Source organism: Lachnoanaerobaculum sp., from assembly GCF_057250505.1.
The window spans coordinates 69,037-126,707 of the sequence record NZ_DBHIEQ010000003.1; the positions used below are offsets into that span (position 1 = coordinate 69,037).

At 36.6% G+C, this 57,671-nt stretch carries 48 protein-coding genes and 1 CRISPR repeat array (1 of these 49 running past the window's edge); of the genes, 41 read left to right on the plus strand and 7 right to left on the minus strand.

What is annotated here, in order from left to right:
* Window positions 1–159: 159 nt before the first annotated feature.
* The 9 genes from ACO6FI_RS02325 (at window position 160) to tpiA (ending at window position 14,147) form a co-directional block, all read left to right on the plus strand.
* Window positions 160–423 (plus strand): SemiSWEET family transporter, encoded by a 264-nt coding sequence (locus tag ACO6FI_RS02325; RefSeq protein ID WP_060932002.1) that lies wholly within the window; start codon window positions 160–162, stop codon window positions 421–423.
* Window positions 424–565: 142 nt separating this feature from the next.
* A complete protein-coding gene (gene gyrB, locus ACO6FI_RS02330) occupies window positions 566–2,479 on the plus strand; it encodes a DNA topoisomerase (ATP-hydrolyzing) subunit B (protein WP_485455926.1) in 1,914 nt (637 codons plus the stop codon).
* 16 nt (window positions 2,480–2,495) lie between these two features.
* The gene (gyrA, locus tag ACO6FI_RS02335) at window positions 2,496–4,970 is read left to right on the plus strand and encodes a DNA gyrase subunit A (RefSeq protein WP_485455927.1); all 2,475 of its coding nucleotides are present in this window, start codon (window positions 2,496–2,498) and stop codon (window positions 4,968–4,970) included.
* Window positions 4,971–4,982: 12 nt separating this feature from the next.
* Entirely contained in the window at window positions 4,983–6,254 is a 1,272-nt protein-coding gene (locus ACO6FI_RS02340) for a diaminopimelate decarboxylase (protein WP_485455928.1), read from the plus strand.
* 49 nt (window positions 6,255–6,303) lie between these two features.
* Complete coding sequence (locus tag ACO6FI_RS02345; protein ID WP_485455929.1) at window positions 6,304–8,967, plus strand: glycosyl hydrolase family 28-related protein; 2,664 nt, start codon at window positions 6,304–6,306, stop codon at window positions 8,965–8,967.
* A gap of 307 nt (window positions 8,968–9,274) precedes the next feature.
* Window positions 9,275–10,933: a Na/Pi cotransporter family protein gene (locus ACO6FI_RS02350; protein WP_485455930.1), complete on the plus strand. Its 1,659-nt coding sequence runs from the start codon at window positions 9,275–9,277 to the stop codon at window positions 10,931–10,933.
* 126 nt (window positions 10,934–11,059) lie between these two features.
* Complete coding sequence (gene gap, locus ACO6FI_RS02355) at window positions 11,060–12,091, plus strand: type I glyceraldehyde-3-phosphate dehydrogenase (protein WP_485455931.1); 1,032 nt, start codon at window positions 11,060–11,062, stop codon at window positions 12,089–12,091.
* A 74-nt stretch (window positions 12,092–12,165) separates the two neighbouring features.
* Window positions 12,166–13,380 (plus strand): phosphoglycerate kinase, encoded by a 1,215-nt coding sequence (locus tag ACO6FI_RS02360; protein ID WP_485455932.1) that lies wholly within the window; start codon window positions 12,166–12,168, stop codon window positions 13,378–13,380.
* A gap of 17 nt (window positions 13,381–13,397) precedes the next feature.
* Window positions 13,398–14,147, plus strand: a complete 750-nt coding sequence (gene tpiA / locus ACO6FI_RS02365) for a triose-phosphate isomerase (protein WP_485455933.1) — start codon at window positions 13,398–13,400, stop codon at window positions 14,145–14,147.
* A gap of 58 nt (window positions 14,148–14,205) precedes the next feature.
* Here the strand turns inward: tpiA and ACO6FI_RS02370 are convergent, their stop codons facing one another.
* From ACO6FI_RS02370 to ACO6FI_RS02385, 4 genes are all read right to left on the minus strand, one after another.
* Window positions 14,206–15,327, minus strand: a complete 1,122-nt coding sequence (locus ACO6FI_RS02370) for a VanZ family protein (protein ID WP_485455934.1) — start codon at window positions 15,325–15,327, stop codon at window positions 14,206–14,208.
* Window positions 15,328–15,403: 76 nt separating this feature from the next.
* Window positions 15,404–15,538 carry an AraC family transcriptional regulator gene (locus tag ACO6FI_RS02375; protein ID WP_485455986.1) on the minus strand — a complete coding sequence of 45 codons (135 nt, stop codon included), beginning with the start codon at window positions 15,536–15,538 and terminating at the stop codon, window positions 15,404–15,406.
* A gap of 115 nt (window positions 15,539–15,653) precedes the next feature.
* Window positions 15,654–16,361 (minus strand): PAQR family membrane homeostasis protein TrhA, encoded by a 708-nt coding sequence (trhA, locus tag ACO6FI_RS02380; RefSeq protein WP_485455935.1) that lies wholly within the window; start codon window positions 16,359–16,361, stop codon window positions 15,654–15,656.
* Window positions 16,362–16,591: 230 nt separating this feature from the next.
* Window positions 16,592–17,326: a MerR family transcriptional regulator gene (locus ACO6FI_RS02385; protein ID WP_485455936.1), complete on the minus strand. Its 735-nt coding sequence runs from the start codon at window positions 17,324–17,326 to the stop codon at window positions 16,592–16,594.
* Between the two features lie 169 nt (window positions 17,327–17,495).
* Here ACO6FI_RS02385 and ACO6FI_RS02390 point away from each other — a divergent pair, with 169 nt between their 5' ends.
* The 17 genes from ACO6FI_RS02390 to ACO6FI_RS02470 all read left to right on the plus strand — a co-directional run bounded on the left by ACO6FI_RS02390 (window position 17,496) and on the right by ACO6FI_RS02470 (window position 37,935).
* Entirely contained in the window at window positions 17,496–17,774 is a 279-nt protein-coding gene (locus tag ACO6FI_RS02390; protein ID WP_485455937.1) for a hypothetical protein, read from the plus strand.
* A gap of 659 nt (window positions 17,775–18,433) precedes the next feature.
* Window positions 18,434–19,804, plus strand: a complete 1,371-nt coding sequence (locus ACO6FI_RS02395) for a sodium-dependent transporter (protein ID WP_485455938.1) — start codon at window positions 18,434–18,436, stop codon at window positions 19,802–19,804.
* Window positions 19,805–19,950: 146 nt separating this feature from the next.
* Entirely contained in the window at window positions 19,951–20,235 is a 285-nt protein-coding gene (locus ACO6FI_RS02400) for a co-chaperone GroES (protein ID WP_007594995.1), read from the plus strand.
* A 30-nt stretch (window positions 20,236–20,265) separates the two neighbouring features.
* Window positions 20,266–21,885, plus strand: a complete 1,620-nt coding sequence (groL, locus tag ACO6FI_RS02405; protein ID WP_485455939.1) for a chaperonin GroEL — start codon at window positions 20,266–20,268, stop codon at window positions 21,883–21,885.
* Between the two features lie 373 nt (window positions 21,886–22,258).
* Window positions 22,259–23,686 (plus strand): hypothetical protein, encoded by a 1,428-nt coding sequence (locus ACO6FI_RS02410; protein ID WP_485455940.1) that lies wholly within the window; start codon window positions 22,259–22,261, stop codon window positions 23,684–23,686.
* A 17-nt stretch (window positions 23,687–23,703) separates the two neighbouring features.
* A complete protein-coding gene (locus tag ACO6FI_RS02415; protein WP_485455941.1) occupies window positions 23,704–25,044 on the plus strand; it encodes a hypothetical protein in 1,341 nt (446 codons plus the stop codon).
* Window positions 25,045–25,099: 55 nt separating this feature from the next.
* Complete coding sequence (locus ACO6FI_RS02420; RefSeq protein WP_485455942.1) at window positions 25,100–25,735, plus strand: acyl carrier protein; 636 nt, start codon at window positions 25,100–25,102, stop codon at window positions 25,733–25,735.
* A gap of 12 nt (window positions 25,736–25,747) precedes the next feature.
* Window positions 25,748–26,902 (plus strand): SseB family protein, encoded by a 1,155-nt coding sequence (locus ACO6FI_RS02425; RefSeq protein ID WP_485455943.1) that lies wholly within the window; start codon window positions 25,748–25,750, stop codon window positions 26,900–26,902.
* 19 nt (window positions 26,903–26,921) lie between these two features.
* On the plus strand, window positions 26,922–27,608 hold the full coding sequence (locus ACO6FI_RS02430; RefSeq protein WP_485455944.1) for an acyl carrier protein: 687 nt from the start codon (window positions 26,922–26,924) through the stop codon (window positions 27,606–27,608).
* A gap of 168 nt (window positions 27,609–27,776) precedes the next feature.
* Window positions 27,777–28,517 (plus strand): hypothetical protein, encoded by a 741-nt coding sequence (locus tag ACO6FI_RS02435; protein WP_485455945.1) that lies wholly within the window; start codon window positions 27,777–27,779, stop codon window positions 28,515–28,517.
* 101 nt (window positions 28,518–28,618) lie between these two features.
* Window positions 28,619–29,278, plus strand: coding sequence for a YoaK family protein (locus ACO6FI_RS02440; RefSeq protein WP_485455946.1), 660 nt, complete (start codon window positions 28,619–28,621; stop codon window positions 29,276–29,278).
* Window positions 29,279–29,295: 17 nt separating this feature from the next.
* Window positions 29,296–30,294, plus strand: coding sequence for an L-glyceraldehyde 3-phosphate reductase (gene mgrA / locus ACO6FI_RS02445; protein ID WP_485455947.1), 999 nt, complete (start codon window positions 29,296–29,298; stop codon window positions 30,292–30,294).
* Window positions 30,287–30,844 carry a chromate transporter gene (locus ACO6FI_RS02450; protein ID WP_485455948.1) on the plus strand — a complete coding sequence of 186 codons (558 nt, stop codon included), beginning with the start codon at window positions 30,287–30,289 and terminating at the stop codon, window positions 30,842–30,844. The genes mgrA and ACO6FI_RS02450 overlap by 8 nt, the downstream gene beginning before the upstream one ends.
* Window positions 30,841–31,398: a chromate transporter gene (locus ACO6FI_RS02455; RefSeq protein WP_485455949.1), complete on the plus strand. Its 558-nt coding sequence runs from the start codon at window positions 30,841–30,843 to the stop codon at window positions 31,396–31,398. The genes ACO6FI_RS02450 and ACO6FI_RS02455 overlap by 4 nt, the downstream gene beginning before the upstream one ends.
* Window positions 31,399–31,427: 29 nt before the next feature.
* Window positions 31,428–32,915, plus strand: a complete 1,488-nt coding sequence (locus ACO6FI_RS02460) for a UDP-glucose--hexose-1-phosphate uridylyltransferase (protein WP_485455950.1) — start codon at window positions 31,428–31,430, stop codon at window positions 32,913–32,915.
* Between the two features lie 132 nt (window positions 32,916–33,047).
* Window positions 33,048–34,916, plus strand: coding sequence for a hypothetical protein (locus tag ACO6FI_RS02465; protein WP_485455951.1), 1,869 nt, complete (start codon window positions 33,048–33,050; stop codon window positions 34,914–34,916).
* Window positions 34,894–37,935, plus strand: coding sequence for a TIR domain-containing protein (locus tag ACO6FI_RS02470; protein WP_485455952.1), 3,042 nt, complete (start codon window positions 34,894–34,896; stop codon window positions 37,933–37,935). Before ACO6FI_RS02465 ends, ACO6FI_RS02470 begins: the two co-directional genes overlap by 23 nt.
* A 34-nt stretch (window positions 37,936–37,969) precedes the next feature.
* On the opposite strand, the gene ACO6FI_RS02475 is transcribed toward ACO6FI_RS02470, so the two are convergent.
* Complete coding sequence (locus tag ACO6FI_RS02475; RefSeq protein ID WP_485455953.1) at window positions 37,970–39,010, minus strand: YeiH family protein; 1,041 nt, start codon at window positions 39,008–39,010, stop codon at window positions 37,970–37,972.
* Window positions 39,011–39,264: 254 nt separating this feature from the next.
* Between ACO6FI_RS02475 and cas6 the strand changes: the two genes are divergently transcribed.
* The 10 genes from cas6 (at window position 39,265) to ACO6FI_RS02525 (ending at window position 51,161) form a co-directional block, all read left to right on the plus strand.
* Window positions 39,265–39,981 carry a CRISPR-associated endoribonuclease Cas6 gene (gene cas6 / locus ACO6FI_RS02480; protein WP_485455954.1) on the plus strand — a complete coding sequence of 239 codons (717 nt, stop codon included), beginning with the start codon at window positions 39,265–39,267 and terminating at the stop codon, window positions 39,979–39,981.
* Between the two features lie 9 nt (window positions 39,982–39,990).
* A complete protein-coding gene (gene cas8a1, locus ACO6FI_RS02485) occupies window positions 39,991–41,454 on the plus strand; it encodes a type I CRISPR-associated protein Cas8a1/Csx8 (protein ID WP_485455955.1) in 1,464 nt (487 codons plus the stop codon).
* On the plus strand, window positions 41,444–42,337 hold the full coding sequence (gene cas7i / locus ACO6FI_RS02490) for a type I-B CRISPR-associated protein Cas7/Cst2/DevR (protein WP_485455956.1): 894 nt from the start codon (window positions 41,444–41,446) through the stop codon (window positions 42,335–42,337). The genes cas8a1 and cas7i overlap by 11 nt, the downstream gene beginning before the upstream one ends.
* Window positions 42,318–43,415 carry a CRISPR-associated protein Cas5 gene (gene cas5 / locus ACO6FI_RS02495; protein WP_485455957.1) on the plus strand — a complete coding sequence of 366 codons (1,098 nt, stop codon included), beginning with the start codon at window positions 42,318–42,320 and terminating at the stop codon, window positions 43,413–43,415. Before cas7i ends, cas5 begins: the two co-directional genes overlap by 20 nt.
* Window positions 43,416–43,537: 122 nt before the next feature.
* A complete protein-coding gene (cas3, locus tag ACO6FI_RS02500) occupies window positions 43,538–45,898 on the plus strand; it encodes a CRISPR-associated helicase Cas3' (RefSeq protein WP_485455958.1) in 2,361 nt (786 codons plus the stop codon).
* Window positions 45,895–46,392 (plus strand): CRISPR-associated protein Cas4, encoded by a 498-nt coding sequence (locus ACO6FI_RS02505; RefSeq protein ID WP_485455959.1) that lies wholly within the window; start codon window positions 45,895–45,897, stop codon window positions 46,390–46,392. Before cas3 ends, ACO6FI_RS02505 begins: the two co-directional genes overlap by 4 nt.
* Window positions 46,393–46,405: 13 nt before the next feature.
* Entirely contained in the window at window positions 46,406–47,398 is a 993-nt protein-coding gene (cas1b, locus tag ACO6FI_RS02510; RefSeq protein WP_485455960.1) for a type I-B CRISPR-associated endonuclease Cas1b, read from the plus strand.
* Window positions 47,399–47,400: 2 nt separating this feature from the next.
* Window positions 47,401–47,676, plus strand: a complete 276-nt coding sequence (gene cas2 / locus ACO6FI_RS02515; protein WP_485455961.1) for a CRISPR-associated endonuclease Cas2 — start codon at window positions 47,401–47,403, stop codon at window positions 47,674–47,676.
* Between the two features lie 216 nt (window positions 47,677–47,892).
* Window positions 47,893–49,306: direct repeats of the CRISPR family, unit length 30 nt; unit sequence ATTTGAATAGAACCAGATTGGAATGTAAAG.
* Between the two features lie 391 nt (window positions 49,307–49,697).
* The gene (locus ACO6FI_RS02520) at window positions 49,698–50,084 is read left to right on the plus strand and encodes a hypothetical protein (protein WP_485455962.1); all 387 of its coding nucleotides are present in this window, start codon (window positions 49,698–49,700) and stop codon (window positions 50,082–50,084) included.
* Window positions 50,085–50,165: 81 nt separating this feature from the next.
* Window positions 50,166–51,161 (plus strand): gamma-glutamylcyclotransferase family protein, encoded by a 996-nt coding sequence (locus ACO6FI_RS02525; RefSeq protein WP_485455963.1) that lies wholly within the window; start codon window positions 50,166–50,168, stop codon window positions 51,159–51,161.
* Window positions 51,162–51,179: 18 nt separating this feature from the next.
* Here ACO6FI_RS02525 and ACO6FI_RS02530 read toward each other — a convergent pair whose 3' ends face one another.
* Window positions 51,180–51,626, minus strand: a complete 447-nt coding sequence (locus tag ACO6FI_RS02530; protein WP_060930642.1) for a hypothetical protein — start codon at window positions 51,624–51,626, stop codon at window positions 51,180–51,182.
* Between the two features lie 162 nt (window positions 51,627–51,788).
* On the opposite strand from ACO6FI_RS02530, the gene ACO6FI_RS02535 reads away from it, so the two are divergent.
* From ACO6FI_RS02535 to ACO6FI_RS02555, 5 genes are all read left to right on the plus strand, one after another.
* Entirely contained in the window at window positions 51,789–52,310 is a 522-nt protein-coding gene (locus ACO6FI_RS02535) for a cysteine hydrolase family protein (RefSeq protein ID WP_485455964.1), read from the plus strand.
* A 177-nt stretch (window positions 52,311–52,487) separates the two neighbouring features.
* Window positions 52,488–54,320, plus strand: a complete 1,833-nt coding sequence (locus ACO6FI_RS02540) for a carbohydrate-binding domain-containing protein (RefSeq protein ID WP_485455965.1) — start codon at window positions 52,488–52,490, stop codon at window positions 54,318–54,320.
* Window positions 54,317–55,372, plus strand: a complete 1,056-nt coding sequence (locus tag ACO6FI_RS02545; protein WP_485455987.1) for a GtrA family protein — start codon at window positions 54,317–54,319, stop codon at window positions 55,370–55,372. The genes ACO6FI_RS02540 and ACO6FI_RS02545 overlap by 4 nt, the downstream gene beginning before the upstream one ends.
* Before the next feature lie 16 nt (window positions 55,373–55,388).
* The gene (locus ACO6FI_RS02550) at window positions 55,389–56,414 is read left to right on the plus strand and encodes a phosphodiester glycosidase family protein (RefSeq protein WP_485455966.1); all 1,026 of its coding nucleotides are present in this window, start codon (window positions 55,389–55,391) and stop codon (window positions 56,412–56,414) included.
* A complete protein-coding gene (locus ACO6FI_RS02555; RefSeq protein WP_485455967.1) occupies window positions 56,414–56,782 on the plus strand; it encodes a hypothetical protein in 369 nt (122 codons plus the stop codon). Before ACO6FI_RS02550 ends, ACO6FI_RS02555 begins: the two co-directional genes overlap by 1 nt.
* Window positions 56,783–56,798: 16 nt before the next feature.
* Here the strand turns inward: ACO6FI_RS02555 and ACO6FI_RS02560 are convergent.
* Window positions 56,799–57,671: part of a sensor histidine kinase coding region (locus ACO6FI_RS02560; RefSeq protein WP_485455968.1), annotated on the minus strand (this coding region is incomplete at its 5' end). Its footprint extends 141 nt past the window's final position; the window shows 873 of its 1,014 annotated nt.

The window sequence follows — 57,671 nt, forward strand, 5'->3', positions numbered from 1 at the left end:
TATTTATACAATTTTTTTTAAAGTAATATATAAAAAAATAATGTTAAAATCTTTGTAAAATTCAGTTAAAATTTGCATCGTTAAAAATTTTATGATATAGTACTGCCCATAGATTTACATAGGTCTATTTATAAACTGATTTTGGAGGTTATATTTTTAATGAGCAAAAAGAAGATTAATACATTTATAGGATCAATCGGAGCATTTATCGGAGTTTTAGTATTTTTATCTTATATACCACAGATTATAGCAAATATTGGCGGTGCGAAGTCTCAACCTCTGCAGCCGCTTGTAGCAGCAGTTTCTTGTTTGTTATGGGTAATTTACGGATTAACCAATGAACATAAGATAGATTATATTCTTATAATACCGAACGCTGCAGGTGTCATTTTCGGATTCCTTACTTTTATAACAGCTTTATAAATATTTATTTTAAGGGGTGCATTGCACCTCTTTTTTCTTATTATATAGTGGTTTCATATTTCAAAAAAAAATGTTATAATATAACGGCGAAATTTTATTGTAGATGAGGAGCAATCCTAAAGATAAATTAAAGGAGTGTGGTATGAGTACAGAGTATGGAGCATCCCAAATACAAATACTTGAAGGATTAGAGGCAGTGAGAGTAAGACCCGGAATGTATATCGGTTCAATATCATCAAGAGGTCTTCATCATCTTGTTTATGAGATAGTAGACAACTCTGTAGATGAGGCTCTTGCAGGATTCTGTACCGAGATAGAGGTCAGTATAAACGAAGACAATTCTATAACGGTAAAGGATAACGGTAGAGGTATACCTGTAGATATTCAAAAGAAAGCCGGATTGCCGGCTTTGGAGGTGGTATTTACCATATTGCACGCCGGAGGAAAATTCGGCGGTGGAGGGTATAAGACTTCAGGAGGTCTGCACGGTGTAGGTGCTTCGGTAGTAAATGCGCTTTCCACATGGCTGGATGTAAAGGTATACAGAGACGGCAAGATATATCATATGAGATTTGAAAGAGGAAAAGTCGTAGAGAAGATGGAAGTTATAGGTGAGTGCGATCCTCAAAAGACAGGTACCGAGGTGAGCTTTTTACCGGATGATACAATCTTTGAAGAGACCGTGTATGACTTTGATATATTAAAAGTACGACTTCGTGAGACCGCATTCCTTACAAAAGCATTAAAGATTACCTTGATTGACAACAGAGAAGAAAAGAAAAAAATGTCTTTCCACTATGAGGGAGGTATCAAGGAGTTTGTGACCTATCTCAATAAGGGAAAGGTGCCTATATATGAGGATGTAATATACTGTGAGGGTACAAAAGAAAAGGTAATGGTCGAAGTTGCAATGCAGCACAATGACAATTACTCTGAAAGTATATATACCTTCGTCAACAATATAAATACGCCTGAAGGCGGAACACATCTTTCAGGTTTCAAGAATGCACTTACAAAGACATTTAACGAATACGCAAGAAGCAACAAGCTCTTAAAAGACAGTGACGAGAATCTCTCAGGTGAGGATATCAGAGAAGGTCTTGTAGCCATTATATCGGTTAAGATAGAGGACCCGCAGTTTGAAGGTCAGACTAAGCAAAAGCTTGGAAACTCGGAGGCACAGACAGCTGTAAACTCCATAGTAAGTGAACAGCTCACATACTTCCTTGAGCAAAATCCGGCTGTTGCAAAGATTATCAGTGAGAAGGCCATTACCGCACAAAGAGCCAGAGCGGCGGCCAGAAAAGCAAGAGATCTTACAAGAAGAAAGTCGGCACTTGACAGTATGAGTTTGCCGGGAAAGCTTGCGGACTGTTCAAGTAAGAATCCTGAAGAATGTGAAATCTTTATAGTCGAGGGAGACTCTGCAGGCGGTTCCGCCAAAGGTGCAAGAAGAAGAGATACACAGGCCATATTGCCGCTTAGAGGAAAGATACTCAATGTAGAGAAGGCAAGGCTTGATAAGATATATTCAAATGCCGAGATAAAGGGAATGATTACAGCATTCGGCACAGGAATACATGATGACTTTGATATAACAAAGCTTCGTTACAACAAGATAATAATAATGACAGATGCGGATGTGGACGGAGCACATATTGATACGCTTATGCTTACATTCATATACAGGTTTATGCCGGATCTTATAAAAGAAGGTCATGTTTATCTGGCACAGCCGCCACTTTATAAGCTTGAGAAGAACAAGAAAGTCTGGTATGCATATTCAGATGAGGAGTTGAACAATATCCTCAAGGAAGTCGGCAGAGATCAGAATAACAAGATACAAAGATACAAAGGTTTGGGTGAGATGGATGCCGAGCAACTTTGGGAGACCACTATGGACCCTGAGCGCAGAGTATTAAAGAAAGTGGTACTTGACGAGTCCATGCTTTCAGAGACTGATGTTGTATTCAGTACGCTTATGGGAGATCAGGTGGCTCCGAGAAGAGAGTTTATAGAAGCGAATGCAAAGTATGTATCGAATTTGGATATTTAAAAAGGTAGGTTAAAATATGGAACCAAATGTTTTCGACAAGTTTAATGAGATCGACTTAAAGAAAACCATGGAAAAGTCATATATTGACTATGCAATGAGTGTTATTGCAGCCAGAGCACTTCCGGATGTAAGAGACGGATTAAAACCGGTTCAAAGAAGAGTGCTCTTTTCTATGATAGAACTGAATAACGGGCCTGATAAACCACATAGAAAATGTGCTCGTATTGTCGGAGATACAATGGGTAAATATCACCCACACGGAGACTCGTCAATATACGGCGCACTTGTAAATATGGCACAGGACTGGTCCATGAGATATACTCTTGTGGACGGACACGGAAACTTCGGCTCTGTGGACGGAGACGGTGCGGCGGCCATGAGATATACGGAGGCCAGACTCTCAAAGATCGCTATGGAGATGCTTGCAGATATCAATAAGGATACTGTAGACTTTGCTCCGAACTTTGATGAGACTGAAAAAGAGCCTACAGTATTGCCAGCAAGATTTCCTAACCTCTTGGTAAACGGTACAACAGGTATTGCGGTAGGTATGGCAACCAATATTCCGCCTCATAATATCAAAGAAGTTATAGACGCGGTAGTAAGGCTGATAGATAATAAGATAGAAGATAAAGATACCACTGTTGATGAGATAATCAGCATTATAAAAGGACCTGATTTTCCTACCGGTGCCAATATATTAGGGCTTAGAGGTATTAAAGAGGCATATACCACAGGTAGAGGAAAGATAAAGGTAAGAGCGGTCACTGAAATCGAATCAATGTCAAACGGCAAGAACAGGATTGTGGTCAGTGAGCTTCCATACCTTGTAAATAAGGCAAAACTTATTGAAAAGATTGCAGAGCTTGTAAAAGATAAGAGAATAGACGGTATCACAGATCTTAGAGATGAATCGAACCGTGAAGGAATGAGAGTTGTTATAGAACTTAGAAAAGATGTGAATGCCAATGTTATATTAAACAGATTGTATAAGCATACACAGTTACAGGATACATTCGGCGTAAATATGCTGGCTTTGGTTGACAATCAGCCTAAGGTGTTAAATATCTTGCAGATGCTTCAGTACTATCTGGCTCATCAGGAAGATGTGGTTACAAGGAGAACAAGGTATGAGCTTAATAAAGCAAAAGAGAGAGCTCATATCTTAGAGGGACTGTTGATTGCTCTTGACAATATTGATGAAATCATAAAGATTATCAGAGGCAGTGCAAATGTAAATATTGCCAAGGAAGAGCTTATAAAGAGATTCGAACTTTCAGATGCACAGGCACAGGCTATAGTGGATATGCGTTTGAGAACTCTCACAGGTTTGGAAAGAGAGAGACTTGAATCCGAGTACAATGAGCTGCTTGCAAAGATAGAATATTTTGAGGGAATACTTGCAGATGAGAAAAAATTACTTGCACTTATAAAAGAGGAAATCCTTGTAGTTGAAGATAAGTATAAGGATGACAGAAGAACAGGCTTTATGCAGGATGACGATATGGAGGATGAGGACCTTATCCAAAGAGAAGATATTATCATCGCAATGACAAAGCTGGGATATATAAAGAGGATGAGTCCCGACAATTTCAATGTACAAAACAGAGGAGGTAAGGGCATCAAGGGAATGCAGACAATTGATGACGACTTCATTGAGGACATTGTTATGTCAACCACTCACAATGATATATACTTCTTTACCAATAAGGGTAGAGTGTATACAATCAAGGGATATAAGATTCCTGAGGCTTCAAGGACCGCAAGAGGAGTTGCAATAGTAAATTTATTGCAGTTACAGCCTGATGAGAAGATTTCCGCGATAATCCCAAGTGAAGCAAAATCAAATGACGGCTATCTCTTTATGGTTACAAAAAACGGTACTATAAAGAAATGTCAAATAAACTTATTTGACAATATTAGAAAAAACGGACTTGCGGCTATCAACCTCACAGAGGATGATGAGCTGATAGAAGTAAAGGTTACTCATGGTGATGATGATTTAATAATTGTTTCAAAGTACGGTATGTGCATCAGAATCAATGACAAGGATATAAGAGCTATGGGCAGAGGTGCAACAGGTGTAATAGGAATGAGACTGAATACAGGTGATGAAGTCATAGGAATGCAACTGGCATCTCAAGGGGAATATTTGCTTCTTGTTTCTGAGTATGGATATGGAAAGAGAACAAAGATATCTGAGTTCAAAGTCCAAAACAGAGGCGGTAAAGGTATCATATGTTATAAGGACAATGAAAAGACAGGTAAGCTTGTAGGTGCGAAGCTTGTAAATGAAGACAGAGAGATTTTATTGATAACTACAGAGGGAATTGTAATCAGAATAGAAGTCAGCGGAATATCGATACTGGGCAGAGCGGCAAGCGGAGTGAAGCTTATGAACATAGACAGAGAAAGTGATACCAAGATTGCAAGCATTGCAAAGATCAGAGAAGAAAAAAATACGGAATCTGATGAAGAGAGCAATGAATAGAAAGGAAATAAAATGCAAAAGATGCCATTTTTGACATTGGAACAGGTAAAAGAGATTGTAAAGACATATCCCACACCATGGCATATATATGATGAGAAGGGAATCAGAGAAAATGCCAAGAGATTAAATGAGGCATTCAGCTGGAATAAAGGTTTTAAAGAGTATTTTGCGGTGAAGGCCACTCCGAATCCTTTTATAATGAATATATTAAAGGAATATGGCTGCGGTGTGGACTGCTCTTCCATGGTTGAACTTGAGATGTCGGATGCCTGTGGATTTAGCGGCAAAGATATAATGTTTTCATCAAATGAGACTCCTATTGAGGAGTTTAAGTTTGCAAACGACCTTGGAGCGATAATAAACTTGGATGATATTACACATATTAAGTATGTGGAAGAGGTATGCGGAAAGCTGCCCGAGACTATGTGTGCAAGATATAATCCGGGTGGAGTCTTTACTATGTCAAACGGTATAATGGACAATCCGGGAGATGCAAAGTATGGAATGACTCCCGATCAGCTTATAGAGGCCTTTAAGATAATGCAGTCAAAGGGTGTAAAGCATTTCGGTATTCATGCATTTCTTGCCAGCAATACTGTAACAAATGAGTATTATCCCAAACTTGCAAGAGAGCTGTTTGAGTTTGCAGTAAGGATAAAGAATGAAACAGGTATCAATGTGGAGTTTATCAATCTGTCAGGAGGTATCGGCATACCTTATACTCCCGACAGTGAGCCGAATGATATTTTTGAAATATCAAAGGGTGTAAAAAAGGCGTATGAAGAAGTGCTTGAGGCAAACGCTATCATGGATGTAGCCATATTTACAGAGCTTGGAAGATATATGCTTGCACCATATGGTGCTTTAATAACAGAGGCGATACATGAGAAGAATATATATAAGCATTACATCGGTGTGGATGCCTGTGCCAGTAATTTGATGCGCCCTGCTATGTACGGAGCTTACCATCATCTTACAGTTCTCGGTAAGGAAAATGAGAAAGCAAGTGAGGTCTATGATGTGGTGGGTTCACTTTGTGAGAATAATGATAAGTTTGCTATAGACAGGAAGTTGCCGAAGATAGAAAAGGGAGATTATATCTATATTCATGATACGGGAGCACATGGTTTTGCAATGGGATATAATTACAACGGTAAGCTTAGGTCTGCGGAGTTACTCTTACAGGAGGATGGAAGTGTGAAGATGATAAGAAGAGCGGAGACCGATAAAGACTATTTTGCAACCTTTGATTTTTGTAATATAATGGATAAATATTTAAAATAAGATCTGCATATTTTTTAGAAATATAAGAAATTAAAGGGGATAAGTTAATATGATCTTTAAAAGAAATCTGTCTGTATGCTTTATGTCAATAGTGGTTTGTTTTCTGTTTATCTTTTCACAAAAAGCATCGGCATCAACAGGAGTTTATGTTCCGGATCCTGTAACAAGTTTTGTGGCAAATGTTAAGGATGCAGCCTATGGTGCAACAGGAGACGGTGTCAGTGATGATACTGCGGCGATACAAAGGGCTATTGATGCAGTTTCTGCGGCAGGTGGAGGAATCGTAGACATTCCGGCAGGAAACTATATGATTAACACATTGTATCAGACAGGAAACAGCTATGAGAAAGCAGGGCTTGTACTTAAAAGCAATATTATTGTACGTATTGCAAGCGGTGCAACACTTTATGCGATTCCGAACGGAGAGAAGTCCTATCAGATGTTCAGTATCACACATGTTGACAATGTACATATAATAGGAGGTAGATTAATCGGTGACCGTGATAATCATATCGGAAATCTTGGACAGACCGGATATGGTGTTCGAATCACTGATGCTACAAATGTGGTTATTGAGGATTTGTATGCAGGTGAATTTTGGGGAGACGGAGTATTTTTAGGAGAAAACAGTAAAAATATTACTATTTACAAAGTTATTTGTGATCATAACCGTCGTCAGGGAATGTCGATTGTAGGCGGTCAGAATGTTAAAATACTTGAATCTGAGTTTAAACGTTCTGACGGTACACCTCCAAAGTCGGGAATTGATATTGAGCCTGAGGGAGATTATCCGATTGCAAAAGATATTGAGGTACGTGGTTGTTTATTTGAAGGGAACGCTACAGGTTTTGTGGTTAGCAATCAGTATGCAAACAGTGTTGCAGCAAATATTACATTTGCCGATAATACTGTTCGTGATAATATAAGCGGAGTAGTCCTGGTAGGATTGAAAGGAGGTTTAGTTACAGGTAATAAAGTTTATAATGATCAAACTATAACAAAAAATGATATACATTGGGGCATCAGACTTCGCAATAACGGACGTTATTCAACAAGTAATGTCAAAGTCAGTGGAAACACTGTATATGGAGGAAATATTATTGACAGTACCGGAGAGAGCAGTAATACGGTTCAAAACAATACTTTTAAGGCTTCAGTCTATATTCTTGGTATTGCACATGCAGGGCAAACACTTAGTGCCAAGGTATATGACGGTGATTATGGAGATCTTCATGTTCATAATTCTGTACTTGTTCCTGCATCTTCAATTTCTTCCTATCAGTGGTATGCAGATGGAACAGCTATTAGCGGTGCGACAAATTCAAGCTATATTCCTACAGCGGCAGATGCAGGAAAAGAGATTACTGTAAGGGTTCAGTATACTGATAAAGCCGGAAATGCAGAAGATGCAACAAGCTCTCCTACACTACCTGTAAATTATGCAAATCATGCACCAACTGATATTACTCTAAACCCTTTGTTTATCTACAGTGATGAATATTTGGCGGAAGTGGGACTGCTGACTACAACAGATCCTGATGCCGGAGATTCACACACATATACTGTTGATGATGAGCGCTTTGAAGTTGTATATGATAATCTCTTGCGTTTGAAAGGAGACAACTATATACCGTTTGGTTCCGTAGGAACAATAACTCTTAATGTAACGGCGACAGATGCACTTGGTGCTTCTTTTACAAAAACCTTTACAATAGAGGTGACAAGGCCTAAGAATCAACCTCCAAAAAAGATTACTCTTTCCAAAAATACAGTTACATCAGGTATTCCCGGTGAAGTTGTAGGAAAGCTTACAACTATTGATCTTAATGTAGGTGATACACATACCTATACTTTAAGTGATTCACGTTTTGAAGTAAGTTCTGACGGTATGCTTAAGTTAAAAGAGGGTGTGAGTGTAGATGCCGCTACAGAGTCAAGTATATATTTGCAGGTAAGGGCGACTGATTCAGGAGGTTGGGTCTGTACAGAAAACTTTACTTTGCAGGTACAGTCGGGAACAACAAACAATAACGGAGAGACTAATAATACTGGAACAGTTAACAATAGCGGAGCAACTAATAACACCGGAGCAGCAAATAATAACGGAACAACTAATAATACAGGTAATACAGGTGTCTCAACGCCGTCAGTACCTGAGCGTAGAAGAGGAGGCGGATCGGGAGGCTCCGGCAGTAGAGATTCAGGATCTTCTTCACATAGTCGCAGAAGTACCGGGCTAAAGAATGGAGGTGCTTCATCCAATTCCTACTCTTATATTCAAACAGGCGGTAAAGTATATAGTCAGGGCAGTTGGAAAAAGGAAGGAAACATATGGCGACTTGAAGTTGACGGTTCACGGGCAAAATCCGCATGGGCATATATCTCGGAAAATTGGTATATTTTAAACGATAGAGAAGAGATGGTGACCGGCTGGGCAAATGTTGACGGAAGATGGTATTTTATGGACGGTTCAGGCGCAATGAGAATCGGATGGCTTAAAGATGCGAGTGGGGAATGGTATTATCTGAATCCTATATCTGACGGTACCAAGGGTGCTATGCGTGTAGGATGGCATCAAATCGACAATAAGTGGTATTATTTTAATACAGTTTCTGACGGTACACAGGGAAGAATGCTTAAGAGCCGGAGAACACCGGACGGTTATCTCCTTAAAGCGGACGGAAGCTGGGATGAGAGTGTCTCAAAGGAGTAAATTTAATTTAAAACTGTTTACATATTTAAGAAATAATTCATAATAAGTTTAACAGTATTTCAATTATTTTACGGTGAAGTATGATAAGATTACATCATCATAAAGAAGCACTTACAATGAATCCTATATATAGAAATCCTTAAGAAAGTACCCCCTAGAAAGGGTGCTTTTTTAGTATGTATTTTTTAGATAAAAATCTTGTATTGCTTAAATTTTTATAAATTGGTAGAATGTACAGGACGTATCTGTTGGAGTTTTAATTCGACAGCGGCTATATAAGTAGGTATGTTTTAAGAGGAGAATTAAAATGATTGATAATGTATCATATCTCTTTGGATTCTTAGGCGGTCTTGGACTTTTCCTGTACGGAATGCATATTATGGCGGACGGAATGCAAAAGACTGCCGGTGGAAAGATGCAACAGTTCCTAAGTAAGATAACGGACAACAGGTTTACAGCCATCTTACTTGGTGCGGTAATAACAGCCATAATACAAAGCTCAGGTGCTACCACTGTAATGGTAGTAGGTTTTGTTAGTGCCGGAATGTTGAGCCTTGTCCAGGCTGTAGGTGTAATTATGGGTGCCAATATAGGTACTACAATTACAGCGTGGATAGTATCACTTGGAACAATAGGCGATTCGCTCAAGCTCTTTCAGCCGGGATTCTATGCACCTTTAATGATAGGTATAGGTGCGATATTTATACTGTTTTCAAAATCCGACAAGAAAAAGACCATAGGTGAAATAGTTCTCGGACTTGGAATGCTGTTTTTAGGACTTGACCTTATGGCAGGCAATATAAAGCCTTTCACAGGTGCTCCTATATTCTCGGAAGCGTTCAGAGTACTTGGAGGTAATCCGATACTTGGTATCATAGTAGGTATTGTGGTAACAGCTCTGATGCAAAGTTCATCAGCATCGGTAGGTATTTTGCAGACGCTTGCATTCAACGGTGTGGTAAACACGGCGGCGGCTATATACATCACACTCGGACAAAATATCGGTTCCTGTGTTACAGCTATTATTTCAAGTGTAGGAAGTTCAAGAACTGCAAAGAGAGCCGCAGCAATACATCTTTTATTCAATACAATAGGTGCGATAGTATTCGGTATACTTGGATTTGTCGTATTTACAGTGAATACAAAGCTTGCAAATCACACTATCAATGCGGTAGAGATTTCAATATTCCATACATTTTTCAATCTTACAATGACCACTCTGCTTTATCCTTTTGCCGGACTGCTTGTAAAGCTTTCGGGAATGATCGTAAGAGGCAAGGATGATGAGGTTGTAAAGGCTAAAAAAGAGCCTATCTTACAGCTTGATGAAAGAGTGCTTCTTACACCTGCATTTGCAGTACAATCAGGAAGTGTAGAAGTGGCCCGTATGGGAAGTATCGCTCTAAAGAGTCTTAATGCCGCAATGGGTGCTATCAATACCAAGAGTTTGGACGATTTAAAAACAGTTGCACAGTGTGAACAGACACTTGACGATATGCAGGAAGCACTGACAGAGTATCTTATAAAGGTAGACAATCTTTCACTAAGTGAAAGTCAGAAAAAGCATGTAAACAATCTCTTCAATATGGTAACTGATATAGAAAGAGTCGGAGACCATGCGGACAACCTGTCTGAAAATGCCAAGTATATGATTGACAACAACCTTGAGTTCAGCGACCTTGCAAAGGAAGACTTGGCTGAGATATCAAAGGATGCCATAGATGCGTTTGAAACAGCTATAAATGCAAGCGGAGCGGATGCACTCGGTGCAGTCAGAAAGGTAAATAAGCTTGAAGATAAGGTGGATATGCTTGAGGATGAATTAAGAGAAAAGCATATTGACAGACTTACAAGGGGAGAATGTAAACCGCAGTCAGGTATTGCTTTCCTTGATATAATCAGTAACTTGGAGCGTATATCAGACCATGCTACAAATATTGCAGGATATGTGAAAAATGAAATATAAATATAATAAGAAGTTTCAAATATATACTTGCAATTAAGTTTATAATTTTGTACAATTAAGAATGATTGATGAATAATTATCAAATGAGATAACATCACACAAGTACTAATTTTAGGAGGAACTAAAATGTCGGTAAAAGTAGCAATTAACGGTTTTGGTCGTATTGGTCGTCTTGCCTTCAGACAGATGTTTGAGGCTGACGGATATGAAGTAGTAGCAATAAATGATCTTACAGATCCTAAGATGTTAGCACATCTTTTAAAGTATGATACAGCACAGGGCGGTTTTGCCGGACGTATCGGTGAAGGAAAGCACACTGTTGAGGCAGGTGAGGATTCTATCACAGTTGACGGAAAGAAAATTACAATCTACAAAGAGGCAGACGCATCAAAGCTTCCTTGGGGACAGATCGGGGTAGATGTTGTACTTGAGTGTACAGGTTTCTACACATCAAAGGAGAAGGCTTCAGCTCACTTGACAGCAGGTGCTAAGAAGGTTGTTATTTCAGCTCCTGCAGGAAATGATCTTCCTACAATCGTTTACAGCGTAAATGAGAAGATACTTAAGGCAAGCGACACAGTTATTTCAGCTGCATCATGTACAACAAACTGTCTTGCACCTATGGCTGATACACTTAACAAACTTGCTCCTATCCAGAGCGGTATCATGAGCACAATCCATGCTTATACAGGTGACCAGATGATCCTTGACGGACCACACAGAAAGGGTGACCTTAGAAGAGCAAGGGCAGGTGCTGCAAATATCGTACCTAACTCAACAGGTGCTGCTAAGGCTATCGGTCTTGTTATCCCTGAGCTTAACGGAAAGCTTATCGGATCTGCACAGAGAGTTCCGGTTCCTACAGGTTCTACAACAATTCTTACAGCCGTTGTTAAGAAGGCAGGACTTACAAAAGAAGATATCAATGCTGCAATGAAGGCTGCCGCATCCGAGTCATTCGGATATACAGAGGATCAGATCGTTTCTTCAGACGTTATCGGTATGAAGTTCGGTTCATTATTTGATGCTACACAGACAATGGTAGCTCATATAGCTGACGATGTATATCAGGTACAGGTTGTATCATGGTATGACAATGAGAATTCTTACACATCACAGATGGTTAGAACAATCAAGTACTTTGCTGAGTTAAAGTAATATAAAAGATAAAGAGACCAAAGAGGTCCGCTCATATTGGGCCGGACCTCTTTTTTTACAATAAGGAGATACTTATGCTTAATAAGAAAACTGTAGATGATTTAAAGAACCTAAAAGGACAAAAAGTATTAGTTCGTTGTGATTTTAATGTTCCGCTAAAGGACGGTGTTATCCAAAATTATAACCGTATAGACGGTGCAATCCCTACAATCAAAAAGCTTTTGGACGGCGGTGCAAAGGTTATACTTTGCTCACATCTCGGAAAGCCGAAGGGCGAGCCGCTTCCTGAAATGAGCCTTGCACCTGTAGCTCCTGCACTTTCAGAGAGACTTGGCGTACAGGTAAAGTTTGTTTCAGATCCTAAGGTAACAGGTGAAGAGACAAGAAAGCTTGCAGCAGAGCTTAAGGACGGAGAAGTTTTATTACTTGAGAATACACGTTACAGAGCTGAAGAGACAAAGTACGGTAAGGACGATTCCGCTGTAGAGTATGCTAAGGAGCTTGCAGCACTTTGTGACAACAACATCTTTGTAAACGATGCATTCGGTACAGCACACAGAGCACATTGCTCAAATGTAGGTGTAACCAAGTTCTGTAAGGAGAATGTAGTAGGATACCTTATGGAGAAGGAAATCAAGTTCCTTGGAGAGGCTGTAGAGAACCCGGTTCGTCCGTTTGTTGCAATTCTTGGAGGAGCTAAGGTTTCAGATAAGATCAATGTTATAAACAATCTCCTTGATAAGGTAGATACACTTATTATCGGTGGAGGTATGGCATATACATTCCTTAAGGCAAAGGGCGAGGAAATCGGAAACTCACTTTGTGAAGAGGATAAGCTTGACTATGCACTTGAGATGATCAACAAGGCAAAAGAAAAGGGTGTAAATCTGTTACTTCCTGTAGACCATGTAGAGGGTAAGGAATTCTCAAATGATACAGAGTCTAAGGTAGTTGATACTATAGAAGCAGGATGGTCAGGATTTGATATCGGACCTAAGACTATTGCAAACTATAAGAAGGCACTTGAGGGTGCAAAGACTGTAGTATGGAACGGACCTATGGGCGTATTCGAGTTTGAGAAGTTTGCAGAGGGAACACTTGAAATCTGTAGAGCTGTAGCAGACCTTAAGGATGCAACAACAGTTATCGGTGGCGGTGATTCTGTAAATGCTGTTAAGAGACTTGGATTTGCCGACAAGATGACACATATTTCAACAGGTGGCGGTGCTTCACTTGAATTCCTTGAGGGTAAGGAACTTCCGGGTGTTGCAGCTGCAGACAATAGATAAACAGATTGGAGAGCTTTATGTCAAGAAGAAAAATTATTGCAGGAAACTGGAAGATGAATAAGACACCTTCAGAGACAACTGCACTTATAAATGAGTTAAAGCCGTTAGTTGCAAATAATGATGTTGATGTTGTTTTCTGTGTACCTGCAATTGATATTATACCTGCAATTGAGGCGGCTAAGGGAAGCAATATAAAAATCGGTGCCGAGAATATGTACTTTGAAGAGAGCGGTGCATATACAGGTGAGATTGCTCCGAACATGCTTACAGATGTAGGTGTTAAGTATGTTATTATCGGGCACTCGGAGAGAAGAGAATACTTTGCAGAGACAGATGAGACTGTAAACAAGAAAGTGCTTAAGGCATTTGAGCACGGTATCACACCTATTATCTGCTGCGGTGAAACTCTTACACAGAGAGAACAGGGCATTGCAATAGACTTTATCAGAACTCAGATAAAAATTGCATTTCAGAATGTAAGTGCGGATAATGCAGCTAAGGCTGTTATCGCTTATGAGCCTATTTGGGCTATCGGTACAGGAAAGACCGCTACAACAGCACAGGCTGAGGAAGTATGTAAGGCTATCAGAGATTGTATCAAAGAAGTTTACGGAAATGATGTAGCTGAGAAGATCAGAATTCAGTACGGCGGTTCTGTAAATGCAGGCAATGCGGCAGAGCTTTTTGCAGAGGCTGATATCGACGGAGGACTTGTAGGTGGAGCAAGTCTTAAGCCTGATTTCGGAAAGATTGTAAACTACAAATAATTTTATAGTATAAATAAAGCAGGACCAATGTTTTATCGGTCCTGTTTTTTATAGAATATTATTGTACCTGTACAGTACTTTCAATCTTTGTCCTTGACCATCTTTCATAGAAAAGACTTCTGTGAAGTGCGGCTTTTATTGTAGTTAAAAGTAAGAATAAGAAATAAAGCAGTGCAACCAAAAGCTCTATAGTAGCATATCCCATATCTTTTGAAGCGTCGGTATTTATAAGTATAAAATTCTCCAATGCCTGACGTATATACATCGGCAAGTAAAGGTATATGCCGAAAAATAAGAAATAGCGTAAGAAGTAAGCAAAAAACTTAGGATGCCCTCCTTTAGTTGAAACTATGGCTGTACTTGTAATAAAGTTGCCAAGAGTGGAGCCTTTAGTAAGCATCGGCAAGACGGAAAAATATGATAATGTAATTATCTCAAATGCTCTGACGATATGAAACCGCTGCATAAACGGTCTGCTAAGTATGGTTATTATAGTTACAAATGCCATATCAAAAAAGAAAGATATAACTCGTCTGAACAGTGATATTTCCATACCTCTTTTATAGCTGACTTCATCAAGTTCATCTCTTGACGGAAGTATTATCATAAGCGGTCCGACAAGTGCGTAACCAAGTATTCCTCCCAGTGTATTTACTATCAAATCATCCACATCAAAGAGTCTGTAGCTTCCGGAGTATATAAAGTACAGTCCGGTAAGCTGAGTTATCTCAAAGAAAAGCGACAGTAAAAATGAAAGTATAAATGTCTGTGAAAATGACTTTTTGAAATAGTAGCGAAGATACATTCCGAAAGGTACCGCCAAAAACAGATTCAATATATTTACCAAAAACGCTTTGTTCAGTACTATTGTAATCCATGTTTTTGGTTCGCTCGGGATAACATGAGCTTTTTTTATTATGTCTTTAATAAATAAAAAAGGCTCAAGTTGCATCTTATGGCTGTGCAGTGTAGCAGCTTTTTCAGGGCTTGGCAGCGGAAGTACAACAAGGCAGTACATACACAGCAGATAAAATATAAAAGAGTAAACTATTAAAACTTTCAGGCTGAGTATGGACCCGTATTTGTGGTAGTTATAAGCAATATACGGCAATGTAAAAACAGCCACCACTATTGGAAACAGTACAACAGCCTGAAAGGAAATTATTAAATATTGATTCATATTACCTCCAGTGAAACACCTAAGTTGTATCACAAGGCCAAGGGTTTAGTCAAGGGCAGATGACTATATTAGAGAGTTACTGTAGGGATGAATATTTCTCTCTATATCCGGATGGAGAGATACCAAGTTGTTTTTTAAAGCTTGTACTGAAATAGTACTGATTGGCATATACGCATTTTATACTTATTCCTGTGGTACCGGAACCGAAGATTACTTTTAGGGGATTTTATAGATGGCATATAAGGGAGTACAGGCATCCAAGATAGGGCCGTTAAAAATAAACAGCCCTATTTAGTAACTAAAATTATATTTTGCAGTAATATTTATCAATAGAATGAAAGTGTGGTATATAAAAGCATATAGTGGCAGAATGTTCCAAGCATTATAAACACATGAAATATTTCATGTGAACCGAAGTAGATGTGTTTTTCATTAAATGCTTTCAGTTTAAATGCATAGATTACAGCTCCGAGTGTATATGAAATACCTCCAAACAGCAGCCATAAAAATCCTGAAAGCGGTAACGTCTTATAGAGTGGTTTTAAGGCAAACATGCAAAGCCAACCCATTATTAAATATATAATAGATGATAACCACTTTGGGCAGCTGACAAAGAAGATTTTTAGAAAAATTCCTCCGATAGCAAGTGCCCATATGGCTGTAAGTAACATATATCCTGTAAAGCCCTTAAGTGCTGTAAGGCATACAGGAGTATAAGTTCCTGCTATCAGTACTGAAATCATTGTATGGTCTATCTTTCTAAATATCATTGTTTTTTTCAGGTCAAGCACTACAGAGTGGTATAATGTGCTGGCTGTATATAAAAGTGTAGTGGATATAATAAATACAAGCATAGACAGTGATGTGATAAAGCTTCCATGTTCTATACTTCTTTGCATCAATGGAAATGCACCTATCCAAACAAGTATAAGTCCCACAAAGTGAGTGATTGCAGATCCGGGTTCTCTTATTTGTATTGATATAGTGCTCGGTAGCACACCAAATCTTGTTTTTTCTCTATTTTTTGTTTTCATAAATACCTCCCTAATGCAGACTTACATAGTTTTAAAAACTACATATAACATATATTGATACTACATCAAAATATGTAAAATTGCAAGTCGAAAATAATTAAAAGTGTTGAGTAATTATTGTAGAACTTTATAAGCGTTCTTTAAAATAAAGAAAAAATAGGCTTGATTTTCACCTCTAAGTACAATAAAACGATATTTAGAGGTGAAAATATATTAAAAAGATTTATCAATTAAATCTCTTTTACATACTGTTGAATTGCATCACACAGATACTGTGCCATACCTTCTCCAAATTTGTCCATATTATCTTTAAATTCCGGATTTTTAACATACCCATAGCCTATGCTTGAAAATACATCCGCACTACAGTCAAAAGAGTACTCACAAATATGTTTATGAAGCTTTTTAGCCAGTTCGGTATTTTCTTTTGATGTAGCATCCAATCCCTTTGACATATTATCCGATATTGCAAAAAAGATATTATTAAAACCGTCGGCAATTTCCTGTTCTCTTCCTTTTTGCTTTTTAACGGATTCCTCAATAACTTTCTCTCCATACATATCTATTGCTTTCTGTTTATATTTTTCATTGTCCTGATATGTAAAACCCTTGAATTTTTCTTTTGTTGCCATAGTAATTCTCCTTTCTCTTGACTCAATAGTCTTTTCCAATGTGTTAATAAGTGTTAAGAGTTTTTGCTTTTCTTTCTGCATCAAAGCGAGCTGTTTCTTTAGATGATGGAGTATTTCAGGATCTTCCTGTTTTAATAACTCTTTTATCTGCTTTAAAGGAAATCCCAGATATTTATAAAACAATATCATCTGCAAAAAAGACATATCATCTTCGGAATAATATCTGTACCCATTTTCACCTTTTTTAGGTGAAAGTAAGCCTATTTCATCATAATGGTGTAAAGTGCGCACCGATACACCGCTTATTTCACTAACCTTTTTAATTAAAAACATTTGAGAACCTCCTAACAAGGATAAGTATAAACTATGACGTAATGTTATAGTCAATACTTTGAATTAAAGATTATTTATAAGAGCTGAAATGTGTATTAAAATTTTAAGCCAAAAAATCCTTTTATCGATAAAATATAAGAAGAAATTTTTTGTACAAGAGGCAGTTTGGATGAAGAGTAGTATATTTGATTTTATTATATATAAAATAATTATTTCTGTTCCGGTAAGTATTATTATCAATTTAGTATATGGAGTTATTCTGGTTTTAGCTGTATACGCTTGTAGGCCTTTAGATATATTTTATATAAGAGAAATTAGAGAGATGCTGACAGTAGTTTTATATTACATAATGGCAATTGTCCCGTTTATGATATTTAATCTTATAAGATATATAGCTATAAGACAGAAAAAGCCGGGATATGGTATTTGTGGTTTGATTAATTCCTGAGTATATGTTTATAATAATATTAGGTGATATATTGGGCGGAAATTTATAATGAATTGTGGGATAGTAATATGTTAAAGAATAGATTGGAAGAAATATTTTATTCAAATATTGTTTGTTATATTTGTAATTTTATGATCGGTATAACAATGGTAGCTGTAACAGTATTATTTTAGAGTAGTGTTGTTAAATTTAATGTATATAGATATAAAAGCATTACCGGTGCAGTGCTTGTATTGATATTTACAGTTATATTACCATTGATATTATATAACACAACCGGATATAAAAATATATCTTCAAAAGGTGTAGAAATTAATATTGTTATGTATATTACATTGATTGTTGTATTAAATTTTATACCGATAATATTATGTATTATTTTATATTTATCCGGATTTAGATTAGATAAAAAAGAGGATTTACAATTATCATCAAGTAAAATGATTACATATGACAGTATGTTAATACGATGAAATAAATAAAACTTGATTATAGAATGTTTTAATGCATAACATAGAATTCTTTTATTAAATATGCTATAATATTTTACATTTGATTTAACAGGTTATTGGGGTAAAGCGTTTTCGAGTGTGCCGATTGTTTCGCACTGATTGTTCTCGCAATCCTCAAAAATATCAAGTGTTTATTAGGAGGATATTTTGGAAAGAGAAAGGTTAAAGTCCAGGCTTGGGTTTATACTCATTTCAGCCGGATGTGCAATAGGTATCGGTAATGTGTGGAAGTTTCCGTACATGACAGGAAAAGGCGGTGGCGGTGCATTTGTACTGCTGTATCTGATATTTTTGGTAATGCTTGGACTACCCATAATGACAATGGAGTTTTCAATAGGAAGAGCGGCAAGAAAGAGTCCTGTACTGGCATATCAAAAACTTGAGCCGGCAGGTAGTAAGTGGCATATACATGGAATGGTGGCACTTATAGGTAATTATCTTTTAATGATGTTTTATACTACAGTGACAGGCTGGATGCTGCATTATTTCTACCTAACAGTAACTGGCAGATTTGAAGGACTTGATTCTGACGGAGTGTTAAATGCATTCAACACTATGCTTACACAGCCGGGTATAATGATATTTTGGATGGTGGTAGTAGTAGCATTAGGAATGTTCATAGTATCAAGAGGACTTGAAGCGGGTTTGGAGAATATCACAAAGATAGTGATGGTTATACTTCTTGTAGTAATGATTATACTTGCTGTAAACTCATTCTTTTTAAAGGGTGCCGCAGAAGGGCTTAAGTACTATCTGGTACCGAATATAGGCAGAATCAAAGAAACCGGTGTCGGAAATGTAATCACAGGTGCGATGAATCAGGCATTCTTCACACTTAGCCTTGGAATAGGAGCAATGCTGATATTTGGAAGCTATATAAGTAATGACAGAAGCATGCTTGGAGAATCTGTTACAATAGTTATACTTGATACATTTGTAGCTATAGTATCAGGACTTATTATCTTTCCGGCAACATTTACATATGGTGTAGATCAGACATCGGGTCCTGCTCTTATATTTATAACATTGCCGAATATCTTTAATAAAATGCCTCTTGGAAGACTTTGGGGAAGCTTCTTTTTTATATTCATGTCATTTGCGGCATTCTCTACAGTGCTTGCAGTATTTGAGAACATAGTATCCTGTGGTATGGATCTTACAAAGAAAACCAGAAAAAAGGTAAGCCTTTTTAACTTAATACTAATAATAATACTTTCACTTCCATGTGTATCCGGATTTAATATATGGAGTTTTGGATGGCTTACTCCTTTTGGAGGCACAATACTTGACCTTGAAGATTTTTTGGTAAGTAATATAATATTGCCGCTGGGTTCTTTAGTATATCTACTGTTTTGTGTCAGCAGATATGGCTGGGGATGGGATAATTATCTCAAAGAATGTGATAAGGGAGAGGGTATGAAGATGAAGAACTGGATGAGATTTTATCTTACCTATATACTTCCGATTATAGTTATATTTATATTTGTGTTTGGAATATATGATAAATTTTTTAAATAGGAAATAGATTAAAACAGCCGTTAACTGTTAAAGTTATGGATGTTTTTAAATTATTTAGAAAATTAGCACTCAAGTCTTGACACTGCTAATAAAAAGTGGTATAAAACTACATAGTTGATTTTATAAATTATTAGGAGGAATACGAAATGAAGTTAGTACCTTTATTTGATAGAGTGGTTTTAAAGCAGTTGGTTGCCGAAGAGACAACTGCATCCGGTATAGTGCTTCCGGGTCAGGCAAAGGAGAAACCTTCGCAGGCGGAGGTTGTGGCTGTCGGTCCCGGTGGAGTTGTAGACGGAAAAGAAATAAAAATGCAGGTTAAGGTTGGCGATAAGGTAATTTATTCAAAGTATGCCGGCACAGAGGTAGAGCTTGACAAGGAAGAATATATCGTTGTTAAGCAGAATGATATTTTAGCAGTGATTGAATAAAAATTTCAGATAGATTAGACGGAGGTAAATATGGCTAAGGATATTAAATATGGCGTAGAAGCCAGAAAAGCATTGGAAGCCGGTGTAAATAAGCTGGCTGATACAGTAAGAGTTACATTGGGACCTAAGGGAAGAAATGTTGTACTTGATAAATCATTCGGTACACCGCTTATTACAAATGATGGTGTTACCATTGCAAAGGAAATAGAGCTTGAAGATGCATTTGAGAACATGGGTGCACAGCTTGTAAAGGAAGTTGCCACAAAGACAAATGATGTGGCAGGTGACGGTACAACTACAGCTACAGTTCTTGCACAGGCAATGATAAACGAGGGAATGAAAAACCTTGCAGCAGGTGCAAATCCAATCGTTTTGCGTAAGGGAATGAAGAAGGCTACAGATGCAGCTGTAGAAGCTATTGCAAAGATGAGTGAGCCTATAAAGGGCAAGGAGCAGATTGCAAGAGTTGCAGCTATTTCCGCAAGTGATGATGAGGTTGGAAGTCTGGTAGCGAATGCTATGGAGAAGGTAACCAATGAGGGTGTTATCACTATCGAAGAGTCAAAGACAATGAAGACAGAGCTTGACTTGGTGGAAGGTATGCAGTTTGACAGAGGTTATGTTTCTGCATATATGTGTACAGATATGGAGAAGATGGAAGCAAATCTTGATGACCCTTATATCCTTATTACAGATAAGAAAATTTCAAATATTCAGGATATTTTGCCTCTTCTTGAGGAGCTTGTTAAATCAGGACAGAAGCTTCTTATTATAGCTGAGGATGTAGAGGGCGAGGCTCTTACAACTCTTATAGTAAACAAGCTTAGAGGTACATTCAATGTCGTAGCTGTAAAGGCTCCGGGATATGGTGACAGAAGAAAAGATATGCTTAAGGATATTGCTGTTCTTACAGGCGGTACGGTAATCAGTGAGGAACTTGGACTTGAGCTTAAGGATGCTACACTTGCAAGCCTTGGTAGAGCAAAGAGTGTTAAGGTTCAAAAAGAGAACACCGTAATCGTTGACGGACAGGGTGCAAAGGCTGATATTGAGAAGAGAGTCGCTCAGATTAAGGCTCAGCTTGCAGAAACCACATCCGATTTTGATAAGGAGAAACTACAGGAGAGACTTGCTAAGCTTTCAGGTGGTGTTGCAGTTATCAGAGTCGGTGCCGCTACAGAGACAGAGATGAAGGAAGCAAAGCTTCGTATGGAAGATGCACTTAATGCCACCAGAGCGGCAGTTGAGGAGGGTATTATTGCAGGAGGCGGTTCTGCTTATATCCATGCAAGTAAGGAAGTTGCAAAGCTTGTAGCTACTCTTGAAGGTGATGAGAGAACAGGTGCAAAGATTATTCTTAAGGCACTTGAGGCTCCGCTATACAGAATAGTAGAGAACGCAGGACTTGAAGGAAGCGTTGTTGTAAACAAGGTAAGAGAGTCAAGCGTAGGTGTAGGTTTCGATGCTTACAGAGAAGAGTATGTAGATATGGTTAAGTCAGGTATCTTGGACCCTGCAAAGGTTACAAGATCGGCACTTCAGAATGCAAACTCGGTAGCATCTACGCTCCTTACAACAGAGTCGGCAGTAGCAAGCATTAAGGAAGATGCTCCGGCAATGCCTGCAGGTGGCGGAATGGGAATGATGTAATAAAACTTTATAATAAAGCTTATAGGGCACACCTTGGAAACAGGGTGTGCCTTTTTTGTGTTTAAAAATCAAATTTTTATATAATAAGCTGTACTTAAAATAATGCTATAGCAATATCTTATAAAAACAATGAAGTATTTTCGTTACTATGCATAATATATTTTTGTATTAATGAAGATTATAATTTTAGTAAAATATATTTTATCAATATGAAAATTTTATCAGACTTTGTACATCAAGGAGGACTTTATGAAGAGAGTATTTAGAAATTCTGTATATAGTATTTTTAAAAGTCGAAAATTATATTGCTTAGATAGTATCATATGAAAACATTGCAGAAGCGGTAAGAATAATGAAATATAAAAGGGTAAATATGGGAAGAAATTTAAAGAAAATTATAAGCGGTATATTACTTGTATCTATGCTGTCTGTGGCAGGATGTAATAAAGGTGAGAGTAATGAAGGTAAACGTAATGAGGGCGTATCTGTTGAAGATACAAAGAAGGAAAAAAAGAAAGATAAATTTGAGCTTGCATTAGGTGAGATAAGTGATGATGTGTATCTTAGTAAGATGCTTGATTTGAAGTTTGACGCTAAGTCCCACAATATGGATATATATTATGAGGAAGGGCTTATCGGGGAAAATGACGACGCAGTATATGACAGAACCGACATGGATGAGGTAAAAGAAAAGATAGCGGACGGTGCATTAATCAGCGATATGGGAGCAAGTGATACAGACGGCCTCAGAAGCGTCAGTATTACGATACGTAAGGCTCCGGACTCTAAGACTTTAAACAATTATATATTTGATGAAAAGCGTGAATATGAGGATATGTTCAAAGAGGATGAGGAAGAATTTGACATGATGGAAAAGTCATATGTTAATCTTACAGACGGAAAGGTTGCAGGTAAGAAAATACCGGGTATTGAAATAAAGTCGGTATGGGAACATGACGGTGTCAGAGATACTATGTTTTATGAAAAGCAGCTGTTTTTAAAATACGGAGATTATATAGTGACTATAGATGTATCCGCATACGACTCTGATGATGCACAGAGTTTGCTGGACATATTTGAAAAGCCTGATGAGTCGGATTTTGAAAAAGCAAAGAACTCGCCTAAAGAAGATGAAACAAGAGAAAGTAAGTCTGAAAGAAGAGGCAAAAGAAAAAGACAAGAAGAAAACAGGAAAGAAACTAAAGGAAGTATTGAAGAAACAACAGAAGAAAGCAGTACCGCAGAAAGCAGTGTTGAGGAAAGTAAAGAGGATAAAGTATCGACAGGAGATTTTTGCGCAGGAGTAATAGAAGGAAATGTGTATACAAACAGTGCACTTAATATAAAAATAGATATTACAGGTAAACATATGGTCTTTGCATCGGATTATGAAATGGAACTTCTCGGAAGACCGTCAGGTATAGTGTCTGAAGAAGATAAAAAATATTATGTAGATAAAGGTAAGCCTGTGCTTGATATGGTTGCACATGATGTAACATTTGACAATACAATTCTTGTTTTGCTGGACGGTGATGTGGACTTATCAAAAGTGGATGAAGGTGAGGATTCATACTTTGATAAGGGCGAAAATGCACATGTAGAACGAAAAAAGGAAAAGATTAACTTTAACGGTAAGGAACTGTTATGTCTAAGTAAGGTGGAGACTAAAGATAACGGCAGCAAATATTATGAAAAATACCTTATCATACCTTATGGAAAATACACGGCGACCATAGGTGCAATGGGAAGCGATGAAGAATTTGTAAAAAATGCATTTAAGATGTTTACAATTGCAGAATAAATTATTTGGAGGAGACTATGAAGAGAGTTTTAAAATTAGGCATGGTAGCGGTTGCTTTATCACTTTGTTTTTCAGGATGCACTTCAAAATCCGATAAAAAGTCAGGTGAGACTGTCAGTGAATTCAAAGATGAAGACATTTCATTGGGGGAAGTGGTTGACGGAGTATATACAAGCAAAATGCTTGACTTAAAGTTTGACGGAAATGCAAATGATATGGATGTAATTGCTGAAGAGGAATTTACAAACAGGCTTGACGGCAAGGTGGTAAAAAGATCGGATATGGAAGCCGTACATGACAGACTTGATAAGGGCTATTATATAAGTGATATGGAAGCTTATGATAATAAGAACAAGGGAAATCATGTGGAGGTGGAGATATATAAGGATATACACCATGAGATGAAAAACGGCTTGGAAAATTATATTGACAAAGAGGTAAAAAAAGAAAGAAGTGAGCAAAAAGAGAGATTTAAAAATCCTAAAGTAGAAAAGACAACAAGAGATTTTCTGGGAGATAAAATGCTAAGTGTGGATGTTATCATAGATGAGGACGGCATAGAATCTGCCGACACCACATTATATAAGAAACTTGGTGAATACTTTATAGAAATTCGTGTAAGAGGTGATAATGCCGAGGATATTGACAGGTATTTGGGAATGTTTGAAAAGTATTCAGACTCAGGTAACAATGCAAAAAGCAGTAAATCAGATGAGTCAAATACAACAGATACAAAATCAGATACGGATACAAAAGCCGATACGGATACAGAATCCGTTGAGGATACAACCGAGGTTAACGACGCTGAAAATACTCTTGTGCTTGGAAGTATAAGTGATAAAGTTTATTCAAATAAGATGCTTGATATAAAGTTTGATATAAGCAAAACAGGTCTGGAATTTGTAAGTGATGAAGGGCTTAAAAATATGGGAAATGACGGCATAGATAAATCGGATTTAGCTGCTGTAAAGAAGCATATCGAAGAAGGTAAATCTTTTATAGATATGTTTGCAGTCGACAATAACGATACTACAAAGAGAATCAGTGTTTCATTGGCAAAAAATGATATGTTGATGCCTATGGATGAGTATTTGGACGTACAAAAAGAGACAATGGAAAAGCAGCTGAGTAAAGTCCCGAAAAGTCAGCTGAAAAGTTCAAAAGTAAAGAAATCGGATGCATATTTTCTCGGTCAGGAATTATCATGTTTGGATATTTACGTGGATACAACGGTTGGAAAACAGTGTCAGAAATATCTCTTCAGAGTAAAGGATGATTACATGATGATTATAGTATCAAGCGGCAAGGATGAAAAAGCGGCACAGGAAGGACTTGATTTATTTCAGCAATATCAGTAAATAAAATTTATGTGGTATACTAAAGCAAAAGTATATTTTGCATATAGGAGGAAAAATGAAGAAAAATTTTAAATTTATAATGGTAGGTGTTATTGTTTTGTCTGCACTTTCCATAACTGCTTGTAAAGGTAACAAGGTTGAGAGTAAAGCTGAAAATAAGACGGAGAGTCCTGTTGCAAGTACTGTAGAGAGCACCGCTGAGAGCGCAAGCAATGAAGATTTAAACGGTACATATGACGGCAGTGTATATACCAATAAGGCATTTAATATAAAGTTTGATGCAAAAGCTGTAAATATGGAGATGGTAAGTACCGAGGATCTTAGCGATATGCAAAAAAAGACTCATGATGACACATTAAAGATGTATGCACATGACACTGCAAACAGCAGCTCGGTACTTTTCGGACTTGTAAATATAACCTCGGATTTAAAAGCCTATATTGACGGAAATATAGCAAGAATCAATAAGGATAATGAGGGTGCAGGAGATATTAAGGCTGAAAGTACCACTGTAAAATTCTTAGGCAAAGATGCTCCTTGTATAAATGCAAAGTTGACTGCAAACGGTGTAACACAGTATCATACACAGGTATTTTTAGAGTCCGGAAAGGATGTATCCGTTATAGTTATAAATGCTAAAGACGAAAAGGTTATCAAAGACTGTCTGAATGCCTTTACAAAAGCGCAGTAACTTGGAGTATATATGTTTTGGGATAAGATAAAAGATGCTTTTTCATCCGAAAAAAGTGTTGATTATAATAAAGAAAACAAAGTAGTTAAGGGAAGATTTACCATGTTGGTAAAGGGTTGTAAAGACGAGGGAAGTATACTGCTTGAAGGTGATGTTTACGGTACTGTAAAAAAAGAGGATGTGACCGTACTGTTTAAAGATGGAAAAGTATCTCATCTAAAGATAGCAAGGCTTATAGACAGTGCAGGAAATGATTGCGAATCTGTTACGGATGCATATGCAAATATAGGGTTTGAAAGTATAGATAAGGGTGATGATTTTAAATACGCCTTGATTACAAATATAGACTTTCAAATAGAATCCGATGTGAACAAGGCTGTAGAAAATCCTTATATACTCGGTCTTTTATACGAATATGATAATAACTATAATGATGAAGACTTTATAAATCTGTTTTTCAGAGAGATGGTAATGTCACATTATCTGTTGCCTGTGAGAATGTCTGAAGATTTTAAAGGAAGCGGCAGTACGGTTTTGAAAAAAGATACAAAGATAGATATCTACGGTATCGAACTTCAAGGCGGAATAAATGCACTTCCCGTATTTACAGACTGGGTCGCCTTAAAAAAATGGTCGGATATGGGAGTTGCAAATTGGAAAATGGAAACAATCATCGAAAGCTTTCCCGATATTGTGGGATTTTTAAAAGGTGAAGGCGGATTTATTATCAATCCTTACGGTCCGCAGTCGTTCTATATGAATTCGGAAAATATCAATAATATAGTGAATTCATCCGGATATCAAAGTCAGTTCGGTGATGCCAAAATAGAAACAAAGGTCGCAAAGGGCGGAGAGAAAAATTTTTTGGGGTATCCGCCTGATAATGAAGAAGTAGCGGCTATAAAAAAGAGATTGGTCGCATTCGGAAATGCTCACAGCGAGATAAATTTAATAGATATGATGCTTAGAGTGGATGAGACAGGTACAAAGTCATATCTTATAATAACGGATATAGATGACAGCGATGTAAGAAAGTATTATAAAGATATTTATAACAGTTGCAGAGACCTTTTAAGAGAAGTGGTATATCTGGATTTTGCCACCTTAAAACAGGCGGATTTTGCTAAAGATGAGATGAATCCGACGCCACTGTATAAAAAGAGTTGATTATATTCAGGAGGAAAAAATGAGAAAAAAATTTAAACTTATAATGATTGGTATTTTGACGGTATCGGCACTGTCCGTTACAGCTTGCGGCGGTAAAGGGAACAAGGTGGAGACTACAACTGAAAGTACTGTAGAGAGCCAAGCGGCAACTACTGAAGAAGGCAGTGAGACTGCTGCCGAGAGTACTGCGGAAAGCGTCGGTGAGACTTCAAGTGCCGAAGCAGCAGATATAAAGGGTTCACTTAACGGCGATGTGTATACAAATGATGAATTCAATATAAAGTTTGATGCCAAGGCAGGCGGTATGGTAATGGCGGGTGCTGAAGAGTTCAAAACTATGAGAGAAATGTCAAGTGATGATACATTGGAGATGTATGCATATGACGACAGTTATACAAAAATAGCGATGTTCGGTGTTTTGAAGGATAATACAGATATTAAATCTTATATAGATGAGAATATAGCTACAATAAAGAAGGACAATGAGGGAATAGGCGAGAACAATATCAAGGTGGAAAGTTCTACTGTAAAATTCTTGGGAGAAGATGCTCCATGTCTTAATGCACAGTTGACTTCAGGCGGTGTAACACAGTACCATACACAGGTATTTGTAAAGTCCGGAGACCATGTGGCGGTAATAGCCGTAAACGGTTTGGATGAGCAGAGTATAAAGGACTGCTTAGCTATGTTTACGAAGGCAAAATAAAGTTTTAAAGGGTAAATTTTAAGTTTTTGCATTAGTATCTTAACAATTAAACAAAGGCAGGTTAAAAAAATATTTACATTTTAATCACATTGTTGTAATATTTTATCATAAAGCAATCACACAAAAATTTTACTATATGTAAAAAAGTATATTACATGGAGTATTGATATGAAAAAAAATATTTTTATACCTTTATTGTTTTTAACAGTGGTGATGACTGCCTGCAGTAACGGTGCCAAGAGTGAAACTACGGCAAGTACCACTGCGGCTGCAGAGACTACCACAGTTGCGACTACGACTAGTGAAGCTCCTACTACAGCCGAGACTACAACTCAGGCTGCGGTAATTGAGGAAGAGAGTTATGCGGAGGACGATATACAGTTTTACAGAGGAAAAAAAGAAAACAATGTATATACCAACAGCGTCTTCAATATCAAGTTTGATGCACCTGCCAACGGCTACAAGATGCAAAGCAGAGACAATATCGCACAGATGAGAGATATTTTCATCAAACAGTCAGGTATGTCACAGGAAGAGGCGGACAGCAGTATATATATGGATGTATATGCTACCAGTGAGAACGGCAAGGGTGTCAGCAGTGTGAATGTAGTCATAGAGAAGATGGGTACACCTTTTGAAAATGAGACCGAACTTGCAAAGGTAGTGGACAAGCTGCAAAGCCAGTATAAGGCTGCAGGTATGGTAAATGTCAGCGTTGAGAGCGATAAGGCGAGGTTTAACGGTAAGGAAACCATTGCACTGAACGCTACTGATACAAGCGGAGATTATACCGTATACAGAAAGCAGATTTATATCAAGTCCGGAAACTTTATGGCCATTATTACAGCGAGCAGTACTTCCGAGGAGAAGGCACAGAAAGCACTTGACGGATTTACAAGTTTGAATTAAACAAAAAAGTATAGTCTTTTGCGGCTATACTTTTTTATTGCTTTTAATTATTTGAAATTTGTTCTAAAATAAAGTGATATGTATAAAGAGGTAAAAAAACTATGAATAAAAGGCAGATTTCAGAGTCCATAGCGGTCGGCATATTTTTGGCACTTTCAGGCGGATTTATGGATGCATATTCATATATAAACCGTGGAAAAGTTTTTGCAAATGCCGAGACCGGAAATATTATATTGATGGCACTTAAGGTATGTGAGGGCAAGTTTTTTGAAGCTGTCAATTATCTGATACCTATAGTATCGTTTGCTGTAGGAGTTGGCATATGTGAGATGATAAAGTATAGAAAAGAAAGAATCAACATGGTGCATTGGAGGCAGATATTGGTACTGTTTGAGATATTTGCATTTATAGCAGTAGGATTTTTGCCGCAGGAAATGAACAGGGTTGCCAATTCCATAATATCTATGATATCCGGAATACAGTTTGCCACATTTCCTAAGATAAGAGGTACAGCCATGGCAACCACCATGTGTACAGGTAATCTAAAGACCGGAACCCAGAATATGTATCGCGGAATAAAGACCGGGGACAGATCCGCCATAGAAAAGGGACTTTATTACTATGTATGTATACTGGTCTTTATATTGGGAACTACGGTAGGATATTTTGCAGTGAAACTTATGGCTGAAAAGGCAATTTTTCTTGCAGCACTTGCAATGATAAATATTTTTGTAATGATGTTCAAAGAATTTGAAGATTGATTTGAAAGGAGATCTTTATGTATTATGCAAATGAAGACAGATATGAGAAGATGAGATACGCGTATTGCGGAAACAGCGGACTGAAGTTACCGCTTGTATCGTTAGGACTTTGGCACAATTTCGGTGATCACTCAAATCTTGAAAATATGAAGGAAATCATATTTGCGGCGTTTGACAACGGTATCACACATTTTGACCTTGCCAACAACTACGGTCCGGCTCCGGGAAGCGCTGAAAAAAATTTCGGCATTATCCTGAAAGAAGACATGGGAAAGTACAGAGATGAGCTGCTTATAAGTACAAAGGCGGGCTATACCATGTGGGACGGTCCTTACGGAGATTTCGGCAGCAGAAAGTATCTTATTGCAAGTATTGACCAAAGTTTAAAGAGAATGGGACTTGAGTATGTAGACATATTCTATCACCACAGAATGGATAAGAACACACCGCTTGAAGAGACCTGTGGAGCATTGGCACAGATAGTAAACAGCGGTAAGGCACTGTATGTGGGACTTTCAAACTATGACGGTGAGACCTTGGAGCAGGCTACAAAGATTCTTAGCGAGCTTCATGTGCCTTTCATCATCAATCAAAACAGATATTCAATCTTTGACAGAACTGTTGAGAACAACGGTCTTAAGGATATGGCGGCAAAGCTCAATAAGGGAATTATTTCATTCAGTCCTCTTGCGCAGGGACTTCTGACAGACAGATACTTAAACGGCGTGCCAAGTGACAGCAGAATAGCAACAGACGGAAGATTTTTAAAGACTGATAATCTTACAGAAAAGAAATTAAACGTCATAAGAGAGCTTAACGAGATGGCAAAGTCAAGAGAACAAAGTCTTGCACAGATGGCTCTGGCTTGGGTATTAAAAGACGGTATTGTGACATCGGTACTGATAGGCGCATCAAAGTCCGAGCAGGTGCTTGACAACATAGCGGCTATAAAGAATACAGAGTTTAGTGATGAGGAATTAAAAAAGATAGATAAGGTCGTTAAGGACAATGAATAAAAAAGTTCTTACAAAGCTTTTTTTGTCAACGCTATATTTAAGTGCATTCACCTTCGGAGGCGGATATGTGATAGTCACTTTGATGAAAAACAAATTTGTAGATGAATATCATTGGATTGAAGAAGAAGAGATGCTTGATTTGGTGGCAATTGCACAGTCCGCTCCGGGAGCTATTGCAGTCAACGGTGCAATAGTGGTGGGATATAAGCTTGCAGGAATAATCGGAGTGCTGGTGGCGACCGTTGCCACTATTATTCCGCCATTTCTTATAATATCCTTTATATCGGTGTTCTATACATTGTTTAGAGAAAACAGATTTATAGCGTATCTTCTTGACGGTATGCAGGCAGGTGTAGGAGCCGTGATAGCTTCAGTCAGTCTACAGATGGGATTTGATATCGTAAAAGAAAACAGAATAAATTTTGTGATAATGGCGGCAGTTTTTGTACTGAGTATGTATTTTAAAATAAATATAATATACATCATATTGCTATGTATTTTTATAGGCGTTATAAAGACTTTAGTACAAGCCGGAAGGAAGGCTGTATGATTTATCTGAAACTTTTTATAAGCTTTCTTAAGATAGGTGCGTTCAGTTTCGGAGGAGGTTATGCCGCTATGCCGCTTATAGAGAGCGAAGTGGTGAACACAAATCACTGGCTAAGTGCGGCCGAGTTTGGAGACCTTATTACAATATCACAGATGACACCGGGACCTATTGCGATAAATTCCGCTACATTTGTGGGTATAAGGATTGCAGGAGTGTTCGGTGCAATGGCGGCGACTTTAGGCTGTATATTGCCGGCTTTGATACTTGTGACTGTGATAGCATGGCTTTATATGAAGTACAAAAAAATGTCTATGTTACAGTCGATACTGGCCGTCTTACGACCGGCTGTAGTTGCGATGATTGCAATATCCGGTGTGAAGATACTGATGCAGGCATTCGGGCTTGATATGATGACAATAAAGAGTATCAGATTGCATATGATTGTGATATTTTGTGTATGCATGGTACTGTTGATAAAATATAATAAAAATCCGATATCGGTAATGGTTTTTGCAGGGGTGTTGAACCTGTTTTATAATGTCTTAACAGACTAAAAATATATGAGGAGCGTTTTAGAAACAAGATGATAAACAGACTTATAAATGAGCTTATGCATTATGCTTTATGTGAGCATTTGGTGGATGAAGATGACAGAGTATTTGTGACAAACAGTTTACTGGCTTTGTTCAATCAGGTGGAGTTTCATGAAGAAGAAATCAAAGAAGAAAGAGTGCTTGCGGATATTTTAAAGGATATGTGCGACTTTGCTCTAAAAGAAGGAATTATAGATGATGACAGTGTAACTGTGACAGACCTCTTTGATACAAAAATTATGGGGCTTTTGACACCTATGCCGTCTACAGTAAGGAGAGTATTTAAGGAAATATACGGTGTGGACAGCAAGCTTGCAACCGATTATTTTTATAAGCTTAGTAAGAGGTCAAACTATATAAGAGTGGACCGTATAGCAAGGGATGAAAAGTGGGTGACAGATACACAATACGGACCTATTGATATTACTATCAACCTTTCAAAGCCTGAAAAGGACCCTAGAGATATTGCAAAAGCGGGAGCGGCAAAAAAGTCAGGCTATCCAAGTTGCTTACTCTGCATGGAGAATGAGGGCTATGCCGGAACATTCTCACATCCTGCAAGACAGAACCTTAGAGTGATTCCTATAGCATTGGACGGTGAGGATTACTTTTTACAGTATTCGCCATATGTGTACTACAATGAACACTGTATTATCTTCAACAAAGAGCATAAGCCGATGAAAATTGAAAGAGCCGTATTTAAGAAGCTGCTTGAGTTTGTAAAGCTTTTCCCACACTATACTGCAGGCTCAAATGCAGACCTTCCTATAGTAGGCGGTTCTATACTAAGTCATGACCATTTCCAAGGAGGCGGATATGTATTTGCAATGGCAAAGGCGCCTTATGAAAGAAAATTTGTACTCAAAGGTTATGAGGATTTGAATGCAGGTATTGTAAAATGGCCTATGTCCGTTATCAGACTTCAGGGTAAGGATATTGACAGGATAGTACAGGCGGCTGACCACATTTTATCAAGTTGGAGAGCATACAGTGACGAGGCAGCTTTTATCTTCAGTGAGACTGATGGCACACCTCATAACACTATAACGCCTATTGCAAGGATGCATAAAGATTTGTATGAACTTGATCTTGTACTTAGAAATAATATCACTACAGAAAAGAGCCCTTGGGGTGTATACCATCCTTCTGCAGACCTTCACCATATAAAGAAAGAAAATATAGGCCTGATTGAGGTTATGGGACTTGCAGTACTTCCTGCCAGACTGAAAAGAGAGATGGAAGAGCTTGAGGAGTATATACTTGAAGGTAAGGATATCCGCAGCAATGAAGTGTTAAAAAAGCATGCAGACTGGGTGTATGAGTGGATAAGCAACTACAATATAGAAAAAGAAAACATTCACAGCATTGTGCAGGCGGAAATCAGCAAGGTATTTGTAAAGGTACTTGAATGTGCCGGAGTCTATAAAAGGGACGAAGAAGGACAGGAAGCATTTGACAGGTTTATAAAGACATTGTAAATTGTGAATAATAAAATATTAAGTTTATATTTATAAATCGTGATTGTAAGTCAATATTCTAATCATATATAATTAGAGTGTTGGCTTATTTTTTATAAAAAGTATGATAAACCGTTAAGAAGTGGAGCAATTATGAAGGAAAATAGAAACTATTACAAGAAAAAGATTTATCTTGCCTTACTGATCATTACATTTATTTTAGGTTTTGTAAGTCTGTATGAATATTACAGTGTGACGATTCACAATCCGTTCAGATTACTTTCCACCGTTTTATACGGGGTGATAAAGTTGTTTTTATTCACACCTCCTATAGCTACAGATGATAAAACAAGCTTTTTATATGAGATTGCAAAGTGGCTTGCACCGATACTTACATCCACTTTCATATTTACCAAGATTTCAAATACTTTGCTTCATATAAAGAATATATGGTTTAATAAGATAAGTGCAAATCATATCATTGTCTTTGAAAACAGTGTTATGGGAGAGACATTGATTAACAATCTTATAGACGATAAAAATTCTTATAAGATATCACTTATCTCAAAACATTTTATAGATGACAATCTTAAGAGTAAGTACGAAAAAAAGGGAGTGGCAACTTATCAGATAGACTTTGAAAAAAGTGATAAGAACGAGATAAGAGAGTTTTTGAATAATGTAAATATCAATAATGTAAAATATATGTTTTTCTGTTCGGATAAGGATTTGGAAAACTATGCCCTTTATATAAATGTGATAAAAAGGATAAAGCCGCAAAGACATATAGTCTGCTATATAAAGTGTGAGTCAAATACGGTGTCATCGTATATTGAAGATATGATTGTCTATGAAAGAGAAAAAAAAGAAAATCTGAAAAAAATAGATACTACACATTTCAATCAGACAGATTTGACTGTAAGAAAGATCATGTGTGAAAGTCTTGTAAATGAGAGTATCTCAAAGAGTATGGACTTATTATCTTCTATGGGAGATATAATCTCGTCAAAGCAGATAGATGAAAATATAAAAAGAATGCATATAGTAGTGATAGGTATAAATGAACTTACAGATACATTGTTAAAGTTCATTGCAAATGATATGACTACAAAGCTTACTGAAAATACGTTTATAAGTATAATGGATTATGATGCCGATACCAAGACAGAAAAGCTGTTTGCAGAAAATATAGGGTTAAAAAAGACCTTGGATTTTCATATAACGGACTTTAATAAAGTGCCTTTATATGAGAGTTTAAGAAGCATAAATGAGAGGCCTTCACTGATATTTTTGATGAATGAGGATGTGGTAAAAAGTCTTAAATACCTGAATATAATAAATAAGCAGTTTACTGATGTTGCAAAGATAATAAGAAATGTATCAAATATTGATTTGACCTATGCATTGCCTAAGGATGAAAATATAAAACTCTTCGGAGATGTTTCTCAGATTATGACAAGCGATATCCTTATAAGAGAGGCTCTGGATAATCATGCCAAGAAGTTTAATAACAGATATAACGAGTATTCACAGTTGCTTTTAATGGGCGGAGGCAGCAGTTGGAATGAGCTGTCATATGTAAAGAAGTCATCTTCAAGACTGTCGGCAATGCACGCGAGAGTGAAGGAAGATATATTAAGAAAAATATTCTTTGATAAGTCACAGGATTTTATAAAGAACTATTTGAATAAAAAGTTTAAAGAGTTTAAAGAATTGGAAGAAATCATGAAAACGGATAATGAGAAGTTCAAGATAGAGTTTTGTAAATTTTTGAAAGCCAATCCTGTACTTGATTTTCTTTCAAGTCTTGAGCATAAAAGATGGTGTAACAGCTATTATACAATGAACTTTGTATACGGAGAAAAAAAGGACGAGAATCTGAAGACACATCCGTGTTTGATAGATGATTGGAACAGAGTGCTGGGTGATAAGTTTGATGTATGTCATCCTGAGTATGATTTGTTATCGGTATTTACTTTGTTTTTGAGAGAGGATAATAATGGAAAAAGAAAAGAAGCATAGAACATCGTCTGATGAAATGCTGAATGCATCGTATGAGTACAATGAAGTCAGCTATAAGTATGACGCTTTTATAAGTTACAGACATGTGGAGCCTGACCAGACTGTAGCAAAATATGTTCATCAGATGATAGAGACTTTTAAGGCCCCGAAGGAGTTTTATAAAGATGGTAAAAGACCTGTTTTCAGGGTGTTTCGTGACAGGGAAGAACTTGCAGCAAGAGACCTTGGCACATCGATAGAAGAGGCACTTGCACAAAGCAGATATTTGATAGTCATATGTTCAAGGAGAACTCCGCTGTCCGAGTGGTGTCAAAAAGAAATAGAGATATTCAAAAGTTTACACTCTGAAGAAAGGATAATACCCGTACTTATAGAGGGAGAACCTGATGAGGCTTTCCCGAATCCTTTAAAAGAAATAAAAAATCAGGGCGAAGGACATGAGATACTGGCGGCAGATATAAGACCTGATTATATATTCTGTGATGAATTTAAATGCTATGAAAGTCTGCAAGACAAGCATAAATTAAATGAACTTACGAAGCAGTCAATAAACCTTTTAAAGACCGAAAAGTACAGAATAATGGCAACTATACTGGGTTGCAGTTTCGGAGATTTGAAGCAAAGGGATAAGGAAAGAAAGAATAAAAGGATTTTGAACCTCTCTTTATCTGCAGGTGCGGTATTTTTGATATTCGGAATATTTATGGCTAATGCTTATCACAAAGCGGAAGTTGCAAGACAGGAGGCGGTGCAGTCAAATGCAAGTATTTTGATGAAGACCTCAAAGGACTATGTAGGTGATGGCGACTATTTAAAAGCCGCTCTTGTCGCAAAAGAGGCTATGAATCCTATAAGCAAAAATATGAAGCATTACAATACTTTAAAGGCTGAAGAGTTCTCCATATTCAACAGCGTCATATACCACGGCGGGGCTTCCACACTTACAGTGATTCCCACAAAAAACAATATGACCTATATGGCATTAAGCAGTGATGAGAAATATGTTGCATACGGTCTGGATAACAATAACACCGCTATAGCAAGTGTGGAAAACGGAGAAATAATAAAGGAATTTGAGGGGCACAGTCAGCAGGTAAAATTGTTAAGTTTTTCTGCGGATGATAAGTATCTGGCATCGGCTTCATTTGACAACACCTGTATCATATACGATATCAATACAGGCGAACAAAAGGCGGTACTTGATATAGTAGGTATTCCTATGATGATACGGTTCTCAACGGACGGTACAAAACTGTTCTATGCCGTATTATATAATGACAATACAGTATTTTATGTATATGATACCGGAAACTTTGAAAAGCAATCTGAATTCACGGTTGAAGGTCAGGTTAAATCTGCGGATATAAAAAAAGACGGCAGTGAGATACTTATAACATTGAATACAAATACTGACGACCAGGTTACAAGAAGAAGTCTAAAAGACGGAAGTATAATAGACGTTATACCGAAGATATCCGAAAAAAATATTATTACACAAGAGGATTCTTACAAGCCATATAAATCTGCAGCCTATTCAGCCGACGGTCAAAATATACTATTGCTTACAGATACTGAGATAATAAAGATGTCTTTTGACAAGCAGGAAGTTTTTAGAAAAGATATGTATATAAATCCTGATGATAACAAGGTTATATATGAAAGTGAAGGTGGAGAAAAGATTGCCGTAAAGTCAAATACAAAAATATATATATTGGACGGAAACACCGGAGAAATATCGAATGAGATATATTTTGAAAAACTTAACCTGAAATATTATGTTTACAATCCTGATACAAATACTGTAGTCGGTTTTGGAGAAAACGGAAATTATTCAATATGGAAGGATAAGGCGATTGTAGAGGATAATCTGAAATACGGAAGCGGTACACCTGTCGAATTCAAGTTCTTAAAAGATGGAAGCAAGATATTGGCAAACTCACATGAGAGTCAGGCAATAAAGATAATTGATTTAAAATCCGGAGTCTCATCAGAATCAATATATGCAAGGATAATGGCAAATTCAAACGATTCTTCAAAGATGCTTTTGTTTGACGGAAAAGATGTTTTACTTTCAAGCGATGACGGAAAGACAAGGAGCAAGATAAATGTGGACGAGTCCACAATAGACGGTGTTGCACCTGACAGTAAGTACTATAAGATATCAAATAACGGCAGATACTATGCGACCGTTGTCACGGCATTAAACAGTGATAAGCCTGTACTGAAAGTATATGATCTACAGGAAAATGACAATAAACAATTTGAGATGGACTCATTTTCATCGGTATTTACATTTTCAAATGACAGTGAGCAAATATTGTTGGCTGACGGTAAAAACGGACTCAGAATATTTGATTCAAACAGTATGGAACAGGTGAAAAGCTACAGTGATATAAAAGATGATTCGGGAAAGATGATATTATCACCGGATTCGAAGGTACTTGTTTTCAATAATATATCAGGTACGGCTTCAATATATAATCTTGAAAACGGCGAGCATATTGATGATGTGGCGGGAGAAGTACTGGATGTTCAAAACACCGGAGATGAGATAAAGCTTAAAGGAATAAAGAACAATACCGCATTTACATGGAGCAATAAGAGCGGTCTTGTCACATGGGATATGGATGATGCCTGCAGGCAGACTCCTCTAAGTTTTAACGATGTAAATATGTATAATGCAAATACAGATTTGCTGATGATGATCAGAAATAATGAAAATGACAGAAAGTGCTATATAGTAGATTTTTCAACGGGAAAGGTCAGAATGACTTTAAATTCCGCAGTAAAAAAGTATACCGTCAACGGTCATATCTCACCTGACGGTAAGCTTATAGCTATAGACCAGAACTACTATTCAAATTATGACAGCAAAAGTGCAAAGACCTCGTATTATATGGAGTCCAAGGTATATAAAATGTTGAGTGAAGACGAAGTCTCAAAGGAAGTAGACAATATACTTGCAGGAAGAACACTCACACAGGATGAAAAAATTCAAATCGGTATAAGTACAAAGTAAAGAGGGGCTGTCGAAAACGACAGCCGCTTTTGTTTTACCATATATGAAGTATATGTTGCATTAAAAGACTTACTGCGGTAATACCTACCCAGCATATGCCGCCAAGTATAATAGGCTTGCCGCCTGATTTGATAAGCTTTATAAGATTGCTGTTAAGCCCGATTGCAGCCATTGCCATAATGATACAAAACTTGCTTAGGTCCTTTAAAGGTGCGAAGGAGTGTGAAGGTACACCTGCACTTAAAGCAACAGTAGTGATAACGGATGCGATAATAAAAAATATTATAAACATCGGAAATGATCTTTTAAGGCTGAAACCGTTCTGATTATCCTTGGACTTTTTTGCATTGATTATTGCAAGCACCAAAGTAATGGGAATGATTGCCAGAGTTCTGGTAAGCTTTACCGTAACCGCCTTATCAAGAGTTTGAGTGCCCAGCTTCCACATACTGTCCCAAGTGGAGGCTGCGGCCGTAACGGATGAAGTATCATTTATTGCAGTTCCAGAAAATATTCCGAAAGCCTCTCCGCTCAGAGTATCAAATCCAATCATTTTTCCAAAAACAGGAAAAAGCAGTGCAGCCAATACATTGAAAAAGAAAATAACGGATATCGCCTGCGCCACCTCGTCATCGTCCGCATTTATTACAGGTGCTGTTGCCGCTATGGCGGAACCTCCGCATATTGAAGAACCTACGCCCACAAGTGTAGAAATATTACCGGGGATATTCATCAGCTTATGTAAAATAAAGGCAATGATCAGTGCAGTGGATATTGTGCAAATGATTATTGGGAGCGACTGTTTGCCGGTTTGAAGTACAACACTCAGATTAAGACCGAACCCCAGAAAAACCACAGCCGCCTGCAAAACATATTTTGAAGTGAACTTGATTCCGGTTCCTGCCTTACCCTTATCATTCCAAAAAAGTGTAATAACCATACCTGCAATAATCGCAATCACCGGACCGCCGATTATAGGAAATTTCTTCCCCAGAAACCACGCAGGCAGAGCAATGAGAAAGCATATAAGCATACCGAATAAGTTTTTTGATAACAAAGATTTTATTGAATTCATCTTAATGTCCTTTCTGAATTTTATAGTATGATTATAGTACAATGAGGGGAGAAAATCTAATGGAGAGAAGAAATTGAAAAAACTTTTTAGTTAGCTATTTACATTTTAAAAACAGTAGGCTATAATCAAAATAAATTAACTCCCATTTTCAGTTTAATGTAAAAGGAGTAATGTAAAGTTTTCTGTTTACTGTATCTTTACATAATCAACATAGAATCGTTCCAAACTGGAATTATTTTGTAAGAAGGAGGAGTATGAAATATATTGTAAAATTGGAACTGAAAAACCCTGTAATAAAAAGTGATTACAGGAGGATAATTATCAGCTTTTTTAAAAAGGCAATATCATCATATATGGACGGATACTTCTATGAAGAGCTGTATCAAAGCGGTGCAAAGAAGAAGTCTTTTGTGTGGTCAATAGCTTTTAATAAGCCGGTATTCAAAGGTGAAAAAATGGAACTTGAAGGTAATGAAGTAAATATGACCTTGAAGTTTGAAGAACAACAGACAGCACTGATTTATTATTCAAGCTTACTTATGATGAAAAATAAGGCTTTTCCTATAGGAGATAATAATGAGATGAGCCTTAAAAGCATTAAGATGATAAGTGAAAAGGATATAGCAGAGGACTATGCAGTATTCAAAGTTTTGTCTCCTATATGTTTGAAGTGCCATAGCAGAGAAAATAATAAGGACAGATATCTGACAGTTGAAGATGATGATTTTGCAGTAGAATTGGAAAGAAAATTAAAAGAAGATATTCAGTATATGTATGAAGAAATTGACAATCTGAAGTTTGACTTAAGTAGTCTGAAAAAGATTATAGTACCTGTATACGGGATTAAAATACCTGTAACAATAGGAAATTTTATAGTCTCAGGTGATAGAAGAATTCTTAATCATATACTTAAAACAGGACTGGGATCAAAGAGAAATTCAGGCTTCGGACTGGTAGAACAGGTTGTCTAAGGGGGGATTATGATTAGCATATTAGAATTTGAAGAAAATTCCGTCAATTACAACCGTAGAATTGAACCTTCGGACTGGAGATACTCTGCTGCTATTGTCGGTATGGTAAGGTTTTTTAAAGACAGAAATATACCATATACTATAAAGGGGAGATACCTTTATTACAATTTTGAGGATGTATGTAACGATGGAAAAGATTTCGAGGGGGATAAGGAATATCTTTTATTTGCTGAAAAATGGTTCTCCGATAAGATGCATCATAATGTGGTTTATAAAAGATTGTGTCGAGATCAGTTTACAGAAGAGGCAATAAAAGAAGTAAATGATAAGCTTTCCGTAGATATAGTTGTTATGAAAGAGGTTTTCAAAGGAATTAAGTTTGATGGTACCAATGGTACACAAATCAAACAATTAATTGATGATAATAGACTTAAGCTTATAAAGGGTATATTCCGTAATGCTAAGAGCGGATATAAGAAGTTTATCAATACTTCAAAATACAGGAGTGAAAGTGCAGATGTATGTCGTTTGCTTGGATTTTGTGTAGATACAGGAAGAAAGACAAAATCAATAGGATTTTGTTTTGATAAGGATTCAAGAACATTTAACGATGAAATTGAATTTGATTTTATTCCTTTTGCTTTCTCAAGAAGCGGAAGTTCCGTATTTATAAATAACAATACGTCCATAGACTATCTTTTAAAAGCCAATGATGAGATGGAGTATTTTCTTTCAGAGAAATTTGAAGAACAAAAAACATGGAATTCGGTATTTTACAGCTACTCTGAAGGTGCAGGTTTTATAGATTACGATGTTGAAGTAATAATAAAAAATACTGAAACAGATTATTATGAGAGTATGTTTGTAAGACAGAATGCAATCACAATTTTTGAAACAATATCAAAGAACAGTGAGTTTTCAGAATCTTTGAAGAATGTTTTTAAAAGACATGTGAAGGTAAATGAAAATTATTATATCAATGTAATGGGGGAGGTAACGAACAGTATACTGAATGAACTCAGTCTGGATGATTTGATAGAAAGGCTGATGAAGGTGGAGTATAACACTGATTCAAATACTCCTGATACTTACTGTCTAAGCCGTCTCATTTACATTAATAAAATTATATATGAAACAAGGGAGGGAAATATGGAAAAAACACCGGAGTTTAAAGGCTCAAGTGCAGCCGCATCACAGGTAGTACAATATTTTATTACAAACAGGCAGGAAAATAAAATCAAAGGTTATCAGCAGAGACTTGCAAACACATTGATTTCAAAAGATTATGGTCGCTTTATTGAAATAATGTTACAGTTGTCATCATATACAGAGGTACCTTTCGTATTTATGCATAAGCTGATACAGGACTTTGAGGCAAACAAAAATTTGGCATATAATTTTATAAATTCGCTTATTGTAAGCAGTAAAAGAAAAGATGATACTCAAGAGGGAGGAAAGAGTAATGAAAAATAAGGCTTTAACTTTAACAGTGGTAGCAAGTATGACTTCAAACTATGGAGAGGGACTTGGAAATGTAGGAAGTGTTCAGAAGGTATATAAGAACGGCAAGGCTTATGCTATTCGTTCAAGAGAAAGTATGAAAAATGCCATAATGGTACAGAGCGGTCTTTATGATGATTTAAAAGTGGAGCAGGATGGAAAAGTAGATCAAAAGGCTGTGTCAAAGGATATAAATGTGGCAAATAACAGAGCCTTGGAGGGCGGTTATATGAGTACCATAGGTGACAGAAAGATTAGAAGAAGTTCTTTTTATCTTACAGATGCCATTTCATTTTATCCGTTTGTAAATGAGACAAGATTCCATAATAATCTGTATCTGGCACAGACATTTGCTAAAGAGAACGGTATAAACATTCAGGAAAAAGCTGCAAATGCAGGGCTTATGCCTTATCAATATGAATATGACAAGTCTTTAAAAAGATACAGTATAACCATTGATTTGGATAAGGTAGGAATTGATGAAAACTATGATACCAAGGCTGAAAAGTCAGAGAGGGCATATAGGGTAAAGGCTCTCCTTAATGCGATAAAAAATCTTTCTATGGTTGTTAGAGGAAATATGGACAATGCGGAGCCGATATTTGTAGTAGGCGGTATAGGAGATAAAAAGACTCACTATTTTGAAAATGTGGTTCATATAGAAGCAAACAAACTGAAGATAGAAGAAGATTTAAAAGCTAAGCTTAAAGAGGGATACAGAGCTGCTTTGTTAAAAGGCTACAACTTCGAAAATGAGAATGAAATAGAAGCCGAACTTAATGCAGGTGCTGTAGATGAATTCTTTGCAAACTTGAGCAAAGAGGTGGATGAATATTATGAAAGCATTGAGAATTAAACTTAGACAAAATCAAGCTTCATATACCAGAGAGGAAACAGTCAACAATCGCATGACCTATCCGCTTCCTTCGTTTTCAACAATTATAGGGGCTTTGCATAATGCCTGCGGTTATACATCCTACCATGATATGAAAGTAAGTGTGCAGGGAAAGTATAGAAATATGCAAAGGGAGCTTTATGTAAATCATGCACTGCTTAACAATCTGGAAGATGACAGAAGTATACTCATATATAATCATAATCCGGATGCATTAAATACAGGATTTATTAAAGTTGCAGAAGCTTTAAAATCTCAGGGCAACAGCTTCAAAGACAAAAAGACTATACAGATATTTGATGAAGATAAGCTGGAAGAGTATATAAGTATAAAAAATATTGCAGTTGAACTGAAAACTGAGGCCAAAAAGCAAATTGATGATAAAGAGAAGGCATGGAAGGAAGAAAAAAAGCTTATAAAGGATAGGCTAAGTAAATTTGAAGCAAAATCTGATGAAGCCCTGGAGCTTAAAAAAGCTATGGATGAAAAAGACTCAGAAATAAAGACGCTGAAAGCTGATTATAAGAAAGAGTTTTTTCAAAAAGTAGATGAGCCTTTAAGCCATTTTAAGACCTTGACTAAAAGCGTGCAGACTCAGGAAGTGCTATATGATGTTGAACTGGTTATTCATATAAGTGCCGAGGAAGAGGTATTGAAGGATATACTTGAAAATCAAAACAATTTTGTTTCGCTTGGTAGAAGTGAGGACTTTATAGAACTTTTGGAAATGAAGGAAGTTGAACTTAGCCAAGGTATAGATGGTGAGTATGAATTATCTGACGGATATTCCATGTATGTAAATATTGACTGTATAAACATAGATGATCCTGAAGAAGGGGATTACTTCCTTGCAAGAGAAGGTACAAAAAAGCCTGCAAAGGGTACTATATACTATGTGTCAAAGGACTATAAAATAGTAGGAAAAAAACGGGTATTTAATAAAATACCCTGTCTCTTTTCTTCAATTATAGGAATCGGGGGAGATACAAAAAATTATATATATGATCCTGACGGAAAGTATATAGTAAATTTAAATTAAAATTAAAATGTTTACTCATAGTTGTAAGTGGATTTAATTCATTTATTCTGATATTTGGACTTAAGCTTAAATGAATATAATAAGCTTAAGTCCATTTTTAAACACAAAAAGGGAGGTATGAGATGGAAATAAAGGATGAACTGGCGGAGATTTATAAAAAATATAAGGCAAAAGAAAATGAGACAATTTATGAACATACAAACAATCTGCTTTTAAAACTTGAAGAATTAAAAGGTATAGTTGATATGGAGGATATTGATTTAATTACAGAGGCTTGTATATTCCATGATTTTGCAAAAGTAAATCCGTTATTTCAGCGAAGACTTGAGTCGGGGAAAAAGATGGATGAGAACAAAGAGATAGGACATAATATTCTTTCTTTTTATATGGCAAAGAACTATCTTGAAGAATATAGCAAAGAAGATAGGAATATAATTCTATACGCTATATTAAATCATCATAATTATGTTGATAATTTTGAGACTGTAGATAAAAAACAGGATTTGATAAGTGCTAATTTAAAATCCATATCCACTGAAGTATTTAAAGACGATGAGATAGATTTTTTTAAAAATATAGGCTTAAGGGAATTGGCTGTAATTAGAAAACTTAGAACTAATCCTTCAAAAAAATCAATACTTGTAAAATGTTTTTTACATAAATGTGATTATGCGGCAAGTGCACATAGTAAAATTGATATGCCGAATATACATTTGGAAAGCAGATTGGAAAAGCTGAAAGATGAATTTGTCGGTAAGGGATTTTCAGACGGTTGGAATGAGATGCAGAGATTTGCAAAAGAGAATACAGACAGTAATTTAATACTGATAGGTTCTACCGGACTTGGAAAAACAGAGGCTTCTCTTTTGTGGATAGGGAATAATAAAGGTTTTTATGTGCTTCCGTTAAAAACTGCAATAAATGCAATGTATAGAAGAATTAGGAATACTTTATATAAAGATGATTATGCAGAAAATCTTGGGTTGCTTCATGGTGAGCTTGAAAATATATATTTAGAAGACGAAAGTCCTGCTACAGTAAGCAGTGAAACTGAAGAAAGCATGAAGTTTTGGGAGTATTATGGACTTACCCGTGCTATGTCACTGCCGGTAACAATAACTACTCCGGATCAGGTATTCAGATTTGCTTTTAAATATTGTTCCTATGAATTACAGCTTGCTACTTACAGCTATTCAAAAATGGTTATAGATGAGATACAGGCATACTCACCCGATATATTGGCGACCCTTATATATTCTTTACAACTTATAGATATGGTGGGAGGTAAGTTTGCAATTACTACAGCGACATTGCCGCCTTTTATAAAATATTTGTTACAAGAGGGTATAGATAAAAAAATAGAATATAAAGAAAAAAAGCCCTTTTATAATGACAAGATAAGACATAGAGTAAGCCTAAGAAACAGCACTATCAATATAGATGATATCAAAGACTTTATAGAGGATAAATATTATCAGGAGAGTATGAAACTTTTGGTTGTGGTAAATACGGTAAGAAAAGCACAAAGTATTTACAGAGAACTTAAGTCATGGCTTGATGAAAATGATATTGAGATAGAAATGAACTTGCTACATTCAAAATTTACAGTACAGCATCGAAGTGAAAAAGAGGATGCTATATTGAAGGATGGTGAAAGCAAATGTAAAAAAAGAGTTCTTTGGATTTCCACACAGGTAGTTGAAGCGAGTCTTGATATCGACTTTGACTATTTATTTACAGAATTATCTGACTTGAGCTCTCTATTACAAAGGCTTGGAAGATGTAACAGAAAGGGATTAAAGTCTGTAGATGAATTTAATTCGTATGTATATCTTGATATAGATGAAAATTTGCTTATAAAGTACAGTGATAATAATGCATATACCTCAGGTGGAATTATATATAAATCCTTGTATGAACTCAGTAAGGCGGCATTACTTGAATGGGAAACTGAAAATAATACCGGGCTATTTTCCGAAGCGGATAAAAACAAGCTGATTGAGAATTATTTTACTAAGAAAAAGATAGAGGAATATGATAAGACGTATAGCAGTATTTTTACCGAATATCTTAGAGAATATAAAAGAATGTATAAGCATCTTGTGGATATAATACCTGACTCAAAGAAAATTAATGAAGTAACCAAGGAGTTTAGAAATATAATCAGCAGAAGAGTTATTCCGCAGTCAATATATGAAGATAAACAGGAGAATATTATTGGAATAATTGATGAAATTGAAGAAAAAAGAAAACTTATAGGAAGGACAAAAAGTACACAGGAAAAACAGAAACTAAGAGTAGATATACTTCGCTTAAAGAACGAGTTTAGAAAGTTCACATTAAACATAAGTTTAAAGGAACTGGACAATGATAAAGACTATTGTGTGGTGGATAATGAGAAAATTATTATTTCCACACGAGTTTATAATAAAGAGTATGGGATAATAAAAGAAAAAGAGGGCAGTGGCAGTATATTTTTATGATGTATGAAAAAATCACAGGAGTAATGATATATTATTATTTTGTATGCAGAAGAAAGCTTTGGCTGTTTCATAATGATATATCTATGGAAGATGAGAATGAGCTTGTACAGATAGGAAAATTTATAGATAGTAATTCATACTCATCTGAACGAAAGCATATAATGATAAATGAGGAGATAAATATAGATTTTGCAGAGAGTTCAGGGGTAATTCATGAAATCAAGAAAAGTAGGAAAATCGAAGATGCGTCTGTTTGGCAACTTAAGTATTATTTATATTATTTAAAGCAATACGGTGTGGAAAATATTGAGGCAAAGCTTGATTATCCGCTGTTAAAAAAGACTGTAGATGTTAGTCTTACAGAACAGGATGAAGAAAAGCTTGAGCAGATACTTGAGAATATCAAGGTGATAATTAAATCGGACTATATACCTGAATGCTTAAACAACAATATATGTAAGAAATGTGCATACTTTGATTTGTGCATGATATAGGAAAGAGGGGGAAATGAAAAACAGTCTATATATTTATCAAAACGGTGAGTTAAGTCGAAAAGACAACACATTGAGGTTTACCGGTGAGGAAGGTGCAAAAAAGGATATACCTGTTAACAGTATTTCAGAGATTTATTTTTTCGGTGAAGATACAGTCAATACCAAGCTCATCACTTTTTTGGCACAGAATAATATAATGGTGCATTTTTTTAATTATTATGATTTTTATGTGTCAAGTCTTGTACCGAGAGAAATGAAAGTCTCCGGAAAGCTGTTGGTAAAACAGGTTGAATATTATACGGATAAAGAAAAAAGAATTGAACTTGCAAAAGAGTTTGTAAAATCAGCAGGTAATAATATCTATAGAAATCTTCGCTACTATAACGGCCGCGGTAAAGATGTAAAGGATGCAATGAATGAGATAACATATTTGCTGAAAGAAGTAGACGGTTGTGACAATATACAGCAGCTGATGGGAGTTGAAGGTAATATTCATAAAGTCTATTACAGCAAATGGAATGTAATCATAGATCAGGAAACGGATTTTACTACTAGGGTTAAGCGACCGCCTGATAATATGGTAAATACTCTGATTTCATATATAAACAGTCTGGTGTATACGACAGTACTGGGAGAAATATATAAGACACAATTGAATCCTACAATAAGCTATTTACACGAGCCGGGAGTGAGCAGATTTTCACTAAGCCTTGACATTGCTGAAATATTTAAACCGCTTATTGCAGACAGATTGATTTTTTCTTTATTAAATAAAAATCAAATAAAAGAAAAACATTTCTCGAAGGGACTTGATTACCTGCATTTATCAGAACAGGGTTCTAAAATAATATTGGCGGAGTACGATAAGAGACTGAAACAGACCATAATGCATAAGGAACTTGGTAGAGAAGTCAGTTACAGATACTTAATAAGACTTGAATGTTATAAGATGATAAAACATCTGTATGATGAGAAAAAATATGATGCTTTTGTAATGTGGTGGTAATTATGTATGTAATACTTGTATACGATATATGTAAAGAGGGAAACGGACAAAAAAGATGGAACAGGGTATTTAAGTTATGTAAGCAGAATCTTGTACATATACAAAAATCTGTTTTTGAAGGAGAAATATCCGATGCAGACTTATTTAAGCTTGAAGGATCAATTGAAAAGGAAATAGATAAAAGTACAGACTCTGTAATCATATTTAAAAGCAGAAATGAAAGATGGCTTGATAAAAACGTAATTGGATTGCAGCAGGATGATCCGTTTATGATATGACATTATCTTTGCAGTCTTGAAATAACTATATAAAATACGTTGTCGACCTACGATAGCTATAAAATATTGGTAGGTCGACAAATGGTATAGATAAAGGCTTGGATGGACTAAAAAGGGATAAATTATAAAAATATCGTCATTGTCGGAATCATTTATTTATCGGTCGACAAAAAAGTACTTTTCAAGCGGCATAAATAGGTGGTATGATATGGAAGGATTTGAATAGAACCAGATTGGAATGTAAAGGTTAATCTGCATGTGTATCAAATTGTATTGATTATATTTGAATAGAACCAGATTGGAATGTAAAGATAGAAGAGATTACAGAAGCTGTGATTGCTTCATAATTTGAATAGAACCAGATTGGAATGTAAAGATTTTTGATATGCAATACATCTTCTTGTCTGAATACATTTGAATAGAACCAGATTGGAATGTAAAGTATAGTTCAGCATATATTTTCATCTTCAACATTACTATTTGAATAGAACCAGATTGGAATGTAAAGCATATGACTTGCTGCCATCCGAATTTATGACGGCCATTTGAATAGAACCAGATTGGAATGTAAAGGGAGCAGGTGCAGGAGCCGGCGGCGGAGCAAGTGCAGATTTGAATAGAACCAGATTGGAATGTAAAGCCTCGGTGAAACTCTTCTTGAATCTCTTTCTTCCCGATTTGAATAGAACCAGATTGGAATGTAAAGACAATCCCAGCCGTCTCTTTCATTTCTTGCATATAATTTGAATAGAACCAGATTGGAATGTAAAGTAGATTGTATTAACATTGAATCTAACATCAACCTCTATTTGAATAGAACCAGATTGGAATGTAAAGTTTATTAAAAACTTTGCATCACCACTCTCATCCAGATTTGAATAGAACCAGATTGGAATGTAAAGTTTGAACAATTCTACCCTAGAACATCTAATTGCATTTAATTTGAATAGAACCAGATTGGAATGTAAAGGTCAAGAATGCTTGATGGTGCTTTAGTTATTGTAAATTTGAATAGAACCAGATTGGAATGTAAAGTGAATTTCTTACATTTGATATCGGTGGTAGAGGCTTCATTTGAATAGAACCAGATTGGAATGTAAAGTCAACAAAGACCACTACTTGTATACAGAATACTGCATTTGAATAGAACCAGATTGGAATGTAAAGTGATAAAGGTATTAGATTGTCTTCTACGTAAAAGAATTTGAATAGAACCAGATTGGAATGTAAAGCTACTTGTATACAGAATACTGCAGGAATGCTTTATGTATTTGAATAGAACCAGATTGGAATGTAAAGCTGTATCTTCCTCTTTCGTCTCTACTTGCCTGTCCTATTTGAATAGAACCAGATTGGAATGTAAAGAGCTTGTCAGCAATATCGCTAAAACTTGCGCCTTTCATTTGAATAGAACCAGATTGGAATGTAAAGCTTGAATTATTAGATGAGATTTTGGCCAACGTAAAATTTGAATAGAACCAGATTGGAATGTAAAGATTCTGCCGTTTGAAGACGATTACCCACAAAAACTTCATTTGAATAGAACCAGATTGGAATGTAAAGTAAGCACATTCATAGCTGTATGAATATCCCCGGCATTATTTGAATAGAACCAGATTGGAATATAAAACTTAACACTGTGCTTTAGGTAGTGAATATACTACTTGACTTAATTATAGGAGGACAAATATTGAAGTGGATAAAAAAACCTTGAATCTATTATTGACAAAAACACTCCGGGCATTTGTCCTTTTTGCAATAGTATAAATACGGATTATTCAATGCATGTAATAGATGACAAGACAAATATGGGGTACGTAGTTATATGGTGTAATAATTGTAAAAGTGCATTTCATATATCGAGGATAAAAGTATCTCCCAATATGAAAAGCACTTTGGTTCCGGAAGGATTAAAGTATTAAGTAACATTAGTAGTTTATATTTAGTTTTAACGGAATTAAACATGTAATTAATAAAAAGATAGTATAAGAATCTATGTGTTATATGTTAGGAGCGATTATATGAAAACATATTATATATGGATAGCTACATTCGAAGAGAATGACTTTGAACAGTATTGGGATAATGAGCTATATGAAAATAAATTAAAACTTTTCAAAGAGGGGCTTGGAGCTAAACCTGATAGTGGACTAAAATGTGGATTTTGCAAGGAAACGGGATTGGAAGAACTTGATGAAAAGGACTTTTGGTTTTGTTTTAGGGCTTCTTTATGTAATGTACGTGAGCTTGCAAAAGATTATATCTCTGATGTGAATAAATTTGAGAGGGTGTGTAATGCAAAAGGAATTGTAGAAGGAAATGTTATTTGGGGAGTGTCTGTTAAAGATTTCCCTGATTTAGATCCGAAAGTTTGCAGTATGCATTATATTGATAAATTTGAAGTGTAAAGTTTTATTAAGTTCCTTTGTTTTGCCCCTTCTAATGTGTTAATATATCAAAAAACTAAATCAGGTATATGGGAGATATTTATGTACAAAATATTTGTATATGGGACTTTGAAATCTGAATATCTGCAAAATAAGCTTTTGGGGCATACATTAGAGTCATATGATGCCAAGCTTGAGGGTTATTCTATAAATACAGGTGAGAAGTATTTTAATGTAATTCCAAACGATGGCGGATGTGTTAAGGGTAAGGTCTTACTTGTAAGTGAAAAGGACATACTTTATATAGACCAATGGGAATCTGTTCCTATGTATATGAAGGACAAAGTGAAGGCACATTCAAAATATGGTTATGAGGATGTTTATATCTATATAAAGAAAGATAAAGAAGACAAGATATGTTTGCAGGATGATGTCTTGAATATGAGCAACAATGAAAATCTTGAAGCCACAATTGATGAGTTTGCAGGTACAAGAGATACGGAGTTTCCGGTATGTGACATATATCTGAATTATCATATAGATTTAAGTGCAGGTATTTTGAATGATTCTAAGAAAAGTCATGATGTAATTACTGAGCAGGTAAAGGGCAAAGAGGTTTCATTCATAGGATATGAGGATTTGTATTATGAAAATTTTGGGCAGCAGGTTTCACTTTATTATACGGAGGATAATGAAAAGGCTACTTTGACTGTGATTATTCCTGTTTCTGCCTGTAATCCTGTAAGGCTTTGTGAAAAAGCTTTTTGTGGAAAACTTAAAACTAAAGGCAAAGATTTTGCAGATTACATTTATTCAAAATATAATATCAAAGTATTGAAAAAACCGAAGGTGATAATCTATTCGTCAGGTGAAATTGATAAGTCCAAAAGGGTTGAGATTTTATCTGCCGGAGAAAGTGATTTTAAAAGTGATAAGATTATAGAAGCGGCGGATACGGATATATCAAGAAGTGAAGATGTTAAAGTATATGCCTTTAATAATGTGAGAATATATATACCGAAGAGCTTTGAGCCTTGCTATATGGACAGATTGAATTCTTTGTTGTCATGTAAAAAAGAACTGCCACATTTGATGTGACAGTCCTTTTTATAGAAACTATTTTTTAAACAGTTTTGCAAAGAAGCCTTTTTTCTTAGGCTCAGGCTTTATCAATTTTCCGCCTTTGACACTCTTTATATCCGAGATATAGATACCGCTTACTACAGCCTTTACTTCTGTCTTTAGAGGTATCATGGCAAATACTTTTTCATCCGCCATGAGTGTCATTATTCTTGGTCCTACCTTGGCCTTTACTATGGGGACTTTCGTCCATTTCAGATACCAAGGCGTCTGCTCATATACAATCTTAGGCAGACCTGATTCTTTTATTTTCAGTTTCTTTTTATCTATAATAAGCATCGAAACCGTTTGTTTGGCAGCTTCCATAGCTGCCTGTGACTCTACCTGCTTTGTCTCCATTTTTCTTCCGAAAAAATAGAGGGCAACTAAGGCAGCAAGTAATATAACGAGTATGACAATAAGAATTGTCAAAAATGTTCTCACTTTTAATTCCTCCAAAAATAAAAATTGTGAAGTATCACTGACGACAATTATATCAAAATCTTAACAATTTATCAACAAATTCTCAATATGATACCGATAAGTCTAATTTAAGTTTGAAGATAATGTGATATAATAGCCTCATAATATTTTTTAGGAGGCTATATGAGAAAGATACTTATTGTTATAGATATGCAAAATGATTTTATTGACGGAAGTCTGGGTACTAAGGAAGCTGTAGATATAGTAGAAAATGTTAAGAAAAAAATCCTTACATATGATAGACGGGATGTGTTTGCAACTATGGATACGCATAAGGAAAACTACCTTGATACTCAGGAAGGTAAAAATCTTCCCGTATCACATTGTATAGAAAATACTGAGGGTTGGGAGCTGAATAATGAGATAGCAGGGCTTATATATCCTGAGAATGTATTTAAGAAGCCGACTTTTGGAAGTGTGGAGCTTGCTAAAAAGATAAGCGAGATAGCTAAAGAGGGAGAGATTGAAATAGAGTTGGTCGGACTTTGTACAGATATATGTGTGGTTTCCAATGCTCTGCTTTTGAAGGCGTTTTTACCTGAGATAAAGATAAGTGTAGATTCCGCATGCTGTGCCGGTGTGACTGTAGAAAAGCATAATGCCGCGCTTGAGACTTTAAGAAGTTGCCAAGTGAGTATAGAATAATATTTCATATTGATTAAAAGTCTTACATACAAGTTTTGCTTGTTTGTAGGGCTTTTTTTGATTTCACAAATTGTTCACAGAATAACAGATTTTTTTAAGTTTCATTTCAGCTTGAGATTGTATCTTTAATGCATCAAAGGAAAACAAACCTTTAAAAAATGAAAAAGAGGTATACATATGAAGAAGAATATAAATAAAAAAAATAAGGCAATAGCTTTATCGCTTGCAGGAATGGGACTTATGTTAAGCCTTGGTGCTTGCAGTAATGTAGGAGCCAATGCGGCTACAGTAAGTGCAAATGTAAGTAATCAGGACACTAAGGGAAGTACCACAAATATAAGTGTGGACAATAACACTGTCAGTATAAATGGAGAAGGTGCAAGCAGTGAAGGCAATGTGATAACTGTAAGCAAAGCAGGCAATTATAATTTTACCGGTACTTTGGATGAGGGACAGATAATTGTAGATGCTGACGGTGATGTAAACTTTACTTTTAACAACTTCAGTATTTCATATTCCAAGGATGCTCCGATAGTGGCAAAGAAAGGAAACTTAAATATTGTATCGGCGGACGGTACTGACAATAAGGTAAGTGATAAGAGAGCTGCCAATACAGAGGATGAAAACGGTTCAAGTGAAAGCTCAAAGAAGGCATATGACGCGGCCATCTATGGCGAAGCAGATATAAATCTTAGCGGAAGCGGCAAGCTTACTGTAGAAGGAGGCTATGAGGACGGAATACACAGTAAGTCAAACTTGAGTGTTGATAGTGGAAATTATTCAGTTACGGCTTCACACCACGGACTAAACGGAAAGACAACCTTGGTGGTTAAGAACGGTACTTTTGATGTTACTACTGTAGAGGATGCATTCCACTCAAAGGGCGATGTTACTGTAGAAAACGGTGAAATAAATATAAACGCAGGTGATGATGCGGTACATGCTGACAATACACTTACCGTCAAGGACGGAAAGATAAATGTTGCAGCTTCCAATGAGGGACTTGAAGGCATCACTGTAAATATTGAAGGCGGAGACATTACAGTCAATTCAAGCGATGACGGTGTGAATGCGGCAGGTGATACTGAGGACGGATCGCAGGCAAGCTACGCTATAAACATTTCAGGCGGTAACTTAAAGGTGGTACCGGGCGGTGACGGTATAGATTCAAACGGTGATCTGAATATCTCAGGAGGAAATATATTTATAGACGGTCCGTCTGACGGTGGTAATGCACCTGTTGACTATGACGGAACCGCCACTATAACAGGCGGAAGCATACTTGCTACCGGAAACTCAGGGATGTTTGAGGGCTTTAACGGCAACGGCTCAACTCAGTCAAGTATTATATATTATCTTGACAGCAATGTTACACCGGGAAGTGCCATTAAGCTTACTGATGAATCGGGTAATGAGATATTCTCTTCGGCAGAGCAGACTCAGAGCTACAATGCGGTACTTTATAGCAGTGATAAGCTTGAGAGCGGAAAGAAATATGAGATAAGTGTCGGTGACAGTAAGGAGTCTGTAACATTGGAGAACGGATCCAATACTGTCGGAAACCGTCAGGGCGGAATGGGCCAGCCACCACAAGGAGGAAACTTCGGAGGTAGTCAGGGCGGAGGTAACGGAGAGCGCCAGGGTCAGCCACCGCAGATGAACGGAAACGGTAGAGAACAGGGCGGAATGGGTCAGCCGCCACAGGGAGAAAACTTTGGAGGTCCGCAGGGCGGAAATAACGGAGGCAGTCAAGGTCAGCCACCACAGATGAACGGAAACGACAGAGAGCAGGGCGGAATGGGTCAGCCGCCGCAGGGTGGAAACTTCGGAGGTAGTCAGGGCGGAGGTAACGGAGAGCGCCAGGGTCAGCCGCCACAGGGAGGTCAGAAGCCGGATCAGGCACATATTGATGACAGCCAAGCCGGTAAAAACAAAGGTGATTCAAAGAAGAAAAAGAACAAACAAAAGAATAATAAAAATACTGAGAACAAATCAGGAAAGGAGCAATAATGAGAAGATTCGCCCTAATACCGGCGTATAAGCCAAATGAAAATTTGATATATTTTGTACAGTCCTTGGAAAAAAGAGGAATAGAGGTAGTAGTGGTGGATGACGGCTCAGGGGAAGAATATCTTCCCCTCTTTTCACAACTTGGAAAAAACAGCAATGCAAAGATCATAAGGTTTTATATAAATCAGGGAAAGGGTGCGGCACTGAAAGAAGGGCTTTCATATCTGAACAATATTGAAGGCGATTTTACAGTGATCACATTAGATGCAGACGGCCAACATTCACTAAAGGATGCGATATATTTGCTTGAAAAAGCCGCTACAATTGAAGATGTTTTGATACTTGGTTCAAGGGAGCAGTCAAAGGACTCACCTCTTCGATCAAGAATAGGAAATTATATTACAAAAAAAGTATTCTATTTTTCTACAGGAGTGGATATAGAGGATACTCAAACAGGTATGAGAGCATTCAAAAAAAGTCTTATACCTAAGCTTTTGGAGATAAAAGGTGAGAGATATGAGTACGAGATGAATATGTTGCTTGAATTTGCTAAGGAGGGTATCAAGATGAAAGAATATCCTATTGAAACAATTTATATCAATGACAATGAAGAGAGCCACTTTGATACGGTGAAGGACTCTATAAGGATATACAGTCAGATTATAAAGTTTTGCACAAGTTCGTTGCTGTCATTTGGTATAGATTTTTTGATATACAGTATCAGCTTGATAATGTCGGGGAGTATATTATTTTCAAATGCTTTTGCCAGAATTATATCACTTCACTTTAATTTCTTTATGAATAAGAAGTTTGTATTTGAAGAGGGCAAAAGCAGCAAAACAAGCGGTAAGGAATACTTCAGTTATCTTTTGTTGGCGGCATTTATATTTGTTATGAATACATTGATACTTCGTGGAATAGTGGAAACATTTCATATAAATGCGATTATTGCAAAGATACTTACAGAGGTCATTTTATTTACATTATCATATTTGGTACAGAAAAAACTTGTATTCTCAAGAGAGAACAAAAAGGTGGCACAGATTGTTTAAAAGAATGGAGTAAGATATGAAAAAATTCAGTAAAAAAGGACTTGGAGTGCTGTACGGTGTACTTTTATTTTCATTCAGTACATATGCGCTTTTAGATACTTTTGTTATACCGCACCCTATACAGAGTGTGGAGATAAATGCAATAGCGGAGACTACAAGCACTTCAGGTATAAAAGAAAGCGTTGAGGCTGCAATACAGTCAAAGCTTGGTAATAATACGTATACAACGGTAGAAACCGACAGTTCTACGACTGCATCTAAAAATACTGATACTGCAGTGGAAACTGCTGCAAGTGTTGTTGAGGGTGGAACAGTTATAGGTCAGTATTCTGACAGTAAAACAAGTATTACATTAAAACAGTACAGAGAGTACGACAGCAATATTTATGTGGCGGATGTGACTGTATCGGATGCCTCAGATTTAAAGACCGCTCTTGCAAACAATACATACGGAAGAAATATCACAGATACAACTTCAGATATGGCGGAAAATAATAATGCCGTTTTGGCAATCAACGGTGACTATTACGGTGCAAGACAGAGCGGATATGTTATAAGAAACGGAAAACTTTACCGTGATACTTCAGGAAACAGGGACGCTTTGGTAATACAAAAAAACGGTGAGTTTAAGTTTGTTTCCGAAAGTGAGACAAGTGCAAGCGAGCTTTTACAAGACGGGGCATTACAGGTGTTTTCATTAGGTCCGGTGCTTTTAAATAACGGTGAGATTTCAGTAGGCAAAAATGACGAGGTGGGTATGGCAATGGCAAGCAATCCGAGAACAGCTATAGGATACCTTGGAAACAATCACTATGTATTTGTGGTATCTGACGGAAGAACAAGTGAGAGTGCAGGATTAAGTCTTTATGAACTTGCAAGCTTTATGAAAGAACTGGGTGTAAAGGATGCTTACAACTTGGACGGCGGCGGTTCTTCCACTATGGTATTTAAGGGAGAGATTATAAACAATCCTACCACAAGCGGACGCTCCGGTGAGGAAAGAGCGGTCAGCGATATAGTAGATATAGGAGGTGAAAGCTGATGAAGAAATCATTTATATACCTTGGAATCTCGGCATTTGTATTTATCTTTTCACAAGTGTATGAGCATTTCTCACACGGAGTCTATTCAGGCTTTATGATATATGCGTTTTTGATACCTTTATTAGGGCTTTTTGTACCAAGTATTTTAAACAGATTTATATTGAAAAGAGAGATTCCCGACATGGCCAAGCTGTCATTAAAATGCGGTATAGCAACACTTACTGTAGGTTCAATATATAAGGGAGTCCTTGAAATATACGGTACAAGTACAAATTTTGAGATAATTTATCTGACAGTCGGATTGGTGCTTTGTATACTTGCAGGTGTACTGATGACAATAAAGACCGATATAAAAGTGGAGGGGTAGCGCCCCTCCTTTATTTTTAATGAAAATACACATTAAAACATATCTTTTTATTCTCACTCTTTACCTTGATTTCACCTTTGTGCATGGCGACTATTTCCTTTGCAATGGGAAGTCCCAGACCGTAGCCGGCGCTTGAGTGGGATTCATCAAGTCTGTAAAATCTTTTGAATATATTTTGGGTATCTTCTTTTGAAAGCTCTTTTGAAATGTCGTTTTCCACAGAGAGAATGACATTATTTTTTTGTTTGCAGAGTGTAAGGCTTGTATGAGATACGGAGTACTTTAGGGCATTTTCCAAAAGTATTGATATAAGGTCCTTCAGCTTTTTGGCATCTCCGATTATGGAGATATTATCAGCTATAGTGTAATCAAGGGACTTTGAATCTTCGAAAAATAAGGGTTCAAAATACATACATTCATTGTCTGTAAGCTTTGAAAGTTCTACAGGTTGCATCTGTTCTTTTCTGTCCTGCCAGTTTTCAAGTCTGCCGAGGTTTAAAAGGTCCTCGGTCAGGTGCTTCATTCTTGTACTCATCTCATCAATGCCGTAAATATTTTTCCGAATCAGATCAATACTTTGAGTACCGAAATTCTCTTTTGAAAGAAGCTTTTTAAGATTGCCGATATTATTTATAATGACTGTCAGCGGAGTTTTAAGCTCATGTGACGCATCCGAGATAAACTGACGCTGTGAGATAATTGCATCACTTACAGGACGAATACTCTTTTTCACAAAATACCTTGAAAAAAGTATTATGATTGCAGACAGTATAAAGAATAAAGCTGTAAGTAAAACAGACAGTCTTTGTAAGCTTTTTATCTCATTGCTAAAGTCTGTGACTGCAATACGATACAGTGTATGACCTGTAAAGTTTGAGTCACCGGGGTT

What these genes read in the sequence shown, in the direction of transcription:
- ACO6FI_RS02555 (WP_485455967.1), top strand. Translation starts at nt 56,414, where the DNA reads ATGAAGAAATCATTTATATACCTTGGAATCTCGGCATTTGTATTTATC.
- tpiA (WP_485455933.1), top strand. Translation starts at nt 13,398, where the DNA reads ATGTCAAGAAGAAAAATTATTGCAGGAAACTGGAAGATGAATAAGACA.
- trhA (WP_485455935.1), bottom strand. Translation starts at nt 16,361, where the DNA reads ATGAAAACAAAAAATAGAGAAAAAACAAGATTTGGTGTGCTACCGAGC.
- ACO6FI_RS02430 (WP_485455944.1), top strand. Translation starts at nt 26,922, where the DNA reads ATGAGAAAAAAATTTAAACTTATAATGATTGGTATTTTGACGGTATCG.
- cas2 (WP_485455961.1), top strand. Translation starts at nt 47,401, where the DNA reads ATGTATGTAATACTTGTATACGATATATGTAAAGAGGGAAACGGACAA.
- ACO6FI_RS02360 (WP_485455932.1), top strand. Translation starts at nt 12,166, where the DNA reads ATGCTTAATAAGAAAACTGTAGATGATTTAAAGAACCTAAAAGGACAA.
- ACO6FI_RS02435 (WP_485455945.1), top strand. Translation starts at nt 27,777, where the DNA reads ATGAAAAAAAATATTTTTATACCTTTATTGTTTTTAACAGTGGTGATG.
- ACO6FI_RS02505 (WP_485455959.1), top strand. Translation starts at nt 45,895, where the DNA reads ATGATGTATGAAAAAATCACAGGAGTAATGATATATTATTATTTTGTA.
- ACO6FI_RS02325 (WP_060932002.1), top strand. Translation starts at nt 160, where the DNA reads ATGAGCAAAAAGAAGATTAATACATTTATAGGATCAATCGGAGCATTT.
- ACO6FI_RS02350 (WP_485455930.1), top strand. Translation starts at nt 9,275, where the DNA reads ATGATTGATAATGTATCATATCTCTTTGGATTCTTAGGCGGTCTTGGA.
- cas3 (WP_485455958.1), top strand. Translation starts at nt 43,538, where the DNA reads ATGGAAATAAAGGATGAACTGGCGGAGATTTATAAAAAATATAAGGCA.
- gyrB (WP_485455926.1), top strand. Translation starts at nt 566, where the DNA reads ATGAGTACAGAGTATGGAGCATCCCAAATACAAATACTTGAAGGATTA.
- gyrA (WP_485455927.1), top strand. Translation starts at nt 2,496, where the DNA reads ATGGAACCAAATGTTTTCGACAAGTTTAATGAGATCGACTTAAAGAAA.
- ACO6FI_RS02550 (WP_485455966.1), top strand. Translation starts at nt 55,389, where the DNA reads ATGAAAAAATTCAGTAAAAAAGGACTTGGAGTGCTGTACGGTGTACTT.
- ACO6FI_RS02370 (WP_485455934.1), bottom strand. Translation starts at nt 15,327, where the DNA reads ATGAATCAATATTTAATAATTTCCTTTCAGGCTGTTGTACTGTTTCCA.
- ACO6FI_RS02390 (WP_485455937.1), top strand. Translation starts at nt 17,496, where the DNA reads ATGAAGAGTAGTATATTTGATTTTATTATATATAAAATAATTATTTCT.
- ACO6FI_RS02340 (WP_485455928.1), top strand. Translation starts at nt 4,983, where the DNA reads ATGCAAAAGATGCCATTTTTGACATTGGAACAGGTAAAAGAGATTGTA.
- ACO6FI_RS02385 (WP_485455936.1), bottom strand. Translation starts at nt 17,326, where the DNA reads ATGTTTTTAATTAAAAAGGTTAGTGAAATAAGCGGTGTATCGGTGCGC.
- mgrA (WP_485455947.1), top strand. Translation starts at nt 29,296, where the DNA reads ATGTATTATGCAAATGAAGACAGATATGAGAAGATGAGATACGCGTAT.
- ACO6FI_RS02520 (WP_485455962.1), top strand. Translation starts at nt 49,698, where the DNA reads ATGAAAACATATTATATATGGATAGCTACATTCGAAGAGAATGACTTT.
- ACO6FI_RS02345 (WP_485455929.1), top strand. Translation starts at nt 6,304, where the DNA reads ATGATCTTTAAAAGAAATCTGTCTGTATGCTTTATGTCAATAGTGGTT.
- ACO6FI_RS02410 (WP_485455940.1), top strand. Translation starts at nt 22,259, where the DNA reads ATGGGAAGAAATTTAAAGAAAATTATAAGCGGTATATTACTTGTATCT.
- ACO6FI_RS02455 (WP_485455949.1), top strand. Translation starts at nt 30,841, where the DNA reads ATGATTTATCTGAAACTTTTTATAAGCTTTCTTAAGATAGGTGCGTTC.
- ACO6FI_RS02535 (WP_485455964.1), top strand. Translation starts at nt 51,789, where the DNA reads ATGAGAAAGATACTTATTGTTATAGATATGCAAAATGATTTTATTGAC.
- cas6 (WP_485455954.1), top strand. Translation starts at nt 39,265, where the DNA reads ATGAAATATATTGTAAAATTGGAACTGAAAAACCCTGTAATAAAAAGT.
- ACO6FI_RS02450 (WP_485455948.1), top strand. Translation starts at nt 30,287, where the DNA reads ATGAATAAAAAAGTTCTTACAAAGCTTTTTTTGTCAACGCTATATTTA.
- ACO6FI_RS02400 (WP_007594995.1), top strand. Translation starts at nt 19,951, where the DNA reads ATGAAGTTAGTACCTTTATTTGATAGAGTGGTTTTAAAGCAGTTGGTT.
- ACO6FI_RS02475 (WP_485455953.1), bottom strand. Translation starts at nt 39,010, where the DNA reads ATGAATTCAATAAAATCTTTGTTATCAAAAAACTTATTCGGTATGCTT.
- ACO6FI_RS02415 (WP_485455941.1), top strand. Translation starts at nt 23,704, where the DNA reads ATGAAGAGAGTTTTAAAATTAGGCATGGTAGCGGTTGCTTTATCACTT.
- ACO6FI_RS02540 (WP_485455965.1), top strand. Translation starts at nt 52,488, where the DNA reads ATGAAGAAGAATATAAATAAAAAAAATAAGGCAATAGCTTTATCGCTT.
- ACO6FI_RS02425 (WP_485455943.1), top strand. Translation starts at nt 25,748, where the DNA reads ATGTTTTGGGATAAGATAAAAGATGCTTTTTCATCCGAAAAAAGTGTT.
- groL (WP_485455939.1), top strand. Translation starts at nt 20,266, where the DNA reads ATGGCTAAGGATATTAAATATGGCGTAGAAGCCAGAAAAGCATTGGAA.
- ACO6FI_RS02525 (WP_485455963.1), top strand. Translation starts at nt 50,166, where the DNA reads ATGTACAAAATATTTGTATATGGGACTTTGAAATCTGAATATCTGCAA.
- ACO6FI_RS02470 (WP_485455952.1), top strand. Translation starts at nt 34,894, where the DNA reads ATGGAAAAAGAAAAGAAGCATAGAACATCGTCTGATGAAATGCTGAAT.
- ACO6FI_RS02440 (WP_485455946.1), top strand. Translation starts at nt 28,619, where the DNA reads ATGAATAAAAGGCAGATTTCAGAGTCCATAGCGGTCGGCATATTTTTG.
- ACO6FI_RS02460 (WP_485455950.1), top strand. Translation starts at nt 31,428, where the DNA reads ATGATAAACAGACTTATAAATGAGCTTATGCATTATGCTTTATGTGAG.
- gap (WP_485455931.1), top strand. Translation starts at nt 11,060, where the DNA reads ATGTCGGTAAAAGTAGCAATTAACGGTTTTGGTCGTATTGGTCGTCTT.
- cas5 (WP_485455957.1), top strand. Translation starts at nt 42,318, where the DNA reads ATGAAAGCATTGAGAATTAAACTTAGACAAAATCAAGCTTCATATACC.
- cas8a1 (WP_485455955.1), top strand. Translation starts at nt 39,991, where the DNA reads ATGATTAGCATATTAGAATTTGAAGAAAATTCCGTCAATTACAACCGT.
- cas7i (WP_485455956.1), top strand. Translation starts at nt 41,444, where the DNA reads ATGAAAAATAAGGCTTTAACTTTAACAGTGGTAGCAAGTATGACTTCA.
- ACO6FI_RS02465 (WP_485455951.1), top strand. Translation starts at nt 33,048, where the DNA reads ATGAAGGAAAATAGAAACTATTACAAGAAAAAGATTTATCTTGCCTTA.
- cas1b (WP_485455960.1), top strand. Translation starts at nt 46,406, where the DNA reads ATGAAAAACAGTCTATATATTTATCAAAACGGTGAGTTAAGTCGAAAA.
- ACO6FI_RS02420 (WP_485455942.1), top strand. Translation starts at nt 25,100, where the DNA reads ATGAAGAAAAATTTTAAATTTATAATGGTAGGTGTTATTGTTTTGTCT.